The sequence below is a fragment of the Allobosea sp. 2RAB26 genome (assembly GCF_052115465.1).
Taxonomy (GTDB): Bacteria; Pseudomonadota; Alphaproteobacteria; order Rhizobiales; family Beijerinckiaceae; genus Allobosea.
In genome coordinates this window covers 56,893-113,112 of the sequence record NZ_JBFRGS010000003.1, presented here as the reverse complement: position 1 = coordinate 113,112, position 56,220 = coordinate 56,893, and the positions used below count along the sequence as shown (strand labels likewise).

Annotated in this window: 53 protein-coding genes and 2 riboswitches (1 of these 55 only partly in view); of the genes, 36 read left to right on the top strand and 17 right to left on the bottom strand. The window is 65.8% G+C overall.

The annotated features are described in order from the left end of the window. The 3 genes from AB4118_RS06245 to AB4118_RS06235 form a co-directional block, all read right to left on the bottom strand. Positions 1–225: the start of a 4-(cytidine 5'-diphospho)-2-C-methyl-D-erythritol kinase gene (locus tag AB4118_RS06245; protein ID WP_441488935.1), read on the bottom strand. The gene continues 660 nt to the left of window position 1, outside the view; 225 of the gene's 885 nt are visible here — the first part of the coding sequence; it begins with the start codon at positions 223–225; the stop codon falls past the left edge of the window. A gap of 32 nt (positions 226–257) precedes the next feature. After that, on the bottom strand, positions 258–2,036 hold the full coding sequence (locus AB4118_RS06240) for a tetratricopeptide repeat protein (RefSeq protein WP_441488934.1): 1,779 nt from the start codon (positions 2,034–2,036) through the stop codon (positions 258–260). Between the two features lie 418 nt (positions 2,037–2,454). Further along, positions 2,455–4,134, bottom strand: coding sequence for an electron transfer flavoprotein-ubiquinone oxidoreductase (locus AB4118_RS06235; protein ID WP_441488933.1), 1,680 nt, complete (start codon positions 4,132–4,134; stop codon positions 2,455–2,457). 219 nt (positions 4,135–4,353) lie between these two features. On the opposite strand from AB4118_RS06235, the gene AB4118_RS06230 reads away from it, so the two are divergent. The 4 genes from AB4118_RS06230 to ypfJ all read left to right on the top strand — a co-directional run bounded on the left by AB4118_RS06230 (position 4,354) and on the right by ypfJ (position 8,756). Further along, complete coding sequence (locus tag AB4118_RS06230; protein ID WP_441488932.1) at positions 4,354–5,166, top strand: uracil-DNA glycosylase; 813 nt, start codon at positions 4,354–4,356, stop codon at positions 5,164–5,166. A gap of 150 nt (positions 5,167–5,316) precedes the next feature. After that, positions 5,317–6,747, top strand: a complete 1,431-nt coding sequence (locus AB4118_RS06225) for a cytochrome ubiquinol oxidase subunit I (RefSeq protein WP_441488931.1) — start codon at positions 5,317–5,319, stop codon at positions 6,745–6,747. A gap of 13 nt (positions 6,748–6,760) precedes the next feature. Further along, positions 6,761–7,765, top strand: a complete 1,005-nt coding sequence (cydB, locus tag AB4118_RS06220; RefSeq protein WP_441488930.1) for a cytochrome d ubiquinol oxidase subunit II — start codon at positions 6,761–6,763, stop codon at positions 7,763–7,765. Positions 7,766–7,874: 109 nt separating this feature from the next. Beyond that, entirely contained in the window at positions 7,875–8,756 is an 882-nt protein-coding gene (gene ypfJ, locus AB4118_RS06215; RefSeq protein WP_069877471.1) for a KPN_02809 family neutral zinc metallopeptidase, read from the top strand. Between the two features lie 102 nt (positions 8,757–8,858). Here ypfJ and AB4118_RS06210 read toward each other — a convergent pair whose 3' ends face one another. Continuing rightward, a complete protein-coding gene (locus AB4118_RS06210) occupies positions 8,859–9,347 on the bottom strand; it encodes a glycosyltransferase family A protein (protein WP_441488929.1) in 489 nt (162 codons plus the stop codon). A 127-nt stretch (positions 9,348–9,474) separates the two neighbouring features. Here AB4118_RS06210 and AB4118_RS06205 point away from each other — a divergent pair, with 127 nt between their 5' ends. The 3 genes from AB4118_RS06205 to AB4118_RS06195 all read left to right on the top strand — a co-directional run bounded on the left by AB4118_RS06205 (position 9,475) and on the right by AB4118_RS06195 (position 12,703). Beyond that, positions 9,475–10,665 (top strand): PA0069 family radical SAM protein, encoded by a 1,191-nt coding sequence (locus AB4118_RS06205; RefSeq protein ID WP_441488928.1) that lies wholly within the window; start codon positions 9,475–9,477, stop codon positions 10,663–10,665. 51 nt (positions 10,666–10,716) lie between these two features. Then, positions 10,717–11,328, top strand: coding sequence for a ribonuclease HII (rnhB, locus tag AB4118_RS06200; protein WP_441488927.1), 612 nt, complete (start codon positions 10,717–10,719; stop codon positions 11,326–11,328). Between the two features lie 190 nt (positions 11,329–11,518). Continuing rightward, on the top strand, positions 11,519–12,703 hold the full coding sequence (locus AB4118_RS06195) for a site-specific DNA-methyltransferase (protein ID WP_113512834.1): 1,185 nt from the start codon (positions 11,519–11,521) through the stop codon (positions 12,701–12,703). On the opposite strand, the gene mutY is transcribed toward AB4118_RS06195, so the two are convergent. Then, positions 12,678–13,766, bottom strand: coding sequence for an A/G-specific adenine glycosylase (gene mutY, locus AB4118_RS06190; RefSeq protein ID WP_441488926.1), 1,089 nt, complete (start codon positions 13,764–13,766; stop codon positions 12,678–12,680). The genes AB4118_RS06195 and mutY overlap by 26 nt on opposite strands. Before the next feature lie 80 nt (positions 13,767–13,846). Here mutY and AB4118_RS06185 point away from each other — a divergent pair, with 80 nt between their 5' ends. The 11 genes from AB4118_RS06185 to AB4118_RS06135 all read left to right on the top strand — a co-directional run bounded on the left by AB4118_RS06185 (position 13,847) and on the right by AB4118_RS06135 (position 23,527). Further along, on the top strand, positions 13,847–14,443 hold the full coding sequence (locus AB4118_RS06185; RefSeq protein ID WP_441489225.1) for a demethoxyubiquinone hydroxylase family protein: 597 nt from the start codon (positions 13,847–13,849) through the stop codon (positions 14,441–14,443). Positions 14,444–14,455: 12 nt separating this feature from the next. After that, positions 14,456–15,019 (top strand): GNAT family N-acetyltransferase, encoded by a 564-nt coding sequence (locus tag AB4118_RS06180; RefSeq protein WP_441488925.1) that lies wholly within the window; start codon positions 14,456–14,458, stop codon positions 15,017–15,019. Positions 15,020–15,067: 48 nt separating this feature from the next. Continuing rightward, entirely contained in the window at positions 15,068–15,550 is a 483-nt protein-coding gene (locus AB4118_RS06175) for a DUF721 domain-containing protein (RefSeq protein WP_441488924.1), read from the top strand. 104 nt (positions 15,551–15,654) lie between these two features. Continuing rightward, positions 15,655–16,284, top strand: a complete 630-nt coding sequence (locus AB4118_RS06170; RefSeq protein WP_441488923.1) for a DsbA family protein — start codon at positions 15,655–15,657, stop codon at positions 16,282–16,284. A 42-nt stretch (positions 16,285–16,326) separates the two neighbouring features. Then, positions 16,327–19,782 carry a chromosome segregation protein SMC gene (gene smc, locus AB4118_RS06165; RefSeq protein ID WP_441488922.1) on the top strand — a complete coding sequence of 1,152 codons (3,456 nt, stop codon included), beginning with the start codon at positions 16,327–16,329 and terminating at the stop codon, positions 19,780–19,782. A 219-nt stretch (positions 19,783–20,001) separates the two neighbouring features. Beyond that, complete coding sequence (locus AB4118_RS06160) at positions 20,002–20,349, top strand: AtpZ/AtpI family protein (protein WP_441488921.1); 348 nt, start codon at positions 20,002–20,004, stop codon at positions 20,347–20,349. A 44-nt stretch (positions 20,350–20,393) separates the two neighbouring features. Next, a complete protein-coding gene (locus AB4118_RS06155) occupies positions 20,394–21,152 on the top strand; it encodes a F0F1 ATP synthase subunit A (protein WP_069877479.1) in 759 nt (252 codons plus the stop codon). A 64-nt stretch (positions 21,153–21,216) separates the two neighbouring features. Beyond that, positions 21,217–21,444: a F0F1 ATP synthase subunit C gene (locus tag AB4118_RS06150; RefSeq protein WP_043231023.1), complete on the top strand. Its 228-nt coding sequence runs from the start codon at positions 21,217–21,219 to the stop codon at positions 21,442–21,444. Between the two features lie 80 nt (positions 21,445–21,524). After that, complete coding sequence (locus AB4118_RS06145; RefSeq protein ID WP_084651150.1) at positions 21,525–22,109, top strand: F0F1 ATP synthase subunit B family protein; 585 nt, start codon at positions 21,525–21,527, stop codon at positions 22,107–22,109. 12 nt (positions 22,110–22,121) lie between these two features. Further along, positions 22,122–22,598, top strand: a complete 477-nt coding sequence (locus tag AB4118_RS06140; RefSeq protein ID WP_441488920.1) for a F0F1 ATP synthase subunit B family protein — start codon at positions 22,122–22,124, stop codon at positions 22,596–22,598. A 125-nt stretch (positions 22,599–22,723) separates the two neighbouring features. Then, positions 22,724–23,527, top strand: a complete 804-nt coding sequence (locus AB4118_RS06135; RefSeq protein WP_441488919.1) for a dienelactone hydrolase family protein — start codon at positions 22,724–22,726, stop codon at positions 23,525–23,527. A 4-nt stretch (positions 23,528–23,531) separates the two neighbouring features. On the opposite strand, the gene AB4118_RS06130 is transcribed toward AB4118_RS06135, so the two are convergent. From AB4118_RS06130 to AB4118_RS06100, 7 genes are all read right to left on the bottom strand, one after another. After that, positions 23,532–24,809: a L,D-transpeptidase family protein gene (locus AB4118_RS06130; protein WP_441488918.1), complete on the bottom strand. Its 1,278-nt coding sequence runs from the start codon at positions 24,807–24,809 to the stop codon at positions 23,532–23,534. Positions 24,810–24,939: 130 nt separating this feature from the next. Continuing rightward, positions 24,940–26,514, bottom strand: a complete 1,575-nt coding sequence (gene gcvPB, locus AB4118_RS06125; protein WP_441488917.1) for an aminomethyl-transferring glycine dehydrogenase subunit GcvPB — start codon at positions 26,512–26,514, stop codon at positions 24,940–24,942. Further along, positions 26,514–27,854 carry an aminomethyl-transferring glycine dehydrogenase subunit GcvPA gene (gene gcvPA, locus AB4118_RS06120; protein WP_441488916.1) on the bottom strand — a complete coding sequence of 447 codons (1,341 nt, stop codon included), beginning with the start codon at positions 27,852–27,854 and terminating at the stop codon, positions 26,514–26,516. The genes gcvPB and gcvPA overlap by 1 nt, the downstream gene beginning before the upstream one ends. A gap of 82 nt (positions 27,855–27,936) precedes the next feature. Continuing rightward, complete coding sequence (gene gcvH, locus AB4118_RS06115; protein WP_441488915.1) at positions 27,937–28,311, bottom strand: glycine cleavage system protein GcvH; 375 nt, start codon at positions 28,309–28,311, stop codon at positions 27,937–27,939. A gap of 32 nt (positions 28,312–28,343) precedes the next feature. Further along, entirely contained in the window at positions 28,344–29,501 is a 1,158-nt protein-coding gene (gene gcvT, locus AB4118_RS06110; protein ID WP_441488914.1) for a glycine cleavage system aminomethyltransferase GcvT, read from the bottom strand. 57 nt (positions 29,502–29,558) lie between these two features. Next, positions 29,559–29,656: riboswitch (glycine riboswitch) on the bottom strand. A 4-nt stretch (positions 29,657–29,660) separates the two neighbouring features. Continuing rightward, positions 29,661–29,760: riboswitch (glycine riboswitch) on the bottom strand. A gap of 94 nt (positions 29,761–29,854) precedes the next feature. Continuing rightward, positions 29,855–30,361: a hypothetical protein gene (locus AB4118_RS06105; protein ID WP_441488913.1), complete on the bottom strand. Its 507-nt coding sequence runs from the start codon at positions 30,359–30,361 to the stop codon at positions 29,855–29,857. Positions 30,362–30,462: 101 nt separating this feature from the next. Beyond that, positions 30,463–30,975: an invasion associated locus B family protein gene (locus AB4118_RS06100; protein ID WP_441488912.1), complete on the bottom strand. Its 513-nt coding sequence runs from the start codon at positions 30,973–30,975 to the stop codon at positions 30,463–30,465. Positions 30,976–31,421: 446 nt separating this feature from the next. Between AB4118_RS06100 and coxB the strand changes: the two genes are divergently transcribed. The 12 genes from coxB to AB4118_RS06040 all read left to right on the top strand — a co-directional run bounded on the left by coxB (position 31,422) and on the right by AB4118_RS06040 (position 44,462). After that, on the top strand, positions 31,422–32,306 hold the full coding sequence (coxB, locus tag AB4118_RS06095) for a cytochrome c oxidase subunit II (RefSeq protein WP_441488911.1): 885 nt from the start codon (positions 31,422–31,424) through the stop codon (positions 32,304–32,306). 56 nt (positions 32,307–32,362) lie between these two features. Beyond that, positions 32,363–33,997 carry a cytochrome c oxidase subunit I gene (gene ctaD / locus AB4118_RS06090; RefSeq protein WP_441488910.1) on the top strand — a complete coding sequence of 545 codons (1,635 nt, stop codon included), beginning with the start codon at positions 32,363–32,365 and terminating at the stop codon, positions 33,995–33,997. Positions 33,998–34,141: 144 nt separating this feature from the next. Continuing rightward, positions 34,142–35,095: a heme o synthase gene (locus AB4118_RS06085; RefSeq protein WP_069877488.1), complete on the top strand. Its 954-nt coding sequence runs from the start codon at positions 34,142–34,144 to the stop codon at positions 35,093–35,095. Further along, a complete protein-coding gene (locus AB4118_RS06080) occupies positions 35,092–35,262 on the top strand; it encodes a DUF485 domain-containing protein (protein ID WP_141739979.1) in 171 nt (56 codons plus the stop codon). The genes AB4118_RS06085 and AB4118_RS06080 overlap by 4 nt, the downstream gene beginning before the upstream one ends. Next, positions 35,262–35,858, top strand: a complete 597-nt coding sequence (locus tag AB4118_RS06075; RefSeq protein WP_441488909.1) for a cytochrome c oxidase assembly protein — start codon at positions 35,262–35,264, stop codon at positions 35,856–35,858. The genes AB4118_RS06080 and AB4118_RS06075 overlap by 1 nt, the downstream gene beginning before the upstream one ends. Before the next feature lie 56 nt (positions 35,859–35,914). Next, positions 35,915–36,778: a cytochrome c oxidase subunit 3 gene (locus AB4118_RS06070; protein ID WP_441488908.1), complete on the top strand. Its 864-nt coding sequence runs from the start codon at positions 35,915–35,917 to the stop codon at positions 36,776–36,778. Positions 36,779–36,844: 66 nt separating this feature from the next. Further along, positions 36,845–37,219 (top strand): DUF983 domain-containing protein, encoded by a 375-nt coding sequence (locus tag AB4118_RS06065; RefSeq protein WP_441488907.1) that lies wholly within the window; start codon positions 36,845–36,847, stop codon positions 37,217–37,219. Next, the gene (locus AB4118_RS06060) at positions 37,216–37,983 is read left to right on the top strand and encodes an SURF1 family protein (protein ID WP_441488906.1); all 768 of its coding nucleotides are present in this window, start codon (positions 37,216–37,218) and stop codon (positions 37,981–37,983) included. Before AB4118_RS06065 ends, AB4118_RS06060 begins: the two co-directional genes overlap by 4 nt. A 91-nt stretch (positions 37,984–38,074) precedes the next feature. Continuing rightward, positions 38,075–39,490, top strand: coding sequence for a threonine synthase (gene thrC / locus AB4118_RS06055; protein WP_441488905.1), 1,416 nt, complete (start codon positions 38,075–38,077; stop codon positions 39,488–39,490). Continuing rightward, a complete protein-coding gene (locus AB4118_RS06050) occupies positions 39,487–40,830 on the top strand; it encodes a M16 family metallopeptidase (RefSeq protein ID WP_441488904.1) in 1,344 nt (447 codons plus the stop codon). Before thrC ends, AB4118_RS06050 begins: the two co-directional genes overlap by 4 nt. Positions 40,831–40,836: 6 nt before the next feature. Next, the gene (locus AB4118_RS06045; protein ID WP_441488903.1) at positions 40,837–41,451 is read left to right on the top strand and encodes a GNAT family N-acetyltransferase; all 615 of its coding nucleotides are present in this window, start codon (positions 40,837–40,839) and stop codon (positions 41,449–41,451) included. A 101-nt stretch (positions 41,452–41,552) separates the two neighbouring features. After that, on the top strand, positions 41,553–44,462 hold the full coding sequence (locus AB4118_RS06040; RefSeq protein WP_441488902.1) for an EAL domain-containing protein: 2,910 nt from the start codon (positions 41,553–41,555) through the stop codon (positions 44,460–44,462). A gap of 35 nt (positions 44,463–44,497) precedes the next feature. Here the strand turns inward: AB4118_RS06040 and AB4118_RS06035 are convergent, their stop codons facing one another. Beyond that, positions 44,498–45,109, bottom strand: coding sequence for a YqgE/AlgH family protein (locus AB4118_RS06035; RefSeq protein WP_441488901.1), 612 nt, complete (start codon positions 45,107–45,109; stop codon positions 44,498–44,500). Positions 45,110–45,285: 176 nt separating this feature from the next. On the opposite strand from AB4118_RS06035, the gene AB4118_RS06030 reads away from it, so the two are divergent. The 3 genes from AB4118_RS06030 to AB4118_RS06020 all read left to right on the top strand — a co-directional run bounded on the left by AB4118_RS06030 (position 45,286) and on the right by AB4118_RS06020 (position 47,269). Continuing rightward, positions 45,286–46,137: a protein-disulfide reductase DsbD domain-containing protein gene (locus AB4118_RS06030; RefSeq protein WP_441488900.1), complete on the top strand. Its 852-nt coding sequence runs from the start codon at positions 45,286–45,288 to the stop codon at positions 46,135–46,137. A 46-nt stretch (positions 46,138–46,183) separates the two neighbouring features. Continuing rightward, positions 46,184–46,669, top strand: a complete 486-nt coding sequence (locus tag AB4118_RS06025; RefSeq protein WP_113518915.1) for a peroxiredoxin — start codon at positions 46,184–46,186, stop codon at positions 46,667–46,669. A gap of 150 nt (positions 46,670–46,819) precedes the next feature. Next, the gene (locus AB4118_RS06020) at positions 46,820–47,269 is read left to right on the top strand and encodes a GNAT family N-acetyltransferase (RefSeq protein ID WP_069877496.1); all 450 of its coding nucleotides are present in this window, start codon (positions 46,820–46,822) and stop codon (positions 47,267–47,269) included. A 15-nt stretch (positions 47,270–47,284) separates the two neighbouring features. Here the strand turns inward: AB4118_RS06020 and rnhA are convergent, their stop codons facing one another. From rnhA to ispH, 3 genes are read right to left on the bottom strand one after another with little or no spacing between them, the layout of a single operon-like run. After that, positions 47,285–47,731, bottom strand: a complete 447-nt coding sequence (rnhA, locus tag AB4118_RS06015; protein ID WP_113518917.1) for a ribonuclease HI — start codon at positions 47,729–47,731, stop codon at positions 47,285–47,287. Next, positions 47,728–48,693 carry a homoserine kinase gene (locus AB4118_RS06010; RefSeq protein WP_441488899.1) on the bottom strand — a complete coding sequence of 322 codons (966 nt, stop codon included), beginning with the start codon at positions 48,691–48,693 and terminating at the stop codon, positions 47,728–47,730. The genes rnhA and AB4118_RS06010 overlap by 4 nt, the downstream gene beginning before the upstream one ends. A 6-nt stretch (positions 48,694–48,699) precedes the next feature. Next, positions 48,700–49,671 carry a 4-hydroxy-3-methylbut-2-enyl diphosphate reductase gene (gene ispH, locus AB4118_RS06005; protein WP_441488898.1) on the bottom strand — a complete coding sequence of 324 codons (972 nt, stop codon included), beginning with the start codon at positions 49,669–49,671 and terminating at the stop codon, positions 48,700–48,702. A 196-nt stretch (positions 49,672–49,867) separates the two neighbouring features. Here ispH and AB4118_RS06000 point away from each other — a divergent pair, with 196 nt between their 5' ends. From AB4118_RS06000 to AB4118_RS05990, 3 genes are all read left to right on the top strand, one after another. Then, entirely contained in the window at positions 49,868–51,727 is a 1,860-nt protein-coding gene (locus tag AB4118_RS06000) for a monovalent cation:proton antiporter-2 (CPA2) family protein (protein ID WP_441488897.1), read from the top strand. Further along, entirely contained in the window at positions 51,724–53,079 is a 1,356-nt protein-coding gene (locus tag AB4118_RS05995) for an MATE family efflux transporter (protein ID WP_441488896.1), read from the top strand. The genes AB4118_RS06000 and AB4118_RS05995 overlap by 4 nt, the downstream gene beginning before the upstream one ends. 99 nt (positions 53,080–53,178) lie before the next feature. Next, positions 53,179–54,138 (top strand): DUF937 domain-containing protein, encoded by a 960-nt coding sequence (locus AB4118_RS05990; RefSeq protein ID WP_441488895.1) that lies wholly within the window; start codon positions 53,179–53,181, stop codon positions 54,136–54,138. A gap of 122 nt (positions 54,139–54,260) precedes the next feature. On the opposite strand, the gene AB4118_RS05985 is transcribed toward AB4118_RS05990, so the two are convergent. Beyond that, a complete protein-coding gene (locus AB4118_RS05985; RefSeq protein ID WP_441488894.1) occupies positions 54,261–56,165 on the bottom strand; it encodes a methyl-accepting chemotaxis protein in 1,905 nt (634 codons plus the stop codon). Between the last annotated feature and the right edge of the window lie 55 nt (positions 56,166–56,220).

Sequence of the window (56,220 nt, the reverse complement as noted above, 5' to 3'; positions counted from 1 at the left end):
CACGGCACGGAGAACCAGATTCCCATCATCCGCGACAAGACTGGTGCCTTGCGGACCACCGATCGTCAGGCCGAGGCCTGAAGCCGGTTCCAGCGCCAGCGAATCACCGACACTGGCGAAGGCGACGAGGCTCTTCAGCTCGTGGTAGCCATCGGCGCGACGGCCGAGGATTTTCAGATCGAGATTGACCTTGGCGCGAGCGCGGGTCGTCAGCGCAACAGGCACGCGAGGTCCGTCACCGCATCACAATGCATCGGTCAGCCGCCATCCGCCTTCGGCTCGGCGGCATTGGCCGACGGGGCCTCCTCCAGCCCCTTCTCGATCTTGTGCTTGATCTTGACCAGATCCTCGGGCTCCGGGCTGAGATCGCGGGCGGCGTTCCACTGAAAGACCGCCTCCAGCTTGCGGTCGACGCGCCAATAGACATCGCCGAGATGATCGTTGATCACCGGATCGGAGGGCCGCAGCTCCATCGCGCGCTCGAGTTCGCGGGTCGCCTCGGTATAGCGGCCGAGCCGGTAGTAAGCCCAGCCGAGCGAATCGGTGATGTAGCCGTCACGCGGGCGCAGTTCGACGGCCCGGCGCAGCATGCCCAGCGCTTCATCGAGCTTGAGATGCTGATCGACCAGGGAATAGCCGAGATAGTTGAGCACCAGCGCCCGCTCGCGCCCCAGCGCCTCCGGCATCAGTTCGAGGGCCTTGCGCAGATCCTCCTCGGCCTCCGCCCAGCGCTTGATGCGCTCGCGGGCGATGCCACGGAAGTAATAAAGGTCCCAGTTCGAGCGGCCCGGCGAAGCGAGCTTCGCGATCGCCTTGTCATAGGTGTCGGCAGCCTCGGCGAAGCGCTTGCGTGAGCGGTAGACATTGCCGAGCGCCGAGAGCGCGTCGACATCGTCAGGGCGCGCTGCGATCAGCGCTTCGAGATGCTTCACCGCCTCGTCCGACTTGCCAAGCGCTTCCAGCGCCAGACCGGACTGGATCTCGGCATTGGAGGCCAGCGGCGAACCCGGCGGCATGCGGTTGTAGACCGTCACCGCATCATCGAGCTGCTTGGCCCGCTCCAGGATGTCGCCGAGTGTCAGGACGGCGAGATCGTGATTGGGGTCAAGATAGAGGGCGAGCCTGAGATAGAGCAGTGCAGCGGCCTCGTCTCCCTGGCGGTTCCCCGCGCTGGCGAGGCCGTAGAGCACTTCGGCAGCACCCTGCTGCGCCGTAGCGACCGAGCGGGCAAGCGGCTCCTTGGCGGCGACCCGGGTCAATCCGTCACGCACGATGGGGTGATTCGGCAGGAGCCTGTCGAAGGCGCCATAGGTTGCCGCAGCTCCTTCGAAATCGCCGGAGCGGGTCTGGAAGCGAGCCCAGAGATCGACGAGACGCAGCGTCGTCTTCTCGGCCTCATAGGCCGCCTTGAGCCTGCGCTCGGAATCCGCCTTGCGGCCGGCGATATCGAGGATCAGGCCGGCATGATAGTCGCGGAAGAGATTGTAGGAAGGCTCGCCCTTGAGCCGCTCGAGCGTCTCGAGCGCGCGGTTGGTCTGGCCGGAGCCGGCATAGGACCATGCGGACAGCAAGGTCGCCGTGATGTCGGCGGAACGCCCGCGCCCGCCGCGCTGCAGGTGATTGCGCGCCGTCTGATACTGTTTCTGCTTGATGGCGCGAATGCCGATCGCGAGCTGCGCCAGCCCGTTGCTCGGGTCGCGCTGCACCAGCTTCTCGGCGGCGCGGAACGCGTCATCCATGGAGCCATCGGCCAGGAAGGCGACGAAACCACGCTCCAGCAGATCGTTGTTCTTCGGATCGCCCTTGATCGCCTCCCGCAGGAAGACCGAGGCCGCGCCAAGGTCTCGGCCGGCACCGGCCACGATCGCGGCCAGATAGTTGCCTTCAAGGCTTTCGGCAGGCTCAAGCGGCTCGGTGGTGCGGGTCGGCGTATTGGCTTGCGTGGTGGCCTGCGCAGCGGCCCCGGCATGAAGCGCGACAAACAAGGCCAAGGCCAATGTCGCGCCGGCCCCTCGGCCGTTCATTCGAAACGTCACGACTGCTATTCTCCCTCGGTCCGCTGCCTCGTGTGGCACAGGGGCTGGGTCCATTCAGCGCGACCGTGACCGCTTCGCATAGGCGCGCAAGATGGCCGTTTCCGGGCGCCCCGGCAAGCCGCAAAGCCGGCGCAGATCGCCTCCGTAGCAAGGATGCAACAACCACTGCAATCACGTCGTGCAGCGCACAAATTCAATCACGTCACGCTGCAGATCGGCACGCCATCACCATTGCAGCTGCATCTCTCGGCTCTGTGGCGACGATTCGCCCAGGATCATCCCAGGGAGACGATCGTTCGCTCGGTCGCCGCGATGATCGACCGCACCTCGCCGGGGCCAAGTGACCATTTCGGCAGGACAAGCCGCCGCCCTGGCAGGGCGCGGCCTCCTTATCGCACCGGTCACCGTCGCCGGCTCATCACATGTTCGAGTAACCCGGGCCACCGCCGCCCTCAGGCACCACCCAGGTGATGTTCTGGGCGGGATCCTTGATGTCGCATGTCTTGCAGTGCACGCAGTTCTGCGCGTTGATGACGAAGCGCGGATCGCTCTTCGTCTCGTTGTCCTTGTAGACGATCTCGTAGACGCCGGCCGGGCAATAGAGCCGGGCGGGCTCGCCATAGAGCGGCAGATTCTTCGCCACAGGAATGGCGGGATCGGTCAGCTTCAGATGGGCGGGCTGGTCTTCCTCGTGATTGGTCGAGGACAGGAACACCGACGACAGCTTGTCGAAGGAGAGCTTGCCGTCCGGCTTGGGATAGGTGATCGGCGTCACCTCGCTCAGTGGCTTCAGCGTCGCGTAATCCGGCTTGCCATGCTTGAGCGTGCCGAAAGGCGACCAGCCGAAGAGCTGGTTCAGCCACATGTCGATGCCGCCGAGCACAACACCGCCGATCGTCCCGAATTTCGACCAGAGCGGCTTGACGTTGCGGACCGGCTTGAGGTCGCGGCCGATCGGAGACGCGCGCCAGCTGGTTTCGATCTCGCTGACTTCGTCATGCGCGCGTCCCGCCGCCAGCGCCGGCACGAGATGCTCGGCCGCCAGCATGCCGGACAGGATCGCGTTGTGGCTGCCCTTGATGCGCGGCACGTTGACGAAGCCGGCCGCGCAGCCGACCAATGCCCCGCCCGGGAAGCTGAGTTTCGGCACGGATTGCCAGCCACCTTCGGTGATGGCGCGCGCGCCGTAGGACAGGCGCTTGCCGCCCTCGAAGACGTCCCGGATCATCGGGTGCGTCTTGAAGCGCTGGAACTCGTCGAAGGGCGAGAGTGTCGGGTTCTCGTAGTTCAGATGCACGACGAAGCCGACGGTGACGAGATTGTCGTCGAAATGATAGAGGAACGAGCCGCCACCGGTCTTGCCGTCGAGCGGCCAGCCGAAGGAGTGCTGCACCCGGCCCTTGTGGAACTTCTCCGGCTTGACCTGCCAGATCTCCTTGAGGCCGATGCCGTATTTCTGGGGCTCACGATCCTTGTCGAGACCAAAGCGCTGGATCGCGATCTTGGACAGCGAGCCGCGCGCTCCTTCGCCGAGTAGGGTATAGCGCCCGCGCAGCTCCATGCCGCGGGTGAAGCGTTCGGAGACCGTGCCGTCCTTGGCGATCCCCATGTCGCCCGTGGCGACACCAGTGACGGCGCCCTTCTCATCGAAGAGAAGCTCAGCGGCCGCGAAGCCTGGATAGATCTCGACACCCAGCGCCTCGGCGCGGGTCGCCAGATAGCGCGTCACCAGCCCGAGCGAGCCGACGAAATTGCCGTGATTGTTCATCAGCTTCGGCATGCCGAAATTCGGCAGCCGGATTCCGTTCGGCTCGGTCAGGAAATAGAAGATGTCCTCGCTGACTTCCGTGGTCAGCGGGCGTGCCTCGTCCTGGCGCCAGTGAGGCAACAGCGCGTCGAGACCAATCGGATCGATAACCGCGCCCGAGAGGATATGGGCGCCGACCTCCGCCCCCTTCTCGACCACGACCACCGAGATGGCCTCGTCGAGCTGCTTCAAGCGAATGGCGGCTGCGAGACCAGCGGGACCTGCGCCGACGATGACGACGTCATAGTCCATGCTCTCGCGCGGGGTGCTTTGCGCTTCCTCGAGTTCCATCCTGCCCTCCGCCAGCAACTTTCGCCTTGACAGCGATAGTTTACATATGAACGATCACACTCTCTGGCTCAAGCCAAACCGAAACCAGATTGGAACCCCTCTATCCGAGCCCACGTTCCAATTTGCAACCGCGTTTGACCGCTCCGGCGAGCACGCGGAGCCGGGACAGCCGCCCGACAGGTGTCGCGAAGCCGCGCCGGACCGTGCTAAGACGCCGGGATGATCCCTGCTGGCCACGATCCCGTCGAACTCATTGCCTGGTACGCCGAGATGGGCGTCACCGAGATGCTCGACGAGACGCCGCATGACCATTTCGCCGAATCCGCACAGGCCGCCGAGGCAGCCGCCACGCAGGCTGCAGCACGCCGCAATCCTCTGCGTGCGGTTCCTGCCGCGCGCGTCATCGCGGCCGACGCGACGGCGCCCGACGAGGCCATGCAGAGCGCGCGCCTGCTGGCCGGGCAGGCGAAGACGCTCGACGAATTGAAGGTGGCACTGGCCAGCTTCGAGGGCTGCGCGCTCAAGGCCACCGCGAAGAATCTCGTCTTCGCCGACGGCAATCCGGAGGGGCGCGTGATGTTCGTCGGGGAGGCCCCCGGCGCCGATGAAGACAGGCTCGGCCTGCCCTTCGTCGGGCGCTCCGGCCAGTTGCTCGACCGGATGCTGGCGGCCATCGGCCTCAACCGGCAGGAACATGTCTACATCGCCAATCTTCTGCCCTGGCGTCCGCCCGGCAACCGCACGCCGACGCCGCAGGAGGTCGCGATCTGCCTGCCCTTCATTCAACGGCAGATCGAACTCGCCAATCCCGACATCCTCGTCTGTATCGGCGGCCCCTCTGCCCAGGGCCTGCTCGGCTTCACCGGCATCCTCGCCTCGCGCGGCAAGTGGACCGAGTACGATATGGGCACCCGGCGCATCCGCGCCCTCGCCACGCTTCACCCCGCCTATCTGTTGCGCCAGCCCCTGCAGAAACGCCTCGCCTGGCGCGACATGCGGGCGCTCAGGACAGCACTCGACGCAGCCAGCTAAAGTATTCGCCTGCGACAACGCAGCCCTGCCTCTGCGACAATCCGGCCCCTCGCGCAGTTTCGGATTTGACTAAGTTGCCCCGCAGCGACGATGCTGTGCGGGCAGAGTCGTTTCAAGCCGCTCGTGCGGCGTGCCGGCCGGAGCCTTGCGATGGAAATCGACGCATTTCTGCTTTCGCGTATTCAATTTGCTTTCACGGTTTCCTTTCACATCGTCTTCCCCGCCTTCACGATCGGGCTTTCCGCCTATATCGCGACATTGCTCGGCCTCTGGCTGAAGACCGGCGACGACAAGTTTCATCTGCTCGCCCGGTTCTGGACCAAGATCTTTGCGGTCTCCTTCGCGATGGGCGTCGTTTCGGGAATCGTGCTGTCCTACCAGTTCGGCACGAACTGGAGCCGGTTCTCGACGGTGGTCGGCAACGTCATCGGTCCGCTGATCGGCTACGAGGTGCTGAGCGCCTTCTTCCTCGAGGCCTCCTTCCTGGGCGTCATGCTGTTCGGCTGGAAGCGCGTCCCGCCCTGGCTGCATTTCCTGTCCGCGGTGATCGTCGCCGCCGGAACGGCCTTGTCGGGGTTCTGGATTCTCTCGGCCAATAGCTGGATGCAGTATCCGACCGGCCACGAGATGCGCGACGGCATCGCCTATCCGGTCGACTGGCTGCAGATCATCTTCAATCCGACCTTCCCCTTGCGCTTCATGCACATGATGACGGCGGCCTATCTGACCACCGCCTTTGTGGTGCTGGCGACGGGAGCGCGCCATCTCCTGGCCGGGACGAGCATCGAGCCTGCCAGGACGATGGTGCGAATGGCGATCCTGATGATCGCCCTGACGGCTCCGATCCAGGCCGTCATCGGCCACCAGCACGGCGAGGACACGGCGAAATACCAGCCGGCGAAGCTCGCAGCGATCGAAGCGCATTGGGATTCGTCGAAGCCCGGCGCTCTGGTTCTCTTCGCCTGGCCCGACGAGAAGGCCGGCATCAACCGCTACGAAATCGCGATTCCCGGGCTCGCCAGCCTCGTGACCCATGGCAGCATGAGCGCTCTCTTTCCCGGCCTGAATGATTTCGCGCCGCAGGACCGGCCGCCCGTCAAGATTCCCTTCTTCGCCTTCCGGCTGATGGTCGGCATCGGCTTCCTGATGATCGGCTTCGGTTGGCTCGGTGCCTATCTCTGGTCACGTGGCAAGGTGTTCGAAGCACGACGTTGGCTCTGGCTGGCGCAATACACCTGGCCACTCGGTTTCGTCGCCATCCTCGCCGGCTGGTTCGTGACCGAGGTCGGGCGCCAGCCCTGGCTCGCAACGGGTGTGCTGCGTTCGGTCGACTCCGTCTCGCCGGTGACGGCGATGCAGGTCGCAATCTCGCTCGCGCTCTTCGTCTGCGTCTATTCCGTGGTCTTTGCGGCCGGGATCCTGCTGATGAACCGGTTGATCGACAAGGGCCCCGACGCTCTCCTCGCCACGGACCCACCGGAGCAGCCTTCGAAGCGGACGCTCAAGGCGACGCAGGATGACGCCTCCGTGCTGTTCGGCGACGGGCATCCCGGCGACGACAAGATCCAGCCGGCGAATTGAGGGGAGAGCTGAGATGGAATGGTATCTCCCCGTCATCTGGGCCGTCCTGATCGGCACGGCCGTGATGCTCTATGTCGTGCTCGACGGTTTCGACCTCGGCATCGCGATCCTCTTCCCGACGACCAGGGACGAGGGCGAACGCGACCAGATGATGAACTCGGTCGCGCCCTTCTGGGATGGTAACGAAACCTGGCTCGTGCTCGGCGGCGGCGGCCTCTGGGTCGCCTTTCCAACCGCCTACGCCATCATCATGCCGGCCTTCTACACACCGATCATCCTGATGCTGCTGGCGCTGATCTTCCGCGGGGTCGCCTTCGAATTCCGCTGGGTCGCCAAGCCGCATCACAGGAAATGGGACATTGCCTTCTGGCTCGGCTCGACCCTTGCGGCCTTCGCTCAGGGCCTCGTGCTCGGTGGCTTGATCCAGGGCATCACCGTGAGCAACCGCGAGTTTGCCGGCGGCCCCTTCGACTGGCTGACGCCGTTCTCGGTGATGTGCGGGGTCGGCGTCGTCGTCGGCTACGCGCTGCTCGGCGCGACCTGGCTCGTTTTCAAGACGGAAGGTGCCGTCGCGGACAGGGCACGGCACCAGGCGAAATGGCTGCTGCTCGGTCTGATGGCTTTCGCGGTGATCGTCTCGCTGTGGACGCCCTACGCACATCCGCGCATCGCCGCGCGCTGGTTCACGCCGTCCAACCTGCTGCTGCTCTGGCCATTCCCGGTCCTGACGGCGTTCTGCGGCTATATGGTCTGGAAGCGGCTGCACGGGCAGCACGAATTCACGCCCTTTGCCTTCACCATCGCGATCTTCCTGCTCTGCTTCCTGGGACTCGCGATCTCGAACTATCCCTATCTGGTGCCCCCGAGCCTGACGATCTGGGATGTGGCCGCAGCGCCGTCCTCCCATATCTTCGTCCTGATCGGCGTCTGCTTCCTGCTGCCGATGATCCTGTTCTACACGGCCTTCGTCTACTGGACCTTCCGCGGCAAGGTGAGGGCCGACAGCGGCTATCACTGAGGTAGCAGGAAGAACCTGGGGAACCACCCGCGCGCGAGCCGGTTGACGAATAGCTTGAGTTCCGGGCCTCTCTCCACGAGATTGCTCGGGACTAGACGGGGACTCCGCCATGCGTTGGGAAGATTATCGCCAGTCCGAGAATCTCGAGGACAGGCGCAATGGCGGCGGCGGCTTCGCGGGGCTTCCCGGCGGGCGCGGCGGTGTCGGCATCGGAACCATGGTCGTGCTCGGCCTTGTCGGCTGGGCGCTCGGGATCGATCCGCGCATCCTGATCGGTGGCGCCGAAATGCTCGGGGTCGGGCGCAGTGCTCCGACCCAGGAGAGCCGCCCGGCCTCAGGCCCGCCGCAGGATGAAATGGGCCGCTTCGTTTCGGCGGTGCTGGCGCAGAACGAAGATATCTGGACCAAGATCCTGCCGCAGCAGGCGAACCGCCGCTACGAACCGCCGAAGCTCGTGCTGTTCTCGCGCATAGATCGCTCGGGGTGCGGCACGGCACAGGCAGCGATGGGGCCGTTCTATTGCCCCGAAGACAAGAAGGTCTATCTCGACCTCTCCTTCTTCCAGGAGATGCAGCGCAAGCTCGGCGGTGGTGGTGACTTCGCCTATGCCTATGTGATCGGCCACGAGGTCGGCCATCACATCCAGAACCTGCTCGGTATCCTGCCCAAGGTGAACCAGCTGCGACAGCGCATCTCGGAGCGCGAATCGAATGCGCTGTCAGTGCGGGTCGAGCTGCAGGCGGACTGCTTCGCCGGCGTCTGGGCGCATAATGTCCAGGCGATGGGCCGAATCGACCAGGGCGATGTCGACGAGGCGATGCGGACGGCGGCGGCCATCGGCGATGACCGGCTGCAGCAAGCCTCGCAAGGCGTGGCCGTGCCCGATTCCTTCACCCACGGCTCGTCGGCGCAACGCACACGCTGGTTCACGACCGGCTTCAAGTCCGGCTCGCTGCAAAGCTGCGATACCTTCCGGACGAACCAGCTTTAGATCATCGGACCCGATCCCGTATCCGGTCCGATCTCACCTCCTGGGGTTGCGTCGGCTTTCCCCGAATACCGCGATCCACCTTTCGGGCCGATGCCTTGCGTCTCAGGATACGGCACGCTCCCGGCGCACCGAGAGACGCCGCGGCGCGGCATTCAGCCGCCCGGCCAGAACCAGTCCCTTCGGCACCACAAGGCCGGCCCGCAGCCGACGCGGGCCGAATGACAGCGCGGCGCGCTCCTTGAGCCCCGCAGCAACCCCGCTCAGCGGCAACAAGGCCGGCCTGTCGGGCGCCAGCAGCAGATGGCGCTCGGTCGCCTGAATCCAGTTTGGCTGCAGGATGTCCCCGGCGCTCAACAGAAGCAGCCAATCGCCGCGCGCCTGTGCGGCACCGGCATGCCAGCTTTCAGGCACGGCCGCCCTGACATAGGTCGCACCCGTCGCATCGGCGAGGCGTTCCACCTCCCCCTCACCATCCGCATCGACGACCACGGCATGGCCGAGGAAACCTTCGGCAACGGCCGGGATCAGCACGGAAAAAGTCGCAGCGAGTGCTCTGGCCGGTCCGTCGGCCCTGATGACGGCTGTAAGCATGGCCCATTGATTATGGCGCAGCGCAACATGCCGCAATCCCGCCACTTGCATTTTGTTCCCTATATGTTCACATTAATGGTCACGGAAACGCCGATTCTTACGGCCCTCTCAGGAACGGCTCAGCGCCATGCAGCAAGCCAGACCCAGTTCGCGACCGATCGCAGCCCAGCCGCTCAGGCGGCATGACGGCGAAACCCTGTCGGCATCCGCGCGTGTCGCTCCGGCCGAGCCCCTCGCCTATGCCGGCCACCGCATCGATCCGGAACGACGGCGCGGGCGCGGGGCAACGATCAATCCAGGCGGACGCTTCGAGACCGAGCAGCGCGTCGCCGAAGATGATGGCTGGGGCTCTCTCGGCGAATTACCAGCCTTCAAGACGGAAGTCGCGATCGAGAAAGCGCGCACGATCATCACGCGGAATGATTCGCCGGATATTTCGTTCGATCGCTCGATCAACCCCTATCGCGGCTGCGAACATGGCTGCGTCTACTGTTTCGCGCGGCCGAGCCATGCCTATCTCGGGCTTTCGCCCGGGCTCGATTTCGAGAGCAAGCTGACAGCCAAGCCCGACGCCGCGCTGCTGCTCGAGAAGGAATTATCGGCACCGTCCTACCAGCCGCGCACCATTGCGATCGGCACCAATACCGACGCCTATCAGCCGATCGAGAAGAAGCTGCGGATCATGCGCTCGATCCTGGAGGTGCTGGCGCGCTTCCGCCACCCGGTCGGCATCGTCACGAAATCGGCACTGGTGCAGCGCGACATCGACATCCTGGCGCCGATGGCAGCGCAGGGCCTCGCCAAGGTCGCGATCTCGGTGACGACGCTCGATCCCAAGATCGCGCGCGGTATGGAGCCGCGCGCCGCCGCGCCGGCGAAGCGGCTGGAGACGATCAAGCGGTTGTCGGATGCCGGCATTCCGGTGACCGTGCTGGTCGCGCCGATCATCCCCGCGATCAACGAGCAGGAAATCGAGCGCATCCTCGACGCCGCCAAGGCCGCCGGGGCGCGCGAGGCCGGTTACGTGCTGCTGCGGCTGCCGCTGGAGGTGAAGGATCTCGTCCAGGACTGGCTGCTGACCCACCATCCAGACAAGCTGCGCCATGTCGTTTCGCTGATCCGCTCGACACGCGGCGGCAAGGATTACGACTCGGCCTGGGGCCAGCGTCAGGTCGGTTCCGGTCCCTATGCCTGGATGATCGGGCGGCGCTTCGAAATGGCGGCCGAACGGCTCGGCTTCAACGCGACGCGATTGCGGTTGCGCAGCGACCTCTTCCTGAAGCCGGAAAAGGAAAAGGCACAGCTCAGCCTGTTCTAGACGACGGCCTTCCGGCATAAGCCCGGCAACGATTTCTTTCCTGGACCGGGCATGGCCGCCGATTTCAGCCGCGAGACGCACGCAATTGAGCAAGGATTCTGGCCGTTGGCCGGCGTCGACGAGGTCGGACGCGGGCCGCTGGCCGGGCCGGTGGTCGCGGCTGCCGTCATTCTCGACCCCGACCTGATTCCGGCTGGCCTCGCCGATTCGAAGGAACTCAGCGCCGCAAGGCGCGAAGCGCTGTTCGGGGAGATCGCCAAAGCCGCGCTCGGTATCGGGATCGGCAGCGTCACAGCGCAGGAGATCGACGCGCTCAACATCAGGCAGGCGACGCTGCTCGCCATGAAGCGCGCGGTTGCCGGTCTGCCTGTCCAGCCGCGGCATGTGCTGGTCGATGGCAACGACCCTCCCACTCTGCCCTGCCCCTGCGATGCGATCATCAAGGGCGACGGCAGCGTGGCCTCGATTGCGGCCGCATCGATCATCGCAAAGGTGACCCGCGACCGGATGATGGCGCGCCTGGCGACGCATTATCCGGCCTATGGTTTTGCCGGGCATGCCGGATATGGCACGGCCGCGCATCGCGCCGCGATACAGACCCACGGCCCGTGCCCGGAGCACCGTTTTTCCTTCGCGCCGATCAAGGGCGTCTGGCGGCGCTGAGCGGTTGTGCGATGCCCGCGACACGTTAGCCGTTTCTTAACACCCGATCCGGATTCAGCTGGTTTGCCAATGCACTAGGCAAAAACTGCAGCCCCAAAACGAGACGCATTTTTTTCAACCCGGAAACCCGGCTTTTACCCTGACTCCCCCAAGATCGCGACTGTTGAAGTTGCGTAAATGGTTCGGCGTCATGGGTACCTCGCGTACCGGGACTGCCAGCGCCGCCGTCCGGATTCAGGTTTCGCGTACCGGACGGCCTGCGCTGCAGTCTCGGATGAAGGCTTCGAGCCTTTCATTTGATCTTCCGCTCGATCAGGTCGTCGTCGGCGACTGCATCGCCGCGCTCGACCGCCTGCCTCCGGCAAGCGTCGACCTCGTCTTCGCGGATCCACCCTACAATCTTCAGCTTGGCGGCGATCTCCGCAGGCCTGACGACAGCCTCGTCGATGCCGTCGACGACGACTGGGACAAGTTCGCCTCCTTCGCCGAGTATGACGCCTTCACGCGAGCCTGGCTGACCGCCTGCCGGCGGGTGCTGAAGCCGGACGGCGCAATGTGGGTGATCGGCTCCTATCACAACATCTTCCGCGTCGGCGCGATCCTGCAGGATCTCGGCTTCTGGATGCTGAACGACATCGTCTGGCGCAAGGCCAACCCGATGCCGAACTTCCGCGGCCGGCGCTTCACCAACGCGCATGAAACACTGATCTGGGCGGCGCGCGGCGAAAGCTCGAAATACACCTTCCATTACGAGGCGTTGAAGGGCGGCAATGACGACCTGCAGATGCGCTCGGACTGGTATCTGCCGCTCTGCACCGGCGAGGAACGTCTGAAGGACGCGTCCGGCGCCAAGGTGCATCCGACTCAAAAGCCGGAGGCCCTGCTGGCCCGCGTCATGCTTTCGGCCAGCAACCCCGGCGACGTGATCCTCGATCCGTTCTTCGGCACCGGCACCACGGGTGCCGTCGCGAAAGCTCTCGGTCGGCGGTTCATCGGCCTTGAACGCGACCCGGTCTATGCCGAGGCGGCGCGCAAGCGCATCGCCGCTGTCCAGCCATTGCCGCCCGAATCGTTCTCCACCGCGCCTTCGAAGCGCAGCGAACCGCGCGTGCCCTTCCTCAGCCTGGTCGAGGCCGGGCTGGTCAAGGCCGGTGAGAGTGTCGTCGACGAGAAACGCCGCCACAAGGCGACGATCCGGGCCGATGGCACGCTGTTGCTTGGCCCGGCTGTCGGCTCGATCCACAAGGTCGGAGCGCTGGCCCAGGGGTTACCCGCCTGCAATGGCTGGACCTTCTGGCATGTCGAGCGCCCGGAAGGGCTGACGCTGCTCGATTCACTGCGCGGCGAGATCAGGGCGCAGATGGCAGCGGCCTGAGCGCCTCGAGCCCTGCCTCGAGCGCTTTCAGGAAGACCGCCGGGAACGGCTCGTCACGGAGCCGCGCCAACGGAGTGAAGCGGGAACCTTGCGGCGCCGGCGTCGCCCGCGGGGCACGCGCGACAAGGACCGTGAGCTCGAGCGGAAAATGGGTGAAGACATGGCGAATGGGCGTTGCCAGCCTGCGCCACTGCGCCGGAAGCGGAGCATCCTGCAAAGCGTCAGCTAGGCGGTAATCCGGGCTCCATTGGCCGGTCGGCACCTCCGCCATGCCTCCAAGCAGCCCCTTGGCCGGGCGCGTCCGCAGCAGAACCGCGCCATCCTCGCGTAGCAGCACGAAGGCAGCCCCGTAGCGGGTTGCCCCGGTCTTCTTCGCCGCCTTCCGCGGAAAGGTCTCCTGTGTCCCCGCCGCCCGTGAGACGCACGGCGCCTGCCACGGACAAATGCCGCAGGCTGGCGAGCGCGGCGTGCAGATCGTGGCGCCGAGATCCATCAGTGCCTGCGCGTAATCGCCCGGTCGTTCCGACGGCAACAGGGCCAGGGTGCGCTCCTTGATCAAGGGCTTGGCCCCCGGCAAAGCATCCTCGATTGCAAAGAGACGGGTCATGACGCGCTCAACATTGCCGTCAACCGCAACCGCTGGCCGGTTGAAGGCAATGGCTGCGACAGCGCCTGCCGTATAAGTTCCGATGCCCGGCAGTTCGCGCAGGCCTTCCTCGGTATCGGGAAAGCGACCCGCGTGCAGCGCCGAGACCGCCTTGGCGCAGGCATGCAGATTGCGAGCCCGCGAGTAATAGCCGAGGCCGGCCCAGGCCTGCATGACATCCTCGCTCGGCGCGTCGGCAAGGGCTCCAACCGTCGGGAACCGTGCCATGAACCGTTCGAAATAGGGCTTCACTGCCGCGATCGTGGTCTGCTGCAGCATGATCTCCGAGACCCAGACGCGATAGGGTTCGGCCCTCTCGCCGGGCAAGGCACGCCAAGGCAGGACACGGCGGTGGCGATCGTACCAGTCCAGGAGATCGGCAGCCTCTGGCACGGGCGGTCGCGTTGCGAGGTTCATGGCCCCGGTTTAGCGTGCCGCCCCCCAACCGCAAGATGCTAACGTCCAAGATGCTAACGTCATTGAGCTCCCGCGATCACATGTCCATATCGCCGGAGAGCCCTTCACCCCGCGACGCTCTCACGATCAAGCGGATCGTGCGCGTGAACCATGCCGGGGAATACGGCGCGATCCGCATCTACTCCGCGCAGATCGCAGTGGCGAAGCGGCTCACGCCCGACATCGTCCCGGCTTTGCAGCAGATGCTCACCGACGAAATCGACCATTGCGCCAGGTTCTATGCGGCCATGCCGGCACGCGGTTCACGTCCCTGCCGGATCATGAAGCTGTGGAGTCTCGGCGGCTCGCTGCTCGGCTTGATGACGGCATTGATGGGGCGACGCGCGATTTGTGTTTGCACCGCAGCGGTGGAAGAGACCGTACACCGTCATCTCGATGAACAAATGCATTTCCTACAGGGCCGAGACGCCGATCTCCACGCCGTCATCAACAGCATCCGCGAGGAAGAGCTGGCGCATCTTCATCATGCCGAAATGCAGCTCGGCAGCGAAGCAAGACACTCGCTGCAGACCATGCTGCAATCCGCCATTGCGATGGTGACCGAAATTCTGATCTGGCTATCGACTTGGGGGGATTCCACCCGCATGACACGCGCGCTGCGGCAAGCGCGCTCGTAACGGCGAACGACCATGTCGACAGCAACGCAAGCCATCCCCGCCCTCGAAACGCGCCGCCTGGTTCTCAAGCCGCTGACGCTCGATGACGCACCAGCGATCCAGGCGCTGTTTCCGCGCTGGGAGATCGTGCGCTATCTCACCAGGCGGGTGCCTTGGCCCTACCCGCCCGACGGCGCGCTCGCCTATCTGCATGAGGTCGCCTTGCCAGCGATGGCACAGGGCACGGAATGGCACTGGAGCCTGCGGCTGAAGAGCGAGCTCGGCCAACTCGTCGGCCTGATCTCGCTCAGGGAGGGCGAGGACGAGAACCGCGGCTTCTGGCTCGGTCTGCCCTGGCAGCGACAAGGGCTGATGAGCGAAGCGGCCGCCGCCGTCACCGATTTCTGGTTCGATGTCCTCGGGCGTTCGGTGCTGCGCGTGCCGAAGGCCGCCGACAACACCGCGTCCCGCCGCATCTCCGAGAGCGGCGGCATGCGCGTCATCCGGACCGAGATGCGCGATTATGTCGGCGGCCGGCATCTTTCGGAAATCTGGGAGATCAGCGCCGAGGAGTGGCGACGTCACCGCAACAGCTGATAGAGCTTCGGCCCTTGTCGCGCCGATGCGCCGGCCCCAGAATAGAGCATGGCTGCCAAACCCCTCGCCGACCTGATCGATGACTGCCTTGCGCCGGCGCTCGCCGCCCAGGGTTTTGCCGGGCGCGCCATCGTCTCGCTCTGGCCGGAGATTGTCGGCGAGCGGCTGGCAGCACGATCGCGGCCGCTCAAGATCGATTGGCCGCGCCGACGCCCGGCGCCCGGCGAGACATCGGAACCGGCGACGCTCGTCGTGCGCGTCGAGGGCGCCTTCGCGCTCGACATGCAACAACTCGGGCCCGTGGTCCTGGAGCGGGTCAACACCCATCTCGGCTGGCGGGCCGTCGGCAAGCTCGTGCTGAAACAGGGCCCGGTCGAGGCCCCGCAGCAGAAACCGGTTCCTCCGCCGCCCGACCCGGCCCTCGTCGGGCGGATCGCCCAGCAGGTCGCCCATATCGAAGACCCGGGGCTCCGGGCCGCGCTGGAACGGCTCGGCCTGGGCGTCGCTCAGAAATCCGCCACCACGAGATGACACGGCTTCGTGAGGAAGCCGTCATTCCCCGCGAACCGATCTTGCCACATTCGTGTTGGCCACTATGGTCCCGACACCGATTTGGCCCCTTAGGATATTGCACGATGACGAACAGGCGACAGCTTCTGACCGGCGCGGCCGGGATCGCAGCCGCCGCGATGCTGGGTTCCGCTCCGGCCCGGGCGCAATCCGCGACTGCCGACCTCGCTGTCGCCGGCCCGCTGGGCGATGTCTGGCTCGGCAAGCCCGACGCCAAGGTCACCATCATCGAATACGCCTCGCTGACCTGCAGCCATTGCGCGAGCTTCCACCGCGATACCTGGCCGGCGCTGAAGGCGAAATATATCGACACCGGCAAGGCGCGCTTCACCCTGCGCGAATTCCCGCTCGATCCGCTGGCGACGGCGGGCTTCATGCTGGCTCGCTGCAACGGCAACGACAAATACTACCCGATGTCGGATCTGCTGTTCGATCAGCAGCGCAACTGGGCTTTCACCGAGAAGCCGGTCGATGCGCTGGCCGCGATGGTGAAGCAGGCCGGTTTCACACAGGAATCTTTTGAAGCCTGCTTGAAACGGCAGGATATCTATGACGCCGTCACGCAAGTGAAGGATCGCGGGGCCAAGGCTGGCGTCGACTCGACGCCGACCTTCTTCATCAACGGGCAAAAGCGTGCAGGTGCGCTTTCGATCGCGGAATTCGACAAGATCCTCGAGCCGCTGCTGGCCGGCTAAGCCCACGCGCCATCCTGCCACCCTGGACGATGAGGCGCGTCGATGCATCTGACGCGCCTCAAGCTGACCGGCTTCAAGACCTTCGTCGAGCCGTCCGAGTTCCTGATCGAGCCAGGCCTGACGGGAATCGTCGGCCCCAATGGCTGCGGCAAGTCCAATCTCGTCGAAGCCCTGCGCTGGGTGATGGGCGAGAGTTCGTTCAAGAACATGCGCGCGTCCGGCATGGACGACGTCATCTTCGCCGGATCCTCCGAACGTCCCGGCCGCAACATGGCCGAAGTCGCGCTCACCCTCGACAATAGCGACCGCAAGGCTCCCGCGGCCTTCAACGATACCGATGTCCTCGAAGTGACCCGCCGGATCGAGCGCGAGGAAGGCTCGACCTATCGCGTCAATGGCAAAGAGGTGCGCGCCCGCGACGTGCAACTGCTCTTTGCCGATGCGGCGACCGGAGCCCGCTCGCCGGCCCTGGTGCGGCAGGGGCAGATCAGCGAACTGATCGCCGCCAAGCCGCAATCGCGTCGCCGCATCCTTGAAGACGCCGCCGGCATCGCGGGCCTGTACAGCCGCCGACACGAGGCCGAACTCCGACTCAGGGGGGCGGAAGAAAATCTGACGCGGCTGGAAGACGTGCTTGGCGAGATCGGCACGCAGGTCGACGCCTTGCAGCGGCAGGCGCGGCAGGCCGGGCGCTATCGCAGCCTTGCCGCCGACATCCGCCGCGTCGAGGCGACGCTCGCCCTGATCGCCCATCGCGACGCACGCGAACATGCGGCCGCTGCCGATCGGGCCCTGGAAGCGGCGGTCCGCGGCGTTGCCGAACAGACAGGCATCCAGGCCGAAGCGGCGCGCCATCAGGCGGTGGCGGCGCATGCGCTGCCGGCGCTACGCGAGGCCGAGGCCGCCGCAGCCGCCGCCCTGGTCAGGCTGAAGCGCGGCCTCGATGAGCTCGAGGCGGCAAACAGACGCGCCAAGCTACGCGCAGACGAGCTTGGCAAGCGCCTGACCGAGTTGCAGAGCGATCTGACGCGCCAGGACAGGCTCGCCGACGATGCCGCCGAAAGTCTCGCGCGGCTGACCGGAGAGGATGAGACGCTTGCCGGCGAAGCCAGCGCGGCCACGACCGTGGGAGAGGCTGCAGGAGCCTCGCTGGCCGAGGCTGAAGCGATCCTGCTTCAGGCAGAGGGTGAGCATTCCACGGCACAGGCAAGATTGTCGGAATTCGCGGCCCGCCGCGACGCCATGGAGCGGACGCTCCGTGACGCCCGGAACCGCGAGGCCAGGAATGTCGCGGAGCAGGACAGGTTGCGTCGCGACCTTGCCGCGCTCGACGCAGATGATGCCGCGGCTCAACTCGACAGGCTGACGGGCGCGCGTGCTCAGGCCGAGGAGACCATGCTGGAGATGGATTCGGCGGCAGCCAGCGCAAGAGCTGTTCTGGGTGCAGCCCGAGAAGAAGAGACCCGGCTGCGCGCGCCGCTGGCCGAGGCAGATCGCGCAGCCCAGCGCCTCGACACGGAAATCCGCACGCTGCAGAAACTTCTGGCACCGGCGGCCGGCGATCGCTGGCCGGCGATCCTCGAAGCGATCAGCGTCACGAAAGGGTTCGAGACCGCACTTGGTGCGGCCCTTGGCGACGATCTCGACGCCGCCTCCGACACTGCTGCCCCGGCTCATTGGCGCGACATGGGCAATGCTGCGGGGGACCCTGCCCTTCCCGATGGCGCCGAGGCGCTGGCCCGGCATGTGCGCGGTCCGCAAGCCCTGGCGCGGCGCCTGGCCCAGGTCGGCATCGTGCCGCGCGAAGAGGGCGCGAGGCTTCGCGCCTCGTTGCAGCCCGGCCAGCGCCTGGTCTCACGCGAAGGCGACATCTGGCGCTGGGACGGCTTCACCAGCGCGGCGGAGGCCCCGTCCCCAGCGGCCCGCCGCCTCGCCGAAAAGAATCGCCTTGGCGACCTCGAACGCGAGGCGGAGGCCGCGCGCAAAGCTGCAGAGATTGCGCGGCAGGGCCTCGATACCGCCACCAAGACGGTTCGCGCCTCCGCGCAGGCTGAAACGGCCGCCGTCGAAGCCGTGCGGCTCGCCCGCCGCGATCTGGATCAGGCCCGAGAGCGGCTCGCAAGCGCCGAGCGCAAGGCCGGCGAGACAGCCGCGCGCCGCTCGGCTCTCGATGAGGCCGTCGCCCGCCTGGGCCAGGCGATCGCGGAAGCGACGACCCAGGCTTCTGCAGCCGAAGAGGCGCTCGCCGCGCTGGCGCCGGCGACCGAGCTCGAAAGCGTCCTCCTGAAGGCGCGCGCCGTCCTCAGTGAACAGCGCGCAGCCGCTTCTGATGCGCGTGCCCGCGTCCAGACCCTGGCGCGAGAGGCGGAGCTTCGCGAGCGACGCCGCGCCACGATCTTCGTCGATATCCGGGCCTGGCAGGAACGAGCCAGGGCGAGCGCCCAGACCGCTGACGAGACGAAGCGGCGCATCGCGACTGCGGAGATCGAGCGCAAGGCGCTGCTCGACGCACCGGACACCTTCCTGGTCGAGCGCAGGCGCCTGGTCGGCGAGATCGAGGCGGCCGAGACGGCACGCCGCGAGGCGGCTGACCGCCTGGCCACGGCGGAGACCGCCCGGGCTGAGGCCGATCGGCTGGCCAGAGCGGCCCTGGAAACCCTCTCTGGTGCACGCGAGGTCCGCGCCTCCGCCGAGGCGCGCCTGGAGGCAGCCCGACAGCGCCTGGTCGATGTGGAGCGGCAGATCGAGGACGGGCTCGAGACAGGGCTCGCCGGGCTCCAGGAACTGACTCTGATCAAGCCGGGCGAAGCGCTGCCGAATCCCGCCGAAATCGAAGGTCGCCTCGCAGGCCTGAGGACCGAACGCGAACGTCTGGGCGCTGTGAACCTGCGTGCCGAGGATGAGCTCGTCGAAATCCAGACCAAGCGCGCGGGCCTGACAGGGGAGCGCGACGACCTGAGCGAGGCGATCCGGCGCCTGCGCCAGGCCATCGGCGCGCTGAACCGCGAAGGCCGCGAGCGGCTGTTGGCCGCGTTCGAGGTGGTGCACGAACACTTCCAGCGTCTGTTCGGCATCCTGTTCGGCGGTGGCACGGCCGAGCTCCGGCTGGTCGACTCGGAGGATCCTCTCGAGGCGGGGCTGGAAATCTTCGCGCGCCCCCCGGGCAAAAAGCCGCAGGTGATGACCCTGCTCTCCGGCGGCGAGCAGGCCCTGACCGCGACCGCCCTGATCTTCGCCGTGTTCCTGACCAACCCCTCGCCGATCTGCGTGCTCGACGAGGTCGACGCGCCGCTCGATGACGCCAATGTCGAGCGCTACTGCGATCTGCTCGACGATATGGCCCGAAATACCGAGACGCGCTTCATTTTGATCACCCACAACCCCATTACCATGGCGCGCATGGAACGGTTGTTCGGCGTGACCATGGCCGAGCGAGGGGTCAGCCAACTGGTCTCGGTCGACCTCGCAACAGCGGAACAAATCCGCGAAGCCGTCTGAAAAAAAGCCACATTCGGGTTCGCAATGCGGCAAGAATGCCGCACAAAGCACTAATATCAAATAATTTCAACAACTTAACACCAATCCCCATGCCTTGACAGTCGCCGGAGCGGACAATAAAGGAAACGCGCTGACAACGGCTCGGCCTGCGGGTCCGGACAGGTTCGTGGCAATTTCGGACGCGGTCGTGGCCATGACACGGTCGGCAGGGAGTTGCTGATGTCTGAATCCGACCCGAACGGCTCCGATCCGAAGTTGCGGGAAAGACTGGACTCGCTGAAGGCCGCCCTCGGGCGTGCTGAAGCCGCCGAAAAGGCGRATTCAGAGAAGGCGGGTCCCGACAAAGCGCTTGCTGGCGCGATGTCATCAGGTTTTCGCGCAGCCACGGATATGGCTGGCGGCGTTATCGCTGGTGCCCTGATCGGGTATTTCGGCGACCGGTGGTTGGGAACGTCGCCGTTCCTGCTGATCGCCTTCCTGGTGATCGGAACCATCGCCGGCCTGCGCTCCGCCTATCGGCTCGGAACGCGCCCTTCCTCACCGAAGGGCGGCGAACCGGAACGTTGAATGTGTTTGCAGTGCCCCGAACCGGGGCAATTTAGGGGTGACTTATGGCGGCTGGCGGCGGAATCGATCCGATCCACCAATTCGAGATCAAGCCGATCCTGGGCCTGCGGCCGTTCGGCCTCGATCTGTCCTTCACCAATGCTTCGCTGTTCATGGTGGTGGCCGTCGCGGTGATCTCCGCCATCATGATCTATGGCTCCAGCCAGCGGGCGACGGTTCCAGGCCGCCTGCAGTCGCTCGCCGAGATGCTCTACGAGTTCGTCGCGTCCACCATCACAGGCGTGATGGGTCGGGACGGGATGCGCTTCTTCCCCTTCGTGTTCTCGCTCTTCATGTTCGTGCTGACCGCGAACATGCTCGGCATGGTCCCGGGTTCGTTCACCGTCACCAGCCAGATCATCGTGACGGCGGCCTTCGCCTTCCTCGTGATCACCGTCGTGCTGGTCTACGGAATCATGAAGCATGGCAGCCATTTCTTCGGCCTGTTCGTGCCGTCAGGCGTGCCGGGCTGGCTGCTGCCCTTCATGGTCCTGATCGAAGCCGTCTCCTTCATGTCCCGGCCGATCTCGCTCAGCCTGCGCCTGTTCGGCAACATGCTGGCCGGCCACATCGCGCTCAAGGTCTTCGGCGGCTTCGTCGTCGCCCTGACCGGCGCCGGCATCTACGCCACGCTGGCGCCGCTGCCGCTGTTCCTGGCCGTCGCGCTGACCGCGCTTGAGTTCCTCGTCGCTTTTCTGCAGGCCTATGTCTTCACGATATTGACCTGCGTCTATCTCAACGACGCTCTCCATCCGGGACACTGACCGGGCGAGCTCGCGAGACTTCACCCTTCCACCACTCTCAACTGTTTTACATCGGAGAAAGACTATGGATCCCGTCGCAGCTAAGTATATCGGCGCTGGTCTCGCCAGCCTCGGCATGGGCCTCGCCGCTATCGGCGTCGGCACCATCTTCGGCAACTTCCTGTCCGGCGCCCTGCGCAACCCGTCGGCTGCCGACGGTCAGTTCCCGCGCGCCTTCATCGGCGCGGCGCTCGCGGAAGGTCTCGGCATCTTCGCGTTCGTCGTCGCGCTCGTACTGCTCTTCGTCGTCTGACGAGCATTCACTGCGGCTCCGCAGGCGTTATCATGCGCCGCGGAGCCGTCATTCGTTGACGCAACCTTCAGAGGCGTTCCATGCAGGTTCGCGCTTCCCGCGCACAGCGCATCGGGGTCGTATCAGCCGCCGCCAGCGTTATGGCGGTTTCGGCCGACACGGCGTTCGCGAAGGGCGCTTTCCCCCCCTTCGACCCGACCTTCTTCGCCAGTCAGATCTTCTGGCTCGCGATCAGCTTCGGTGCGCTCTATTGGCTCATGTCGCGGATCGCCCTGCCGCGTGTCGGCGAGGTTCTGGCCGAACGCAGCACGACGATCGCTCGCGATCTCGACCAGGCCACCGAGATCCACGCCAAGGTCGAGGCCGTCGCCAAGGACCATGAGCAGGCGCTCGCCGAAAGCCGCCGCAACGCCCAGGCCATCGCTCAGGAGGCTCGCACCGCCAGCGCTCGCGAGACCGATGCCAAGCGTCACGCGACCGAAGCGGAGCTCGGCGCCAAGCTCGCAGCCGCCGAGAAGACAATCGCGGATCGCAAGACCGCCGCGATGAAGCATGTCGAGACGATCGCTGCCGGCGCTGCCGCCGAGATCGTCGGCAAGCTGACGGGTCAGAGCCCCACCGACGCCGAGACCGCTGCCGCGGTCAAGTCCGTCCTGAGCGCCTGAGGAGACCGAACCATGGATACCGTCTGGGTTGCGGTTGCCCTCGTCATCTTCCTCGGCATTCTGGGGTATTTTGGCGTCCACAAGTCGCTTCTGAGCGCACTCGATTCGCGCGGCGAGAAGATTGCCCGCGAGCTTTCCGAAGCCCGCCGGCTGCGTCAGGAGGCTGCCAAGCTGCTCGCCGAATACGAGGCGAAGCGCAAGGCTGCCGAAGGTGAAGCTGAGGCGATCGTCGCCGCAGCCAAGGACGAGGCGATCCGCCTTGCCACCGAGGCTGAGGAGAAGCTCGCCGATTTCGTCACCCGCCGGACCAAGTCCGCCGAGGACAAGATCGCCCAGGCCGAGATGGAGGCTGCCGCGGAAGTCCGCGCTGCCGCCGCCGAGGCCGCTACGCTGGCCGCCGAAGGCATCCTGCGCAGCCAGATGGGCGGCAAGGCTGCCGAAAGCCTGTTCGCGACCGGTCTGAAGGAAATCAAATCCAAGCTGAACTGAGCGATCAGTTCAGCCAGGGAATGCGACGCCGCGAACCTCCGGGTTTGCGGCGTTGTCGTTTTCACATCCAGCGCCCGTCGGTTTCGGCCGAGCACGTCGAACCCCGCCGAGTTGGAGGCACCATCGTGAGCGCACGCCTGGCACTGGCAACGATCGCTGTGCTCGCCTGCGCCATGCCGGCCGGCGCGATGGAGCAGGTCTCGTTCTCGTCACGCGACGGCACCGTCCTGACCGGCTGGATCGCCAAGCCCGCTGGAACAGGCCCCTTCCCCGCCGTGGTTGCCCTGCACGGCTGCAGCGGCCTCTGGCGAGCCTCTGGAGGGCTTAGCGCACGCGAGAGCGACTGGAGTGCCAGGCTGGTCGCTGCTGGCTTCCTCGTGCTCCTGCCCGACAGTTTTCGCCCGCGCGGGATCGTAGCGCTTTGCAATGACCGCGAACGTGCGCTGCGGCCGGCGGATCGCGCCAGCGATGCCCTCGGCGCCGCCGACTGGCTCGCCCGTCAGCCCTTCGCCAAACCCGCCGGGATACATCTGATCGGCTGGTCGAATGGCGGCTCGACAGCGCTCCATGTCGCCGCCGATCGCGCGGCCGCGGGCCCCGGAGGGTTTCGGGCGATCATCGCCTTCTATCCTGGCTGCAGGGTCCTGCTGAAACGCGGCTGGCGCGCTCGGGTGCCGACGACGATCCTTCAGGGACTGGCAGATGACTGGACACCAGCGGCGCCCTGCCAGGCGCTGGCACGGCAAGGCGGAGCGCGCTTCGTGGGCTTCGCCGGCGCCTATCACGATTTCGACCATCCGGACCTGCCGCTCCGGGAGCGCCGCGCGGCCTATTCGCAGCGCCCGGACGGCAAGGTGACGATCGGGACGGATGTCGCGGCGCGCGCCCAGGCCATCAGCGACGTGATGGCGATCCTTCGGGCGCCCTGACGCCTCAGTTGACGGCGGTGACCGCCTTCACAGTCGCGGCCCTGGCAGGGGCTGCAACCGGGCTCGGAGCAGCCGGTGCCGGACGCGCCTCGAGCTTGGCGGGCTGTACTTTCGGCTTGGGTTTGCGCGCCTGGATCGTCGATGTGACGATGCCCTGCGGCGTGTCCAGCCCATAGATGTCCTCGCGGAACTGGACCAGCCCATCGGCGCCCTGCCAGCCGGTCAGATAGACCCAGGCCACGGGCACCGCCTTCTTCAGCCGGATGTCCTTGCGCTCGCCCTTGGCGATCTCGGCCACGATCACCGGCTCGGTCCACTCGGTGCCTTCGAGCAGCCAGGCGGCGAGGTCGCGCACCCCTTCGATGCGCGCACAGCCGGAAGAGTTGAAGCGAACATCCGAACGGAACAGCGTCTTCTTCGGCGTGTCGTGCATGTAGACCGCCTCGGTATTCGGCATGTCGATCTTGAGCTGGCCAAGCGCGTTGAGCGGTCCAAAATCCTGCCGAACGGTGAAATACGGCGAGGTCAGGCCTGCCCAGTTCACGGTCGCCGGATCGATCTCCCGATTTTCTGCTCCGAGAAGGCGCATGTTCGACTTCACGATGAAGTCGGGCTCCTTGCGCATCTTGGGGATGATGTCGGCCTTCACGATCGAGGTCGGCACGGTCCAGTAGGGGTTGAGGTTCACCGAGGTGATATTGGCCTGGAGCACCGGCGAGGGTCGATCGGGGCGACCGACAACCGCGAGATGCTTGCGCTGGACCACGCCGTTCTCGACCGCCTCGACGCTGGCGCCGGGGATGTTCACGACGACATAGCGCTCGGCAAAGACGAAGCCGTTGCTCTTCAGCCGCTCCAGGGTCGCGGTCAGCTGGTTCAGCCGGACTTCAACGGGAACGTTCAGCGCCTTGAGCGTCAGGCGGTCGACCGTTCCGAGATCGGACAGGCCGTGACGAACCTGGAAGCGCTTCACGGCTGCGATCGTCGCAGCGTCATAGATGTCGCCGGGCAAGGCCGTCGGCGGCAGATCTCCGCTCAACATCAGGCGCTGCTTCAGTGCGACGACATCCGGCCCCTGCGAATCCGGCTTCAGGGCGGAGACACTGCCGGCGAGCCTGGGCCAGCCACCACGCGACGCGATCTCCTCATGGGTGATCAGCGCCTCAAGCGTGCGGTCATAGGTGTTGGGGCCGTAGCTCGGCTCCTGTGCACGAGCGATGCCGACCGTCAGAACGAGCGCGGCAACGGCAACTGCGGAGCTCCGGACAAAAGAGCGATACATCGACTGTTCCCAAGGTGCGAAAACACGCACCGAGGAAATCATCCCCGCACATGGTCAAGGAATGCTTAAGACCGCGAGGGGATATGACGATAGGGCAGCGTCCGATCGCTGCCCTATCGATTAAGCATCCTTACTCAGCCGCAGCTGCTATCGGCTCCGGCTTCACCCATTTCAGGATCGGCTGCCGGGCAGCGCGCGTCTCGTCGAGACGGCGGATCGGGGCATGGTGCGGCGCCGCGGTGAAGCGGGCCTTGTCATTGCCCTTCGCGGCCATGGCCAGATCGCGCAGCGTCGCAATGAAGAGGTCGAGCGAGGCCTTCGATTCCGACTCGGTAGGCTCGATCAGCATCGCGCCATGGACGACCAGCGGGAAATACACGGTCATCGGGTGATACCCCTCGTCGATCATCGCCTTGGCAAAGTCGAGCGTGGTGACGCCGGTGCCCTTCAGCCACTCATCGTCGAACAGCGCCTCGTGCATCGAGGGGTGGTCGGGAAACGGCAGCGACATCAGGTCGGACAGGCCGGCGCGGATGTAGTTGGCGCTCAGCACCGCATCCTCGGAGGCCTGCTTCATGCCGTCGGCGCCATGGCTCAGCATATAGGCGAGCGCACGCACATACATGCCCATCTGGCCGTGGAAGGCGGTCATGCGGCCGAAGGGATCATTGCCCGCCGGCGCGTCGCCGGCGTGCTCCACGAGCCGCGCCGCACCACCCTCGACATGGATGAAAGGCACCGGCGCATAGGGAGCCAGCCTGCTCGACAGCACGACCGGACCGGCGCCCGGGCCGCCGCCGCCATGCGGCGTCGAGAAGGTCTTGTGCAGGTTGATATGCATGGCATCGACGCCGAGGTCACCCGGCTTCGCCTTGCCGACGATGGCGTTGAAGTTCGCGCCGTCACAATAGAAATACGCGCCGGCCGCATGCAGCGCAGCCGCGATTTCGACGATCTGCGGCTCGAAGATGCCGCAGGTATTGGGGTTGGTCAGCATGATCGCGGCAATGTCTGGCCCGAGCAGGGCCTTCACGTCCTCGACCGCCACCGTGCCGTCCGGGCGCGCCGGGACGGACCGGACCTCGAAGCCGATCAGCGCCGCGGTCGCCGGGTTGGTGCCGTGCGCCGATTCCGGCACAAGCACGACCTTGCGGGTCTCGCCCTCGCCCTTGGCGGCAATGGCGGCCTTGATCGCCATCATGCCGCAGGCCTCGCCATGGGCACCGGCCTTGGGCGACAGCGCCACGGCCGGCATGCCGGTCAACGTCATCAGGTACCGGGCGAGCTCCAGCATCAGCTCGAGCGCGCCCGGCACGGTCGAAACCGGCTGGAGCGGATGGACGTCCGAGAAGCCCGGCAGCCGCGCCATCTTCTCGTTGAGGCGGGCATTGTGCTTCATCGTGCAGGAACCGAGCGGGAAGAGCCCGGTGTCGATGCCGTAGTTCTTCTGGCTCAGGCGCACGTAGTGACGCATCGTCTCCGGCTCGGAAAGACCGGGCAGGCCGATGCCGTCCTTGCGCGCATGCTTGCCGAGGCGGCTCTTGAACGGCGCCGGCTTCTCGATATCGACGCCGGTCGTCTCATGATGGCCGATCTCGAAGATCAGCGGTTCGATCTGCTGCAGCGCGCGATTGCCGGTGAAGGTCTCGCGGCCGTGATCCACGGAGGAAGCAGCCTGGGTGGGACGTCCCTGACGGTTCAGCATCACAGCACCTCCACGAGCGCCGCCACGAAGGCCGCCCGATCCTCATCCGTGTTGATCTCGGTATTGGCGACGATCAGCAGATCGTCGAGCCCGGCTCCCGGCAGCAGGCGCGAGGCCGGCACGCCGCCAAGCACGCCCCTCTCGGCCAACGCCTCGACGACCTCGGCCGCCGGCTTCGACAGCTTCAGCGTGAACTCGTTGAAGAAGCTGTCGTTGAGCAGCTTCACCCCCTTCACGCCGGCCAGCATGTCGGCCAGCTTCACGGCATTTGCGTGATTGAGCTCGGCCAGACGCGCGAGCCCGGCCTCGCCGAGCAGGGTCATGTGAATGGTGAAGGCCAGCACGCAGAGGCCGGAATTGGTGCAGATGTTCGACGTCGCCTTGTCGCGCCGGATGTGCTGCTCGCGGGTCGAGAGCGTCAGCACGAAGCCGCGATGTCCGTCGGCATCGACGGTCTCGCCGCAGAGCCTGCCCGGCATCTGGCGCAGATATTTCGTCTTGGCGGCGAAGAGGCCGACATAGGGACCACCGAAGTTCAGCGCATTGCCGATCGACTGGCCTTCCCCGACGACGATATCGGCGTCCATCGCGCCTGGAGGCGTGACCGCGCCGAGCGACACGACCTCGGTGAAGACGGCGATCAGAAGCGCACCATGGGCATGGGCCTTGTCGGCGATCGGCTTCAGGTCGCGGAGATTGCCGAAGACGTCCGGAGACTGGACGACGACGCAGGATGTTTGATCGTCGATCTGCGCGAGGATGTCCTCGTTAGCGGCGACATCGGGCGCCAGCGCCACGACCTCGTCGCTCGCCATGCCGGACAGGGTCTTCACCACATCGGTGTAGTGGGGATGCAGCCCCCCCGATAGGACCGCCTTGCGGCGCTTGGTGACGCGGTGAGCCATCAGCACGGCCTCGCCGGTCGCGGTCGAGCCGTCGTACATCGAGGCGTTGGCGACCTCCATGCCGGTCAGCGCGGCGATCTGGGTCTGGAATTCGAAGAGGTATTGCAGCGTGCCCTGCGCAATCTCGGGCTGATAGGGCGTGTAGCTGGTCAGGAATTCCGAGCGCTGGATCAGGTGATCGACGGTCGCTGGAACGTGGTGCTTGTAGGCGCCCGCACCCACGAAGAACGGAGCCGCGGAGGCTGCGACATTCCTGGCCGCCATCCGGCCCATGATGCGCTCGACCTCGAGTTCACCCTTGGCGCGCGGCAGGTCGAGCGGAGCCTTCAGCAGCTTTCCGGTGGGCACGTCGCTGAACAGGGCGTCGATATCGGGAACGCCGATGCGCGCGAGCATGTCCTCGCGGTCGGTGTCGGTGAGGGGCAAATAGCGCATCGGGGTTTCCTTGATCATTCCAGGTCCGGGCGCAGCGCGCGCCCGGCACCGGACATTCAGGTCATGGGCAATGAATCGCTGCTCACAGCGTCTTCACGTAGTCCTGGTACTCGGCCTCGCTGAGCAGGCCCTCGAGCTCGGCAGGATTGGTCAGCTTCAGCTTGACGAACCAGCCCTTGCCGGCCGGGTCCTCATTGACCGCGCCAGGCGCAGCCTCGAGCTCGCTGTTGACGGCGACAATCTCGCCCGAGACCGGGGCATAGACCTCGGACGCGGCCTTGACGCTCTCCACCACAGCAGCCTCGCCGCCCTTGGCGACCGCCTTGCCGACGGAAGGCAACTCGACGAAGACGACATCACCGAGCTGGCCCTGGGCGTAGTCGGTGATACCGATGGTGCCGGTGTCACCCTCGATGCGGATATATTCGTGGTCCTTGGTGTAACGGGTCTCGGCCATGATGGTCCTCCAGATCAGGATAGGGTCGGGAATCAGCGCTTGTAGCGGTTGGGCACGAAGGGCATCGGCGCGACGGTCGCCGCCAACGGCTTGCCGCGCACGATCAGGTCAAGGCGCGTGCCGGGAGCCGAGTGGGCCTTTGCGACATACCCCATCGCGCAGGGCGCGTTGAGCGTCGGGCCGAAGCCGCCGGATGTGACCTTGCCGACGATCTCGCCTTCCGGCGTCGCAATGTCGGCGCCTTCGCGGGCAGGAGCGCGGCCCTCGGGCAGGAGCCCGATGCGGACGCGCGCAACGCCTTCCGCGAATTCGCGCTGGATGCGGGCCGCTCCCGGGAAGCCGCCTTCCTCGCGCCGCCGCTTCTGGATCGACCAGTTCAGTCCGGCCTCGACCGGCGAGGTCGTGGTGTCGATGTCGTGCCCGTAGAGGCAGAGCCCGGCCTCGAGGCGCAGCGAATCGCGGGCACCGAGTCCGATCGGCTTGACGCGCGGATCGAGCAGGAGCGCGTCCCAGATCTCGCCGATCCTGTTTGCCGCGGCGGAAATCTCGTAGCCGTCCTCGCCGGTATAGCCGGAGCGGCTGAGATTGGCCTTGACGCCCGCCACCTTCATGCTGCGCGCACTCATGAAGCCCATCTCGGCGGCCTCGGGCGCCAGCGCGGCGAGCGCTTCAGCGGCAGCAGGCCCTTGCAGCGCGATCAACCCGCGATGTTCCGCGCGGACGAGCTTCACATTGGCCGGCAGGCGCGCCTCGATATGGGCGTAGTCGGCCGTCTTGCAGGCCGCATTGACGATGAGGAGGAGAGCACCGTCCTCGTCGGGCTCGCTGGAGCGCGTGACCATCAGATCGTCGAGGATGCCGCCATTCTCATCGAGGAGCTGCGAATAACGCTGCTTGCCGGGAGCGAGGTTGACGATGTCGGCGGGGACCAAAGCCTCGAGCGCGCGCGCGGTGGTCTCGTGATCGGGCCCGAGCAGAAAGGCCTGCCCCATATGCGAGACGTCGAAGAGCCCGGCCTTCTCGCGCGTCCAGTTATGCTCGGTGAGAATACCCATCGGGTACTGCACCGGCATGTCATAACCGGCGAACGGCACCATGCGGGCACCGAGCATGACATGACGGGAATGAAGCGGGGTCTTGAGCAGCGCCTCGGCGCCTGCGGCATCAGCTTCAACGGCTTCGGCAGCCATGGCGGCCCCTTCCAGAATCGAGCGCAAGCCCCGGACGGAATGTCCGGAGCGCGCCCCCTCTGTCTTGGGACCTGAGAGATTTCCCCGAACCGGCAGGATCAGCCGGACAGGTTACACCCGTCGGTGGGCGGAGTTGCATCCGCCGCTTTCCAGAGCGCCAATTCCCACGCGGTCCGTTTGCCTGAGCGTTTCCGGGGCGGTTGCGCCTTCGGCGCCGGGCCTGGACAAGTCCGGACCCGGTCTCTCCCGCGGGGATGATGCGGCGTCAGCACAGATACAAGACGCCGCCTTCGAGTCAATCGGCGCCTTGCCTCAGTTCACGGCAAACGCCGGCGCCATTCGCGGCGGCAAGGCTACCGGCGCCGCGCGCGAGCCGGCGCCGCAGCACCAGCGGTGTTGAGGCCGACGATGATCTCGACGTCGCCCTTGCCCGGCGGGACGACGATCCCGTCCTCGACATGGGTGAAATCGGTTCCGCCCTGGCCGGAGGGGATCGTGCCGCCGACACGCGCCGCACGGCGTGCAACGACGGTCGTCCCGCGCAGGACCTCCGTGCTCATCGACGCATAATAGGTGCCTGGACCACCGGCCGGACCAGCCAGCACACGGCCTTCGGCACCCACCTTCAGCCTGAAGCCGCCACCGCCCGTCGGCGTGCACTCGCGCGCCACGTTCAGGATCGAAATCTGGTGCCGCAGGCTACCGCTATCGGGGCCGGACTGGGCGCGAATGGCAGCGCCACCATCGGCAATGGTCACGCTCGGGCAGACGAAGTCCGCCTCCTGATCGACCAGCGGCTTCTCCACCGGCGGAGGCGGCTTGGTCGACTGGAACATCACGATATTGCTCAGCGTCTGCATGCCGCTCTGCTCGCCCGCGGGCGAGCGCGAACCGCAGCCGGCAAGGCCAAGGCACAGCACAGAAGCGGCCAACATAGTCAGCCGGCGAGGCATCACGTCATTCACGGCAGGGTCTCCACGCCAGGCCCGAATCCGGAAAGCGAGACGGGGATACCCACGCCCTCCTCCGGTGTCTGAAATACGATGAATGTGGCGCTTTTTCCGGCCTTGAGCTGGCCGAGAAGCGTATCGTCCATCACCACCTCGGCAACGCAGCCCGTGGTCAGGCAACGAACGAAGCCAGCGCGGCCGATGTCCTTGTCGTCGATCTTGAGACCGAGCCCCGACGGCAGCAGCACACCCAGGGGCGCCACGACACGCAGAAGCCGGCTCTTCTGGTCGGCCGTCTTCAGCACGATCACCAGCAGCGTCAAATTTGGCCGATCCTCGGCCGCGACATTCTGCACGAGCGCGCATTGCTCAGCCTTGGCGCCAGGCGGCACCTCGCAGCGCAACTGCCAATCGCCGTGCGTCGACTTCACAGCGCCCTGGGCGAAAGCCACGCTGCTCGAACCCAGACATACGCCCACGGCCGCCAGCGCAGCCGCGAAGACAGGTCCGATGAACTTGCCCATCCCCGTCATTCCCTTCAAACCGGCACGAATAGCCGGACATCGCCCCCTGAAGCCGGATCGCCCTTGCGGGAATCGTTCGTCCGATTCCGACAAAACCGCCATCCGTCTCTAATCATATTCGAGAGGGCGATCCATGTTTTGAGGGATGCCAGAAGGGCTTCCACACAAAACAATCACGCTCCGAATGTGCCTGCGTTGGGACCATGCAGACCCCGCCCTGTCAAGGACAGAGCCACAACGGAAGCACTTCTTGAGGCCGAGACCTCGCGTGATTATGCCGCACGGGCTGCGTGGAAGGCCTGCATTGCCCCTCTGGCGCAAGCGTGATCTTTGATTTATCGCAATGCCGAAGAACGAGGCGGGCCGATCAGCCGGCCTCGTTGCGCGTGGGCCGCATAGACAAGGACAGCGGGCCGCGACGGGATCACAGGAGCTATGTCGGACCGATGCGATTTCTGAGCAGGACCATTGCAACAGTGGCCGCAGCGGCCCTCGCCGCGGGCGCGACGACGCTTCTTCCTGAAAGTGCGCTGGCCGGCACCGGCATGCCTTCGCCCTGGCAGATGAATCTGCAGGGCGCCGCCACCGAAGTCTCGGAATATATTCACTGGTTCCATGACTGGCTTAACGTGATCATCTTCACGATCTCGATTTTCGTGCTGGGGCTGCTGATCTATGTCGCTTGGCGCTTCAACGAGAGGAAGAACCCCGTCCCCTCCAAGACGACGCATAATGCGCTGCTTGAAGTGGCCTGGACGGTCATCCCGGTCCTGATTCTCGTCGTCATCGCCATTCCCTCCTTCCGCCTTCTCAAGCTCCAGCTCGAGATTCCGCAGTCGGACCTGACCGTTAAGGTCACCGGCAAGCAGTGGTACTGGTCCTACGAATATCCGCAGGACGGCGGCGCCTTCGGCTTCGATTCGCTGATGCTCGACGAAAAGCAGCGCGCCGAAGCGATCGCCAGCAACAAGATCGCCGCAGCCGAGGCTCCGCGCCTGCTCGCTGTCGACAACGAGGCGGTCGTGCCGGTCGGCAAGGTCGTGCGCGTCCAGGTCACCGCGGCCGACGTCATCCACAAGTTCACCGTGCCGTCCTTCGGCATCAAGATCGACGCCATCCCCGGCCGTCTCAACGAGACCTGGTTCCGCGCCGATCGCGAAGGCATCTATTATGGCCAGTGCTCGTTCATCTGCGGGCAGAACCACGCCTATATGCCGATCGCGTTCCGCGTCGTGAGCGCCGAGCGCTATGCGGCCTGGCTTGCCGAATCGAAGAAGAAATTCGCCAGCGCCGGCGACGCCGCCGGCAAGGTCGCCGCCGCGGCCGAGTGAACGAACCAGATCTGACTGAACTCACGCGAACAGATTTCGCACGAGGAGACGAATCCATGGCAACTGCGGCTCCGGGCGCCCACGCCCACGCACACGGACATGATGACGCCCACGCCCACCCGACCGGGTGGCGGCGCTGGCTGCTCTCGACCAATCACAAGGACATCGGGACGCTCTACCTGACCTTCTCGATCATGGCTGGTCTGGTCGGCGGCTTCCTCTCGATCATGATGCGCATCGAGCTGCAGCAGCCCGGCCTGCAGATCTTCGCCAACGGCCAGAGCTACAACGTCTTCGTCACCGGCCACGGCCTGATCATGATCTTCTTCATGGTCATGCCCGCCGTGATCGGCGGCTTCGGCAACTGGTTCGTGCCGTTGATGATCGGCGCGCCCGACATGGCCTTCCCGCGCATGAACAACATCTCGTTCTGGCTGACCGTCGCCGGCTTCGTGCTGCTGGTCATCTCGATGTTCGTCGAAGGCGCGCCTGGCGCCCATGGCGTCGGCACGGGCTGGACGATCTATCCGCCCTTCTCGTCGGCAGGCCACCCAGGTCCTTCGGTCGATTTCGGCATTCTCGCGCTTCACCTCGCGGGCGCGGCCTCGATCCTCGGCGCGATCAACTTCATCACCACCATCCTGAACATGCGCGCGCCTGGCATGACCATGCACAAGATGCCGCTGTTCGCCTGGGGCGTTCTGGTCACCGCCTTCCTGCTGCTGCTGTCGCTGCCCGTGCTCGCCGGCGCCATCACCATGCTGCTGACGGACCGCAATTTCGGCACCACCTTCTATGACCCGGCCGGTGGCGGCGATCCGGTGCTCTACCAGCACCTGTTCTGGTTCTTCGGTCACCCCGAAGTGTACATCATGATCCTGCCGGCTTTCGGCATCGTCAGCCACATCATCTCGACCTTCTCGAAGAAGCCGATCTTCGGCTATCTCGGCATGGCTTATGCGATGGTGGCGATCGGCGTCGTCGGCTTCATCGTGTGGGCGCACCACATGTACACCGCCGGTCTCTCGCTCAACACGCAGCGCTACTTCGTCTTCGCCACGATGGTGATCGCGGTGCCGACCGGCATCAAGATCTTCTCCTGGATCGCGACGATGTGGGGCGGCAGCCTGCGCTTCACCGCGCCGATGCTCTGGGCGATCGGCTTCATCTTCCTGTTCACCGTCGGCGGCGTGACCGGCGTGGTGCTGGCCAATGCCGGCGTCGACCGCTCGCTGCATGCGACCTATTACGTCGTGGCCCACTTCCACTACGTGCTGTCGCTCGGCGCCGTGTTCGGCATCTTCGCCGGCTTCTACTACTGGTTCCCGAAGATGTCGGGCTATGTGATGCCGGACTGGATCGGCAGGCTGCACTTCTGGGTCGCCTTCTTCGGCGCCAACCTGCTGTTCTTCCCGCAGCATTTCCTTGGCCTTGCCGGCATGCCGCGTCATTATGCGGACTATCCCGATGCCTTCGCCGGCTGGCATTTCTGGTCGTCGATCGGCTCCTACATCTTCGCTGCCGGCCTGCTCATCTTCTTCTACGGCGTCATCGTCGCCTTCTCGAAGAAGCAGCTCGCCGGGGACAATCCGTGGGGCGAAGGTGCAACGACGCTGGAATGGACCCTGTCCTCGCCTCCGCCGTTCCACCAGTTCGAGACCCTGCCGCGCATCGTCGGCTCGGACCACTGATCCATCTGGCGGCGGGCTCCCCGGCCCGCCGCCGCCCCTCCCCCGAGCGCCACCTGCGGCGTTCCGGAGATGGGCGGCAAGACCGCTCCCTCTCATTCCCCACGGCCGCTGGCGGCCGTCGTAAAGAGTGAAACGACAAGACCAATGTCCGCTGCGTTCGACAGGTTCGATTCCCGCACCGATGGCGCGAAGAGCTCCACCGGCGAGGCGCGCGATTTCTTCGCGCTCCTGAAGCCGCGGGTGATGTTCCTGGTCGTCGTCACCGCACTGGGCGGCATGGCGACGGCCCCCGGCACGATCCACCCGGTGATCGGATTCGCCTCGCTGCTCGCGATCGCGGTCGGCGCCGGTGCGTCCGGCTGCCTGAACATGTGGTACGACGCCGATATCGACGCGCTGATGGTGCGGACCGCCAAGCGTCCGATTCCGGCCGGGCGGATCCTGCCATCCGAGGCGCTCGCCTTCGGGCTGACCTTGTCTGTCGGCTCGGTGATCGTGCTCGGCCTCGTCGCCAATCTGCTCTCGGCGGCGATGCTCGCCTTCACCATCTTCTTCTATGCCGTCGTCTATTCGATGTGGCTGAAGCGCTCGACGCCGCAGAACATCGTCATCGGCGGAGCGGCCGGAGCCTTCCCCCCGATGATCGGCGAGGCGGTCGTGACCGGCGATTTCGGCCTGCACTCGATCGTGCTCTTCGCGATCATTTTCCTCTGGACGCCTCCCCATTTCTGGGCGCTGGCGCTGGTCAAGTCCGGCGACTATGCCCGCGCCGGCATCCCGATGCTGCCGAATGTCGCCGGCCCCGCCGCGACGCGCCGGCAGATCGTGGCCTACTCGCTGGTCATGGCGCCGGTCGCGGTACTGCCTGCCCTGATGGGGTTCGGCGGATTGGCCTATCTCGTCGTCTCCGTGGTGACAGGACTTGCCATGATCGCGCTGGCCTTCCGCGTGTTGCGCGTGACTGAGGGTGAAGCCGCCCACAAGGCCGCCTATGCGCTGTTCGGCTTCTCGATCCTCTACCTCTTCCTGCTCTTCGCCGTGCTGCTGGCAGAGAACAGCCTCGGCCTGATGTGGGCCCTGCCCAAGGTGCTAGGATGAGCGAAGCTCCGAAACGCGAGATCCCGCCGGCCTTCTCTCCGGAGGACATGGCACGCCGCAGGCGCCGCTCGGTCGCGCTGGCGCTGGTCCTTGCAGGCCTGGTCATTTTCTTCTTCGTGGTGACGCTGGTGAAGACCGGTCCGGCCATCATGAACAGGCCGCTGTGATGACCGCGACGCCATCGAACCGTCAGCATGCGAGAATGCGCCGGACGGCGCTGATCTGCGCCGGCGTCGCTGTCGGCATGACCGGCCTCGCCTTCGCAGCCGTGCCGCTCTACGACCTGTTCTGCAAGGTCACCGGCTTCGGCGGCACGCCGATGGTCGGGACCGCGGCCGCCGGGCGCATCCTGGACCGCAAGATGGCTGTGCGTTTCGACGCCAATGTCTCGCCGGCCCTGGGCTGGCGCTTCGAGCCGGAAAGCTCCGAGATCACCTTCCGCGTCGGCGAGACGCAGACGGTGTTCTACAAGATCACCAACACGACGGACCGGGTCTCCACCGGCATCGCGACCTTCAACGTCACGCCGACGCAGGGGGCCGCCTATTTCGTCAAGCTGCAATGCTTCTGCTTCACCGAGCATACGCTGCAGCCGGGCGAGACGCTGGAAGCGCCGGTCGTGTTCTATGTCGACCCCGAGATCGAGCAGAACCGCGATCTTAACGGGGTCAAATCATTGACGCTGTCCTACACCTATTTCCCGTCCAAGGCCGGCCAGCCGGTCGCGGATGGCAAGGGTGACGCGGGCAAGTCGAAACTATAAGAACTGCGACAGCACCAAGCGCTGCGCAGCAGAGTCGGACGCGGAGACAAAGTAAGATGGCCGGGGCCCATACCAAGAACCACGATTACCATCTCGTCGACCCGAGCCCGTGGCCGCTCGTCGGCGCGAGCAGCGCGACGATCATGGCCATCGGCGCCGTCATGTGGATGAAGGCGATGACCGTCGCCGGCATGCATCTCGGCCCCCTGGTCTTCGGCGTCGGCCTGCTCGGTGTTCTCTACACCATGCTCGCATGGTGGATGGACGTGGTGCGCGAGGCTGAGCACGAGGGCCACCACACCCGCGTCGTCCAGCTTCACCATCGCTACGGCATGCTGATGTTCATCGCCTCCGAGGTGATGTTCTTCGTCGCCTGGTTCTGGGCCTTCTTCGACGCCAGCCTCTTCAGCGGCGAAACGATCCAGTACGCCCGCCACGACTTCACCGGCGGCGTCTGGCCTCCCAAGGGCATCCAGACCTTCGATCCCTGGCACCTGCCGCTGCTGAACACGCTGATCCTGCTGACCTCGGGCACGACGGTGACCTGGGCGCATTACGCGCTGCTGCAGAACGACCGCAAGGGTCTGAAGCAGGCGCTCTGGCTGACCGTGTTCCTCGGCGGCCTGTTCTCGATCGTGCAGGCCTACGAGTACGCCCACGCCACCTTCGCCTTCAGCGGCCATATCTATGGCGCGACCTTCTTCATGGCGACCGGCTTCCACGGCTTCCATGTGCTCATCGGCACGATCTTCCTGGCGATCTGCCTGTACCGAGTCTATCTCGGCCACTTCAAACCAGCCCAGCATCTCGGCTTCGAGTTCGCGGCCTGGTACTGGCACTTCGTCGACGTGGTGTGGCTGTTCCTGTTCGCCGCGATCTATGTCTGGGCGTCCGGCGCCGGATCGGCCGCGGCGCACTGAGCGGCCGCCTCAAGACAATCCCGAAGGCGGCCGCGAGGCCGCCTTTGTTTTTTCCGGGAAACCATGATGGCAGAGTACGAGCATATCAGCCCCTCACCCTATGCGACCGGCCTTTCCGGCCGTTGCCCGCGCTGCGGCGAAGGCAAGCTCTTCGACGGGTTTCTGAAGCTGCGCCCTCGTTGTGCCGCGTGCGGGCTGGATTTCGCCTTCGCCGACTCGGCTGACGGCCCTGCCGTGTTCATCATGCTGATCGCAGGCTTCGCGGTTCTTGGCGCGGCGCTCTCGGTCGAGATCGCCTATGAGCCGCCGATCTGGGTGCATCTCTCGATCTGGCTGCCGCTGGCCGTCACCGTCTGCCTCGCCCTTCTGCGGCCGATGAAGGGGCTCGCGGTCGCGCTGCAATACGCCCACAAGGCCGAGGAAGGCAGGCGAGAAAAGTGAGCGCGCAGACAATGCCAGACAGCACACGGCGTCCGAGCCTTCTCCTGCCCGCGATCCTGACCATCTGCGGGACTTTGGTGCTCTGCACGCTGGGGAGCTGGCAGCTGTTGCGGATGGGCGAGAAGCACAGCTTCATCGAGCGCCTGCAAGCGCAGGCAGCGAGCCCTCCGGCGCCCCTCCCGCCCGAGCAGCAATGGAGCACGCTCGACCCTGCGAAGCTCGACCTGACGCGGGTCGCGGCATCCGGGCGTTACGTCGACGGCCCCTTTGCCGGCGTGCGCACCACGATCGCATCGGGCGGACCGGGAACGCGCCAGCTCTCCGGCTTCGGCCGCTGGATCTTCCAGGGGTTCCGGCTCGATGCCGGCGGCGTCATCCTGATCAATCGCGGCTTCGTGCCGGAAGCGCGCCTGGGCGAGATCAAGCCGGCCTCCGGACCGGCAACCGTGACAGGCTTCCTGCGCACGCCCGAAGCACGCAACAGCTTCACCCCGGCCGACCTCCCGGCCAATCGCGAGTTCTTCACACGCGATCCGGCCGCCATTGCGTCCTCCCTCGGCCTGGCGGCCGCGCCGTTCTATCTCGAGCTCGAGCGTCAGGGAGACGGGCTGACGCCGCCGGCCGGCGTCGATGTCAAGGAGTTGATCGGCCGTATTCCCGACAACCACCTGCAATACGCACTGACCTGGTTCGGGCTGGCCCTGACCCTGATCGGTGTCTTCATCGCCTTCGCCTGGCAGGCCCGGCGACAGAAACACGACTGACCTCGCCCCGCGGCCCTGCCGCGGGCGCGCAACCTTTGCCCTCGCTGCGCTCCCGGCCTATAGCAGCAGCACGACCACAGAGAGCGACACCGTGCTGCATGTCTCCACCCGGGGGGAAGCGCCCTCCCTCGCCTTTTCCGACGCCCTGCTCGCCGGGCTCGCCCGCGATGGCGGCCTTTATGTCCCGAAGGCCTGGCCCAGAATTGAAGCCCAGGACATCGCGGGCTTCGCCGGCAAACCCTATGCCGAAGTTGCCGAGCGCATCATCGGCGCGCTGGCCGACGGAGATATCGAGACGGCGGCGCTGCGCGCCATGATCCGCGAGGCCTATGCCACCTTCCGGCATCCGGCCACCTGTCCGCTGACGCAGCTCGGCGACAATCTCTTCGTGCTCGAGCTGTTCCACGGCCCGACTCTGGCATTCAAGGATGTGGCAATGCAGTTGCTTGGGCGGCTGATGGACCATGTGCTGGTGCAGCGCGGCGAGCGCGCCACCATTGTCGGCGCAACCTCCGGCGACACAGGCGGTGCTGCCATCGACGCCTTCAAGGGGCTTGAGCGGGTCGACATGTTCATCCTCTATCCGCAGGGGCGCGTCTCGGACGTGCAGCGGCGGCAGATGACCACGGTGGACTCACCCAATGTCCACGCCATCGCGGTCGAGGGCACATTCGACGATTGCCAGAACCTCGCCAAGGCGATGTTCAATCACCACAGCTTTCGCGACGAACTGCGCCTCTCCGGCGTGAATTCGATCAACTGGGCCCGCATCGCGGCGCAGGTGGTCTACTACTTCACCTCGGCTGTCGCCCTCGGCTCGCCCCGGCGCAAGGTCTCCTTCGCGGTGCCGACCGGCAATTTCGGCGATGTGCTCGCCGGTTGGGTCGCCAAGCGCATGGGTCTGCCGATCGAGCGCCTGGTGATCGGCACGAACAGCAACGACATCCTCCCGCGCACGCTCGAGAGCGGCGCCTATGAGATGCGGGGCGTCGCCGCCACGACCTCCCCTTCGATGGACATCCAGATCTCCTCGAATTTCGAACGCCTGCTGTTCGAGGCGCATGACCGCGACGGTGCCGCCGTGCGCCGGCTGATGCAGTCCTTGCAGCAATCCGGCCGGTTCGAGATCGCGCCGGAGCCGCTGGCCCGCATCCGCTCCGAGTTCGACGCCGGCGCGGTCGACGAGGCCGAGGTCGCCGACGAGATCGGCCGCACGTGGCGCGAGGCCGGCTATCTGCTCGACCCCCATAGCGCGATCGGGGTTGCAGCCGCGCGCCGGGGCCTGAGGGCAGATCCTGCCACGCCGATGATCGTGCTCGGCACAGCCCATCCCGCCAAGTTCCCCGCAGCCGTTGCGGCGGCGAGCGGTGTCACGCCCGCCCTGCCGGCCCATCTCGGCGATCTGATGGAGCGCAAGGAGCGCTTCACCCTGCTGCCGAACGACCAGGGACGCATCGAGGCCTTCATCCGGCAGAACGCCCGGACAGTGCGGGGAGCGGCGGCATGATCGCGACGGGGCCGGCCGAGATCGCCGAACTGGCCACGCCTGCGCCACGCTCGTCGGGGGCGCATGACCCTGAGGTCGACCTGACGACCCTGCCCTCCGGCCTGCGCATCGTCTCGCAGCGCATGGACCATGCGTCCACCGTCTCGCTCGGCATCTGGATCGGGGCCGGCGCGCGCGACGAGCTTCCGAACGAACACGGACTGGCGCATCTGCTCGAGCACATGGCCTTCAAGGGCACGGCGCGGCGCAGCGCCCGTGAGATCGCCGAGGAGATCGAAAGCGTTGGCGGGGATCTCAACGCCGCGACCAGTGTCGAGTACACCTGCTACACGGCCCGAGTCCTGGGATCCGACCTCGCACTCGCCGTGGACATCCTGGCCGATATCCTGACGTCGCCAGCGCTTGCGCCCGAGGAACTCGCCCGCGAGAAGGGTGTCATCCTGCAGGAGATCGGCGCGGTTCAGGATACGCCCGACGATCTCGTCTATGACCGCTTCCTGCAGGCGGCCTTTCCGGACCAGCCCCTCGGCCGCCCGATCCTGGGAACAGCGAAGACGGTCAACAGTTTCACGCCCGACGCCATCCGGGCCTATCTGGCGCGCCACTACCATGCCGGCAACCTGGTGCTGGCTGCTTCGGGCGCCGTCGACCATGACGAGCTCGTCGCCTTGGCACGTGACAGGCTCGCCAGCCTCCCAGGCAAACCCGTTGAGGCCTTCGAGCGCGAGGATGGTCATTACCGGGGCGGCGAAGCGCGAATCGAGGGCGACGAGGAGCAGGTCCATCTGGTGCTCGGCTTTCCCGGCCAGCCTTTCCGGGACGGCGCGCATTACCCGCTCCAGGTGTTCTCCTCCGTGCTCGGCGGAGGGCTGTCATCCCGGCTGTTCCAGGAGGTGCGCGAGCAGCGCGGCCTCGCCTATTCCATCGACGCCTTCCACTGGCCCTTCTCCGATTGCGGCGTGTTTGGAATCAGCGCCGGCACAGCACCGGAAGATGCGAGCGAGCTGATCGATGTTGCCCTTGGCTGCCTGCGGCAGGCCGCCGAAGATGTGACGGAGGTCGAGGTTGCACGCGCCCGGGCCCAGATGAAGGTCGGGCTGCTGGCCTCGCTTGAGAGCCCTGGTGGCAAGCTTGAACAGATGGCCCGCCAGGTGCTCGTCTTCGGACGTGCGATACCGCGCGAGGAGCTGGCGCACCGGCTCGATGCTGTCACGCTGGAGGATGTTCGCGCCGCCGGACGCTCTCTGCTCGGGCACCAGCCAACGATCGCCGCTGTCGGTCCGCTGTCCGGCCTCCCGCCGGCAGAGCAACTGCGGCAGGCCGCACGCTCCGGGGATTGAGCAGCCATGGCTCTCTTCCGCTTCTCGACCGATCCGCCAGCCCGCCCGCTCGTTCGCACGCCGAACCTGTTTCTGCGGGCGCCACTGGCGAACGACTATGCGGCCTGGGCGGTTCTGCGGATGGAGAGCCGGGAATTCCTGACGCCCTGGGAGCCGGTCTGGAACGAGGATGACCTGACGCGGAATTCGTTCCGCCTGCGCGTCAAGCGTGCCGCACGCGAGATCGCGGCTGACGAAGCCTATCCCCTGTTCATTTTCGATGCCGGCAGCGAAACCTTGCTGGGGGGATTGACGCTCGGACTGATCCGGCGTGGCGTCGCCCAGGCCTGCACGCTCGGCTACTGGATGGGACAACGCCACGCCGGCAAGGGATATATGACCGAAGCCGTGCGCGGCGCGGTGCGCTTCGCTTTTTCCGACCTCGGCCTGCATCGCGTCGAAGCTGCCTGTTTGCCCGGCAATGAGCCGTCTCGCCGGCTGCTGGAGCGCGTCGGCTTCCGCTGCGAAGGCGAGGCGCGGGCCTATCTGCGCATCAACGGAAACTGGGCGGACCACTTGCTCTATGCGATGATTTCGACGGACCGGCTGCTCGGCCCCGCGGAGACGGGCGGCGCGCGATGATCCACAGGGCCGAGCCTCTGCCTTGCCCTCGCCACGACCGGTCGGTACGACTGGGTCCCCCGCCCCGCTTGAGCGCGGCCCACACAGTTACCGAGTCGCGCTTGTCCCCTCCTGACCGACTTCTCCGGTTTGGCCTTGCCTTTGTCGGCCTCGCACTCCTGTTCGTGCTGTCCCTGGCCGTACCGGCCCAGGCCGTGGAGGCCGTCCGCGTCCCTGTCGACGCACCGGTGATCGACCTGACCCATGTGGTCGAGCGCAACAAATCCGATGGCGACGTCATCCAGATCTCGACCGCGCCGGGGCCCGACGGCATCGTGCGCCGCATCGCGGTCAGGGCACGCGAGTCGGGCGCACGGCCGGACTGGATCGTCTTCGCGCTCACAAATGATTCCGACGAGCAGATCGACCGGCTGCTGGTCGCGCCGTTCCACCGCCTGATCGGCTCCGGCGTGATCTGGCCTGATCTCGGCGACACGCGGATCGAGGCCGTGACGGCGAGCCAGGGGCTTCGCCCCGAGCGCGAGGATAGCCCGGACGCCGACGTCTTCATGATCACGCTCGACCCGGGCACGACGGTGACCTTCGTCGCCGAGCTGAAATCTCCGAACCTGCCTCAGCTCTATCTGTTCGAGCAGGAGGCCTATCGCCAGAAGACCAACGGGCTGACGCTCTACAAGGGCATCATCATCGGCATTGCCGGCCTGCTCGCGCTCTTCCTGACCATCATCTTCGTGGTCAAGGGAGCGGTTATCTTCCCGGCCGCCGCCGCCCTGGCCTGGGCCGTTCTCGCTTATGCCGGGCTCGATTTCGGCTTCTTCCAACGCATCTTCCCGCTGACGCCGGCGATCGAGCGCATCTACCGCGCCGGAGCCGAGGTGGTGCTGGCGGCGACGCTGCTCGTCTTCCTCTTCGCCTATCTCAACCTGTCGCGCTGGCATGTCCGTTACAGCCACGTGACGATCATCTGGATCCTCGGCCTATTCGGCCTCGTCGGTCTGGCCGTCTTCGATGCCCCGATGGCGTCGGGCATCGCGCGCATCTCGATCGCCGCCGTCGCGGCCGTCGGCTTCGTGCTGATCCTGCACCTGGCGACGCATGGCTACGAGCGCGCCGTCATGCTGATCCCGACCTGGTTCCTGCTTGCCGTCTGGGTGACGGCCGCCGGGTTCACGGTCACCGGCCAGTTCCAGCGCGACCTGGTCGCGCCCGCCCTGATCGGCGGGCTGGTGCTGATCGTGCTTCTGATCGGCTTCACCGTCATTCAGCACGCCTTCGCCGGCGGCGCGCTGGCGCAGGGCCTTGTCTCCGACACCGAGCGGCGGGCGCTGGCGCTGTCGGGCTCCGGCGATCTCGTCTTCGACTGGGATGTCAGCGCCGACAAGATCTTCGTCTCGCCGCAGACCGAGACCCTGCTCGGCCTGTCGCGCGGCGCGCTCGAAGGTTCGGCGGCGCGCTGGCTTGAATACATGCATGTCTCCGATCGCGACCGCTATCGCGTCACGCTCGATGCCGTGCTGGAACAGCGGCGCGGCAAGCTGCAGCTCGATTTCCGTCTGCGAGCCGCCAACGGCAGCTATCACTGGTTCAACCTCAAGGCCCGGCCCGTCATCGGCTCCAACGGCGAGGTCATCCGCGTGATCGGCACGCTCGCCGATGTCACCGAGCAGAGGACTGCGCAGGAGCGGCTGCTGCATGACGCGGTGCATGACAACCTGACCGGCCTGCCCAACCGCAAGCTGTTCCAGGATCGTCTCGGCGCCGTCTTCGGCTTCTGCCGCGCCGACGACAATATCCGCCCGACGGTGATCGTCATCGACATCGACCGCTTCAAGCAGGTCAACGAGTCGGTCGGCTTCTCCGCGGGCGATTCGATCCTGCTGACGCTCGCCCGCAGGCTCGGCCGTCTGCTGCGGGCGCAGGACACGCTTGCCCGCATCGGCGGCGACACCTTCGCCATGATCCTTGTCTCCGAGCGGGACCCCGAGCGTATCCTGGCCTTGGCGGAACTCGTTCGCCGCGCCGTCTCGACGCCGGTGACCTTCGCGGAACGCGAGATCTTCCTGACCCCCTCGATCGGGCTTGCGCTGTTCGACGCCTCGCCGGCGGCCCGCAAGGACGATGCTCTGAAGAACGCCGAGCTGGCGATGGCGCATGCCAAGCGGCAGGGCGGCAACAAGATCGAGGTCTTCGTCCCCGCGATGCGGACCGATCGCAACGATCGTCTTGCCCTGGAGAGCGACCTGCGTCGCGCCATCGAGCGCGGCGAGATTCAGGTGATGTACCAGCCGATCGTCAGGCTGGAGGACCGGACCATCGCGGGCTTCGAGGCCCTGGTGCGCTGGGACCACCCGCGCGAGGGCCGGCTGCTGCCGCAGGATTTCCTGGCGATCGCCGAGGAAACCGGGCTGATCGTCGATCTCGGCGTCTATGTGATGGACCGTACCGCACGCGAGCTCGCCGCCTGGCAGGCCGCGCTCGAGGTCGACCCGCCGATCTTCGCCAGCGTCAACGTCTCGAGCCGCCAGTTGCTGCGCCACGACCTGCTGCATGACGTCAAGACGGTGCTGGCGCGCCGGCGCGTCTTGCCGGGCACGCTCAAGCTCGAGATCACCGAAAGCCTGGTGATGGAGAATCCGGAATATGCCGCGCAGATGCTCTCGCGCATCCGCGAACTCGGCGCCGGGCTCTCGCTCGATGATTTCGGCACCGGCTATTCCTCGCTGTCCTATCTGCAGCGGTTTCCGTTCGACACGATCAAGGTCGATCAGAGCTTCGTGCGCCAGATGGGCAACGGGAAACCGCCGGTGATCCTGCGCTCGATCGTCCAGCTCGCCGCCGATCTGCGCATGGACGTCGTTGCCGAGGGCGCGGAGACGGAGTCGGATGCGATCGAGCTCTACCAGCTCGGCTGCCAATATGCGCAGGGCTATATCTTCGGGCAGCCGATGAGCGCAGCCGAAGCCCGCAGGCTGGTGGGCGCGAGCGCCGCGTCCTCTTCGGAAGCAGCGTAACCCCTCCCCTATTCCGGGAGGGAGGCCAGCGCCGCTCAGGCGTGTCCGGCCGTGCTGGACAGGAACGCGGGATCGATGCCGATCTTGTGCAGCGCGCGATGGTATTTGGTTTCGATGCCGTCGTCGAAGAGCAGCGCCGGGTCAGCGGCGCAGTGCAGCCAGCCATTCGACTGGATCTCGGATTCAAGCTGCCCCGCTCCCCAGCCCGCATAGCCAAGAGCCAGCACCGCGTTCTCCGGACCGCTGCCAATGGCAATGGCCCGCAGGATATCCAAGGTCGCCGTCAGGCAGATGCCGTTGTCGATCGGCAGGGTCGCCGATTCCAGGAAGAAGTCCGAGGAGTGCAGTACGAAGCCACGCTTGGTCTCCACCGGTCCGCCGCGCAGCACCTGCATCCGTTCGGCTTGGCTCGGCAGGCGAATCAGCTCTTCCGAGGGAATCACATCGAGCTGGACCAGCAGATCGGGAAACCGCGTGTCCGGCGCCGGCTTGTTGAGGATGATGCCCATGGCGCCATCCTCGGAATGCGCACAGATATAGACCACGCTGCGGCTGAAACGCGTGTCAGTCATGCCGGGCATGGCAATCAGGCACTGCCCGTCGAGATAGCTGCGGCCGCTGACGCGTTGGCTGGATCCGATCTTCATACCGCCATGCTAAATCCAATCGGCCCGGCTGGAAACCGGTGTCCTTGAAAATGCCGGCACCGCGATTGCGCCCCAATCATGCGGCATAGGATGAATGGCTGCATGTCACATGATTGCCAGCAAATGTGAGAGAGATTGTTTCGCTTTTTGCAGACGCATTCCCTAAGACGGTCATCGTGAAGTTGGCATTGCTCTCACTCGCGCTCGCCGCGCTGGCGTTCAGCGCTCCTGCTCAGGCGCAGGAGGCGGCGGTGTCGTCATGGTCCCGCAGTACGCATTCCTCGATCCGCCTGATCGCCGGAGCGACGGCCCCCTCGGGCAAGCAACGCATCGGCGTCGAGATCACTATGGCGCCAGGCTACAAGACTTATTGGCGCAACCCCGGCGATTCCGGCGTTCCTCCCTCCTTCGACTGGAGCGGCTCCACCAATGTCGGTGGCCTCGACGTGCGCTGGCCCGCGCCGGAACGCTTCGAGGATGGCACCGGCTTTTCGATCGGCTATGTCGGCGAGGTCGTGGTGCCGGTGTCGGTGCAGCCGGTTGACCCCAGCAAGCCAGTCATGGTCGTGCTCAAGCTCGACTATGCCGTCTGCGAGAAGATGTGCATTCCCGCCAAGGGCGAGGCTCAGCTCTGGCTCGAGCCCGGCGTGACCTCGGTAACCTCGCCGCGGCTCGAGAGCTTCGAGGCGCGGGTGCCGATTCCCGTCAAGCTTGGGCCGCACAAAGAGAAGATCTCGGTGATCGAGGTGCTGCCCGGCGAGGCTGGGCCTGAGCCCAAGGTCAAGCTCGTGCTGCAGGCTCCGCCGGACGGCGCGATCGAGGATGTCTTCGTCGAGGGGCCCGGCGCCTGGTCCTTCAGCAAGCCGGTCCTGAAGCCGCAGGCCGATGGCACTGTGCTCGCTCATGTCCGGATTACGGACCGTCCCAAGGGCGCAGCGGGGCCGGTGCCCTTCATCGTGACGGTGCGCGGCAAACCTGCAGCGGTCGAGACGCGGCTTGAACTCGACATCCCGGTCGCCAAGCCCTAATCCCTGACCGAGCGGCGAAGGCCGCATGGCTCACGGAGAACAGGCGATGACGATCAAGGTGGGTGACACACTTCCGCAGGCGACGTTCCGCGTGATGACGGCGGACGGCCCGGCAGCGAAGACGACCGAAGACCTGTTCAAGGGCAAGAAAGTGGTGCTGTTTGCGGTGCCCGGCGCCTTCACGCCGACCTGCCACAAGAATCACCTCCCCGGCTATCTCGCCAAGGCTGCAGAGATCAAGGGCAAGGGCGTCGACGCCATCATGGTGACCGGCGTCAACGACGTCTTCGTCATGGATGCCTGGTCGAAGGCAACGGGCGCAGTCGGCGTCATCGAGTTCCTCTCGGACGGCAATGCCGATTTCGCCAAGGAGATCGGGCTTTCGCTCGACGGTTCGGGCTTTGGCCTCGGAACCCGCTCGCAGCGCTATTCGATGATCGTCGAAAACGGCGTGGTCGAGGCTCTCAATGTCGAAGACGCACCGGGCAAGGCCGACGTCTCCGGCGCCGAAGAAATGCTGAAGCAGCTCTGAGCGCTTCGCGCATGAAAGAGCCCGCCCGGCCCCCGCCGCGCGGGCTTTTTGATGCCTGCTGCAACGATGCTGATCGAAAGCATGGCGCTTTGTCATGAGACAGATGCCGCGCCCCCGGGCTAGCGTGACAGCGCTATTGGGAGAGGCTGCATGTCCGAGATCACCATCCGCCCGCTCGTCGCGAGCGATCGCACCGCCTGGGGACCGCTCTGGCAGGGCTACCTGACCTTCTACAAGTCGAGCCTGCCGGAAGAGATCCATGACCTGACCTTCGCCCGGCTCACAGGCGGCAAGGAGCCGATGGGTGGCTTCATCGCCGAACGCGACGGCAAGGCAGTCGGCATCGTGCACTGGGTCACGCACCGCACCACCTGGAGCGCCAAGGATATCTGCTATTTGCAGGATCTGTTCGTCAGCCCGGATATCCGTGGCGGCGGCGGCGGCCGCAAGCTGATCGAAGCCGTGCGGCAGATGGCCGAGGCCAAGGGCTGTTTCCGCGTCTACTGGCAGACGCATGAGACGAATCTTCAGGCGCGCGAACTGTACGACAAGGTCGCCGACCTCTCGGGCTTCCTGGTCTATCGGCAGCCGCTCGGCTGACGAGCCGGCCGGGCTCTATCGCCCAGGCTTGAACGGCGCCATGCCGGCGCGGGCGAGCACGTCAGCGCGCTCATTCATCTCGTCTCCGGCGTGGCCCTTGACCCATTTCCACTCGATCTTGTGGCGGCCGAGTGCGGCATCGAGGCGCTTCCAGAGCTCCTCGTTCTTCACCGGCTTCCGGTCGGCGGTCTTCCAGCCATTCTTCTTCCAGCCATGGATCCAGCCAGTGATGCCCTGGCGCAGGTACTGGCTGTCGGTATGCAGCGCCACCGTGCAGGGCCGCGTCAGCGTCTCGAGCGCGGAGATCGCCGCCATCAGCTCCATGCGATTGTTGGTGGTCATCTGTTCGCCGCCCGAGAGCTCGCGCGCCTTGCCATTGTAGCTGAGGATCGCGCCCCAGCCCCCCGGGCCGGGATTGCCCGAACAAGCCCCGTCGGTCCAGATCTCTACTGTATCGCTCATCGTTTCAGGCCGTATTCGCGGGCGTCACCGACGCGCTGGTGGAAGGCAAGTTTGCGGTCGTATTCGAGCGGATCGAGCGGCTTGACCAGGGCCCCCGACGGAACGTTCAACCAGTCCACCAGCCGGGTCAGGAGGAAACGCAGGGCCGAACCGCGGCAAAGCGCCGGAAGCGCCTCAACCTCGGCGGGGGTCAGGGGGCGCACGCTTTCATAGCCCGCGAGGATCGCCTGCCCCTTGGTGAGATTGAACGATGCATCGGCCTCGAAGCACCAGGCATTCAGGCAGATGGCGAGATCGTAGGCGAAGGCATCGGTGCAGGCGAAGTAGAAGTCGATCAGCCCCGACAGCCGGTCCTTGATGAAAAAGACGTTGTTGGGAAAGAGATCGGCGTGGATCACGCCGCGCGGCAGGTTCTGTGGCCAGTTGGCCTCGTGGAACGCGATTTCCGTCATGACGCGCTTCGCCAGCCCAGGCGAGACCGTCTCGGCCCCGGCACCGGCCTGTTCCGCCAGCGGCCGCCAGCCCGCGACTGACAGATCATTGGACCGGGTCATGCCGAAGCCCTCGCCCGCCTTGTGCAGGAGCGCCAGCCCACGCCCGACCTCGGCGCAATGAGCAGCCGTCGGGCGACGCACGGAGAGACCATCGAGGAAAGTGACGATCGCCGCCGGCCGCCCCGCGAGCCGGCTCACCGCCAGACCGTCCTGCGCCTTGACCGGCAGCGGGCAGATCAGCCCGCGCTCGGCCAGATGTTCCATCAGTCCGAGGAAGAACGGCAGATCAGCCGCGCTCACCCGCTCTTCGTAGAGTGTCAGAATGAAGAAGCCCTGCGTGGTGTGCAGCAGGAAATTGGAATTCGAGACCCCCTCGGCGATGCCCTTGACCGCCAGCAGATCACCAATACCGTAGCGCGCCACGAAGGCAGCCATCTCATCGTCGGGCACTTCAGTATAGACGGCCAAATTCGCTCACTCGGCCGCATTCGGCGCAGGCTCGCCGCGCAGTTCGCGCGGCAGGGGGAAGAAGACGCTTTCATCGGCGGTCGAGACGGTCTCGACGCGGACGTCATAGCGCTCGGCGAAGGCATCGATGATCTCTTCGACCAGCACCTCGGGAGCGCTGGCGCCCGCCGTGATGCCCAGCCGCTTGATCGCACCGAAGATCGACCAGTCGATCTCGTCGGCGCGCAGCACCAGCCGCGCGGAGGGGCAACCGGCCCGCTCGGCGACCTCGCGCAGGCGCTGCGAATTGGAGGAATTGGGCGAGCCGACGACAAGAAGTCCGTCGACCAGCGGGGCAACCCGCTTCACCGCCTCCTGACGGTTCGTGGTGGCGTAGCAGATATCTTCCTTGTGCGGCGCGATCAGCTCCGGGAACCGCGCCTGCAGCGCCTGGACGATGCCGCGTGTGTCATCGACCGAAAGCGTGGTCTGGGTGACATAGGCAAGGGGTTGGCCGGTGGGAGGAGCAAGCTGCGCCACGTCGTCCAGCGTCTCGATCAGCGTGATCGCACCCGCAGGCAGCTGGCCCATCGTACCGATGACCTCGGGATGGCCGGCATGGCCGACGAGCAGGATATGGCGGCCGCGCTTGTGATGAACCTCGGCCTCGCGATGCACCTTGGTGACCAGCGGGCAGGTCGCGTCGATGGCGAAAAGTGTCCGCGATGCGGCCTCGGCAGGAACCGATTTCGGCACGCCATGGGCCGAAAATATCACCGGACGGGTGGTGTCGGGCACCTCCGACAGCTCCGCAACGAAGACCGCGCCTTTGCGCTTCAGCGATTCGACGACATATTTGTTGTGCACGATCTCGTGGCGCACATAGACCGGCGCGCCATGCAGCGTGAGCGCCTTCTCGACTGCGTCGATGGCGCGCACGACCCCGGCGCAAAAGCCGCGCGGGGCACAAAGCAGGATGTCGAGCGGCGGCTTGGTCACGCGGTTTCGAGGCCTCGGAAATGGTCAGCGCCTTCTTTCGGCGTGCGCCCTGCGATGTCAAGGAAGAGCAGCGCCGCAGGACGTGACGGGCCGCTGCGCAACTCGCCCCTCGCAGCGCAGCAAGGAAGCGCCTAGATAGGCAGCATGGTCGGCTGTGGCACTTGCGCGAGCCTGCTTTCCACAACGAAGAGTTCCCATGGCCGACGCCAGTCACACGAGTTACCTGCCGCCGATCCTGATTTTCTGTGCAGGCGCAGTCATTGCCGTGCCGCTGTTTCGTCGTCTCGGCCAATCCGCCGTGCTCGGCTATCTCGCGGCCGGCATCGCGATCGGCCCTTCGGTGCTCGCCCTGGTCAATGACCCGGACGCGATCCGGGGCACCGCCGAGATCGGTGTCGTGCTGCTGCTGTTCCTGGTTGGGCTGGAGCTTCAGCCGTCACGCCTCTACTCGATGCGCAAGGACATCCTCGGCGCCGGCCTCGCGCAGATGGCGCTCAGCGCGACGGCGATCGGGCTCGTTGGCTGGAAATTCGGTCTCTCCGTCGGCGGCGCCATTGCGGTGGGGCTTGCGCTCGCTCTGTCTGCAACATCGATAGCCCTGCAGGTCCTGGAGGAGCGCGGCGACGGCAGCGAAACCTACGGCCGGCGCACCTTCTCGATCCTGCTTTTCCAGGATATCTCGATCGCTCCAGCGCTGGCGCTGCTCCCCCTGCTGGCGACCACGGGCGCGCAGAACCACGGCGGCGCTCCGGCACTCGCAGGATTGGGCCTTGCCCTGCTCGCCGTCGCGCTGCTCGTGCTCGTCGGACGCTACCTGCTCAATCCGTTCTTCCGGATCCTCGCCAGCACCGGCGCGAAGGACGTGATGACCGCGGCCGCGCTGCTGATCGTGCTCGGTGCCGCGATGCTGATGGAGCGGGTCGGCCTCTCCATGGCCATGGGCGCCTTCCTCGCCGGAGTGCTGCTGGCGGACTCGCATTTCCGGCACGAGCTCGAAGCCGATATCGAGCCGTTCCGCGGCGTGCTGCTCGGCCTGTTCTTCATGGCGGTCGGCATGTCGCTCGACCTCCAGCTGGTTTTCGACAACGCCCTGCTGCTGGCGCTTGCAGCGCCATTGCTGGTCGCCTTCAAAATCGTCGTCGCGGCAACGATCCTGCGCGTCTCCTGCTCGTCGAGAACCGAAGCCATACGGGCTGGTGCGCTGCTCTCGCCAGCCGGCGAATTCGCCTTCGTTCTCCTGCCGCTCGGTGCCGCGCTCGGGCTGCTCAACAGCCAGCAGGCGGCCGTGGCGACATCTCTCGCCGCACTCTCGATGCTGATCGGGCCGGTTGCCGCCAAGCTGATCGACCTCTGGCTGACCCGGAGCGCCGCCCCGGCGGAAACCATGGAAGAGGATTTCGAAGGTGCCGGCGGCTCCGTCATGGTCATCGGGTTCGGCCGGTTCGGGCAGGTGGTGACCCAGGCGCTGCTGCTGCAGCATATCCCGGTGACGATCATCGACTCCAATGTCGAGCGCATCCGGTCGGCTGCCAAGTTCGGCTTCCGCATCTATTACGGCGACGGCACGAGACTGGACGTGCTGCGTGCTGCCGGCGCCGGGAAGGCCAAGATCATCTGCATCTGCATCGACAATCGCGAAGCGGCCTTGCGGATCGTCGAAATGGCGAGGGCCGAGTTTCCCTCCGCACGGCTACATGTGCGGGCCTATGACCGTGTCCATGCGATCGAGCTGATGAAGGCCGATGTCGACTTCCAGATGCGCGAAACCTTCGAGTCGGCCCTCGGCTTCGGGCGGGTGACGCTGGAAAGCCTCGGCCTCAGCTATGACGAGGCCAGTCTGGTCATCGACAGCGTCCGTGACCGCGACGCCCAGCGCATGGAGATCCAGTATCACGAGGGCATCGCCGCCGGCATCCAGAAGGTGCCGCGCGTCTCGCCGGAACCGCTGGTTCAGCCGAAGGCCAAGTCCAAGGCACTCACCGAGGAGACGCGCGAGGTCATCGAGGATGGCGGCGCTGAAGTCGCGGTCGGCGGCGTCGGAGAACCGGAATTGTGAACGCACCCGTCAACCCCAACCAGGCCGTCTTCGTCAGCGGCTCGACCTTTCGCCATGTCGCGGTGATGACCGCGACCGGAGCGGTCGGGCTGATGGCGATCTTCGTCGTCGACCTGCTCTCGCTGCTCTACGTCTCCTGGCTCGGCCGGCCGGCGGCGACTGCTGGCGTCGGCTTCGCGACGATCGTGCTGTTCCTGACGGTCTCGATCAATATCGGCTTCATGATCGCGGTCTCCGCGCTGACCTCCCGCACGCTTGGATCCGGAGACCGCAAGGGCGCGCGCCGGATTGCGGGCTCCGCCATGACCTTGATGGCGCTTGCCGCAATCGCGCTCACGCTGCTGGCGTTGCCTTGCCTGCCCTGGCTCCTGAGGCATCTTGGGGCGCATGGCGAGGCCTATGACGTCGCCCTCTCATTCCTTTGGATCGCCCTGCCCTCCAATCTTCTGATGGCGCTGGGCATCGGATTTTCGGGCGTACTGCGCGCCATCGGAGATGCCCGGCGCGCCATGTTCGTGACGCTCGGGGGCGGGCTCGCAACTGCAGTGCTCGATCCGCTCTTCATCTTTGGCTTTGCACTCGGCACAGACGGCGCCGCCTGGGCGACCGTGCTGTCACGTGTCATTTTTGCCTTTGTCGGCTTCCGTGGCGCGGTGAAGATCCACGATATGGTCGGCATGCCCAACCGGCAGGCGCTGCTGGCCGACACGCCGCGCACGCTTGCGATCGCCGGCCCGGCGATCCTGACCAATCTCTCGACGCCGATCGCAAACGCAGTCTTCGCCAGCATCTTCGCGCGCTTCGGAGATGGCGCGATCGCGGCAATGGCGATCATGGATCGGTTGGTGCCGGTGGCCTTTGGCGTGATCTTTGCGCTATCGGGCGCAGTCGGGCCGATCCTTGGCCAGAACTGGGGAGCCGGCCGTTTCGACCGCATGCGCCGCGCGCTCAGCGATTCCGTGATCTTCGCCGTGGCCTGCGTCTGCGTTGCCTGGCTCGCGCTCCTCCTGCTGCGCGGCCCGATCGTCGCCGTATTCCATGCCAGCGGCCTGACCGCAGAGCTGGTGATGTTCTTCTGCCTAATCTCCGGGCCGATGTGGATCTTCGTCGCGATACTCTTCGTCGCCAATGCCGCGTTCAACAATCTCGGCATGCCGATCCTGTCGACCCTCTTCAGCTGGGGGCGCGCAACGCTCGGGACGATGCCGATGGCCTGGGTCGGCGCCTATTATGCGGGGCCGAAGGGGGCGATGGTCGGCACCGCGCTCGGGGCTGTGGCGTTCGGCCTCGTCGCGCTGGTCTTTGCCTATCGCGGCATCACGCGCCTGGAGCGCCAGCCCAGGGGCGCGTGAGCATCCAGCATCGCGGCGGCCTCGCTTGCCTGCCCGCCCCGCCCTGCTATCGTTCGGGGTGCAGGCGGCGGCAGACCGCGACGAAGACGGAGAGGCGCCATGATGAACCTGTTCGAGATGATGCAATCGGCCCAGAACGGGCAGGCCATGCAGAATCTGGCTCGGCAATACGGGCTCAGCCAACAGCAGACGCAGAGCGCGCTCGACGCCTTGCTGCCGGCCTTCACCATGGGACTGCAGCGCCAGACGCAGGACCCCCGCGCTTTCGGCAATCTCGCCCAGATGATGACGGCCTCGCCCTTCGGCTCGCTCTATGACGCCGATGGCGATGGCATTCCCGACAACGCCGCGATGATGGGCAACAACGTCCTCAACCAGCTCTTCGGTTCGAAGGACGTCAGCAACGCGCTGGCCGCCCAGGCTGCGGCGACCAGCGGCGTCGGCCAGGCGGTTCTGAAACAGATGCTGCCGGTCATCGCCTCCATGATCATGGGCGGGTTGTTCAAGTCGACCAGCAATCAGGGGCTCGGCGGCATCTTCGGGCAATTCGCCGAGATGATGCAGGGCAGGATGCCGGGCCAGCAGCCCGCGCCCCAAACCCAACCGCAAACGCCGGGGAGCTCGCTCGACGCGATTCTCGGGAGCCTGTTCGGGCAGGCGGCTGGTGCCCCTCCGACACAGGGTGGCGGTCCCTTTGGCGGCGGTCCGCTCGGAGGTGGTCCTCTGGGCGGGGCAAGGCCAGGCGAACCGGCCGGGGCCGACCCGATGGGCGGGCTTCTCGGCCAGATCCTGACCGGGATGCTTGGCGGTGCAGCGGCTCAGCCCCAGGCGGCGCCGCCCCCGTCACAACCGCGTGGCCAGGCCACCAGGCCCACGGCAGAGCCTGAGCTTGAGCCGGAACCGGACCAGCCGGCGCCCTCGGGCGAAGCCGGGCCGGGGTCGATCGGCCTCGACGCGCTGAACCAGATGTTCGAGCATGGTCGCCAGGTGCAGGACGACCATCAGAACGCGCTGAAGTCGATTCTGGACGCGATGCTCGGCGGCGGGCAGCGTCGCTAAATCATCGGACCGGATATCGTATCCGGCCTGATGACTTAACCTTTTGTCTTTGCATCGGCTTTGCCGAAAACCGCAATCCACTTTTCGGGCCGATGCTTTAGGCACTCATCGCCCTGTCCCGATCAGGCGCTGCGCCGCTGCGACCATTCGATCTCGGCGCCACGGCCTTCGGACATGGCCGCAGCGATCGCCCGGAGATCGGCGACATTGTCGCGCGTGCGGAAGCTCGAGACGAGATCGTTGAGGCGCCGGATCTGATCGCCCAGTGCGCTGGCAGAGGCTGCGCTCTGTTCGGCCAGTGCGGCGTTCTGCTGGGTCATCTCGTCCATAAGCGCGACCGACTGGCTCATCTCGTCGATTCCATTGGCCTGCTCGGCCGAGGCCGCGGAGATTTCGGATACGGTCGCGGAGACTTTTCGCGATGCGGCCACGATCTGATCGAGCGCTTCACCGGCAGAGCGGACGAGCCCGACGCCCTGGGCCACCTCCGCTCCCGATTCCGAGATCAGCGCGCTGATACCCTTGGCGGCCTCGCCCGAGCGCTGCGCCAGCGTGCGGACCTCCGAGGCGACCACGGCAAAGCCCCTGCCGGCATCGCCCGCCCGCGCCGCTTCGACCGCCGCATTCAAGGCGAGCAGATTGGTCTGAAAGGCGATCTCGTCGATGACCGAGGTGATGTCGGAGATCTTTCGCGAGGCCGTCTCGATGCGTGCCATTGCAGCGACCGCATCATGGACGATTGCACCGCCCCGTTGCGCCACGCTCATCGCCTCATCGGCCAGCGAGACGGCCTGCTTCGATGCCTGCGCAGAGGCCTTGACCGAGGCGGCAAGCTCTTCCGTGGTTGCCGCAGTCTCCTCCAGCGAGGACGCCTGTTCCTCGGTGCGCTTCGAGAGATCGTCTGCGCCCATATTGATCTCGCGCGCCGCGTTGCCGACATCGGCCGCAGTCGCCTGGATGGTGGTGATCGTCATCGAGAGATGCTCCACCGCCGTATTGAAATCGTCGCGCAGCTTCTCATAGGCAGCGGTAACCTCCGCATCGATGCGATGGCTGAGATCGCTCTTCGAGAGCAGGTCGAGGCCCTCTGCCAGCAGCCCCATGACCAGCCCCTGCTCCCGCGCGAGTTGCTCCTGCTGCTTTGCCTGCTCGGCCCGCTCGGTCTCGATCTGCCGGCGCTGCTGCTCGGAAAGGTCTCGTCCCTCGGCGCTCTCCGCCTCGAGACGCTGCACGGCAAGGCCGTTTTCCTTGAAGACCTGAACCGCACGCGCCATCGCGCCGATCTCGTCCTTGCGCGCCTGGCCCTGAACTTCGACCGCGTAATCGCCCCTGGCGAGATCATCCATGCCCGATCTCAGCGCTTCCAGCGGCCTGGTGATCGAAAACCGGGTCAGCAAGGCAGCACCGCCCAGGCCAAGCAGGATGCCCAGGGCTGAGAGGCCCAGAATGACGATGCTCAGTTCGCTGGCCTCGGCATCGAGCGTTTCCGAGGTCGCCTGGGTTTCCGTCTTGATTGCTTCGTTGAGTTTGCCTGCGGCGGTGACGATCTCGCCAATTGTGCGATCGAGCTGGGACATGACCGACAACGCGGCCAGATCCTCGTCCTTCGCGGCCTGGGCGACGATATCGTCGATCTGCGGTTTGAGCGCGGAGAGTGCCCGGCCCATGGCGTCGAACTCGGCAGCCTTCTGCGGGAAGCTGATCTTGGCCTCGATCAGCTGGAACTGCGCACGGTCATAGGCCTTGCGCACATCCTCGATGCTGGTCGCGTTCTGCTTCATGAATTCGGGATAGGCGATCGCCTTGTAGAGATCGCGCACGATGTCGGTCATGGCGCGGGTGGTCCGGCCCGAATCGAGGATCGCCGTCGCATTGTGCGAGATCAGATCGGAATATGCCTTCTGGATCCGCGCATATTCGCGGCCGGCATAGACGGCAGTTGCAACGCTGATCAATCCGAGAACGATCAGCGGGATCGCGATCTTGGTCCTGAGACGCAGATCCTGAAAGCGCAGAGAAATCCGCATACCGACACCCACCCCCCCGAGAAGCATCGAACCGGGCATCGCCGCCGCATGTCGG

What these genes read in the sequence shown, in the direction of transcription:
- AB4118_RS05985 (WP_441488894.1), bottom strand. Translation starts at nt 56,165, where the DNA reads ATGCGGATTTCTCTGCGCTTTCAGGATCTGCGTCTCAGGACCAAGATC.
- AB4118_RS06170 (WP_441488923.1), top strand. Translation starts at nt 15,655, where the DNA reads ATGACGAACAGGCGACAGCTTCTGACCGGCGCGGCCGGGATCGCAGCC.
- AB4118_RS06045 (WP_441488903.1), top strand. Translation starts at nt 40,837, where the DNA reads ATGGCTCTCTTCCGCTTCTCGACCGATCCGCCAGCCCGCCCGCTCGTT.
- AB4118_RS06185 (WP_441489225.1), top strand. Translation starts at nt 13,847, where the DNA reads ATGTCCATATCGCCGGAGAGCCCTTCACCCCGCGACGCTCTCACGATC.
- AB4118_RS06100 (WP_441488912.1), bottom strand. Translation starts at nt 30,975, where the DNA reads ATGGGCAAGTTCATCGGACCTGTCTTCGCGGCTGCGCTGGCGGCCGTG.
- AB4118_RS06230 (WP_441488932.1), top strand. Translation starts at nt 4,354, where the DNA reads ATGATCCCTGCTGGCCACGATCCCGTCGAACTCATTGCCTGGTACGCC.
- gcvPB (WP_441488917.1), bottom strand. Translation starts at nt 26,514, where the DNA reads ATGCTGAACCGTCAGGGACGTCCCACCCAGGCTGCTTCCTCCGTGGAT.
- AB4118_RS06020 (WP_069877496.1), top strand. Translation starts at nt 46,820, where the DNA reads ATGTCCGAGATCACCATCCGCCCGCTCGTCGCGAGCGATCGCACCGCC.
- rnhA (WP_113518917.1), bottom strand. Translation starts at nt 47,731, where the DNA reads ATGAGCGATACAGTAGAGATCTGGACCGACGGGGCTTGTTCGGGCAAT.
- coxB (WP_441488911.1), top strand. Translation starts at nt 31,422, where the DNA reads ATGCGATTTCTGAGCAGGACCATTGCAACAGTGGCCGCAGCGGCCCTC.
- smc (WP_441488922.1), top strand. Translation starts at nt 16,327, where the DNA reads ATGCATCTGACGCGCCTCAAGCTGACCGGCTTCAAGACCTTCGTCGAG.
- AB4118_RS06140 (WP_441488920.1), top strand. Translation starts at nt 22,122, where the DNA reads ATGGATACCGTCTGGGTTGCGGTTGCCCTCGTCATCTTCCTCGGCATT.
- AB4118_RS06130 (WP_441488918.1), bottom strand. Translation starts at nt 24,809, where the DNA reads ATGTATCGCTCTTTTGTCCGGAGCTCCGCAGTTGCCGTTGCCGCGCTC.
- ctaD (WP_441488910.1), top strand. Translation starts at nt 32,363, where the DNA reads ATGGCAACTGCGGCTCCGGGCGCCCACGCCCACGCACACGGACATGAT.
- gcvPA (WP_441488916.1), bottom strand. Translation starts at nt 27,854, where the DNA reads ATGCGCTATTTGCCCCTCACCGACACCGACCGCGAGGACATGCTCGCG.
- cydB (WP_441488930.1), top strand. Translation starts at nt 6,761, where the DNA reads ATGGAATGGTATCTCCCCGTCATCTGGGCCGTCCTGATCGGCACGGCC.
- AB4118_RS06075 (WP_441488909.1), top strand. Translation starts at nt 35,262, where the DNA reads ATGACCGCGACGCCATCGAACCGTCAGCATGCGAGAATGCGCCGGACG.
- AB4118_RS06155 (WP_069877479.1), top strand. Translation starts at nt 20,394, where the DNA reads ATGGCGGCTGGCGGCGGAATCGATCCGATCCACCAATTCGAGATCAAG.
- AB4118_RS06025 (WP_113518915.1), top strand. Translation starts at nt 46,184, where the DNA reads ATGACGATCAAGGTGGGTGACACACTTCCGCAGGCGACGTTCCGCGTG.
- AB4118_RS05990 (WP_441488895.1), top strand. Translation starts at nt 53,179, where the DNA reads ATGATGAACCTGTTCGAGATGATGCAATCGGCCCAGAACGGGCAGGCC.
- AB4118_RS06105 (WP_441488913.1), bottom strand. Translation starts at nt 30,361, where the DNA reads ATGCAGACGCTGAGCAATATCGTGATGTTCCAGTCGACCAAGCCGCCT.
- AB4118_RS06000 (WP_441488897.1), top strand. Translation starts at nt 49,868, where the DNA reads ATGGCCGACGCCAGTCACACGAGTTACCTGCCGCCGATCCTGATTTTC.
- gcvT (WP_441488914.1), bottom strand. Translation starts at nt 29,501, where the DNA reads ATGGCTGCCGAAGCCGTTGAAGCTGATGCCGCAGGCGCCGAGGCGCTG.
- AB4118_RS06035 (WP_441488901.1), bottom strand. Translation starts at nt 45,109, where the DNA reads ATGAAGATCGGATCCAGCCAACGCGTCAGCGGCCGCAGCTATCTCGAC.
- AB4118_RS06235 (WP_441488933.1), bottom strand. Translation starts at nt 4,134, where the DNA reads ATGGAACTCGAGGAAGCGCAAAGCACCCCGCGCGAGAGCATGGACTAT.
- AB4118_RS06070 (WP_441488908.1), top strand. Translation starts at nt 35,915, where the DNA reads ATGGCCGGGGCCCATACCAAGAACCACGATTACCATCTCGTCGACCCG.
- AB4118_RS06050 (WP_441488904.1), top strand. Translation starts at nt 39,487, where the DNA reads ATGATCGCGACGGGGCCGGCCGAGATCGCCGAACTGGCCACGCCTGCG.
- AB4118_RS06195 (WP_113512834.1), top strand. Translation starts at nt 11,519, where the DNA reads ATGGGTACCTCGCGTACCGGGACTGCCAGCGCCGCCGTCCGGATTCAG.
- AB4118_RS06175 (WP_441488924.1), top strand. Translation starts at nt 15,068, where the DNA reads ATGGCTGCCAAACCCCTCGCCGACCTGATCGATGACTGCCTTGCGCCG.
- AB4118_RS06085 (WP_069877488.1), top strand. Translation starts at nt 34,142, where the DNA reads ATGTCCGCTGCGTTCGACAGGTTCGATTCCCGCACCGATGGCGCGAAG.
- AB4118_RS06145 (WP_084651150.1), top strand. Translation starts at nt 21,525, where the DNA reads ATGCAGGTTCGCGCTTCCCGCGCACAGCGCATCGGGGTCGTATCAGCC.
- AB4118_RS06180 (WP_441488925.1), top strand. Translation starts at nt 14,456, where the DNA reads ATGTCGACAGCAACGCAAGCCATCCCCGCCCTCGAAACGCGCCGCCTG.
- AB4118_RS06205 (WP_441488928.1), top strand. Translation starts at nt 9,475, where the DNA reads ATGCAGCAAGCCAGACCCAGTTCGCGACCGATCGCAGCCCAGCCGCTC.
- AB4118_RS06210 (WP_441488929.1), bottom strand. Translation starts at nt 9,347, where the DNA reads ATGCTTACAGCCGTCATCAGGGCCGACGGACCGGCCAGAGCACTCGCT.
- AB4118_RS06225 (WP_441488931.1), top strand. Translation starts at nt 5,317, where the DNA reads ATGGAAATCGACGCATTTCTGCTTTCGCGTATTCAATTTGCTTTCACG.
- gcvH (WP_441488915.1), bottom strand. Translation starts at nt 28,311, where the DNA reads ATGGCCGAGACCCGTTACACCAAGGACCACGAATATATCCGCATCGAG.
- mutY (WP_441488926.1), bottom strand. Translation starts at nt 13,766, where the DNA reads ATGAACCTCGCAACGCGACCGCCCGTGCCAGAGGCTGCCGATCTCCTG.
- AB4118_RS06150 (WP_043231023.1), top strand. Translation starts at nt 21,217, where the DNA reads ATGGATCCCGTCGCAGCTAAGTATATCGGCGCTGGTCTCGCCAGCCTC.
- AB4118_RS06065 (WP_441488907.1), top strand. Translation starts at nt 36,845, where the DNA reads ATGGCAGAGTACGAGCATATCAGCCCCTCACCCTATGCGACCGGCCTT.
- ypfJ (WP_069877471.1), top strand. Translation starts at nt 7,875, where the DNA reads ATGCGTTGGGAAGATTATCGCCAGTCCGAGAATCTCGAGGACAGGCGC.
- rnhB (WP_441488927.1), top strand. Translation starts at nt 10,717, where the DNA reads ATGGCCGCCGATTTCAGCCGCGAGACGCACGCAATTGAGCAAGGATTC.
- AB4118_RS06080 (WP_141739979.1), top strand. Translation starts at nt 35,092, where the DNA reads ATGAGCGAAGCTCCGAAACGCGAGATCCCGCCGGCCTTCTCTCCGGAG.